The 56,333-nt window shown below is 63.4% G+C and carries 54 protein-coding genes and 1 pseudogene (1 of these 55 running past the window's edge); 26 read left to right on the plus strand and 29 right to left on the minus strand.

What is annotated here, in order from left to right; all coding sequences use genetic code 11:
- The 6 genes from RBB31_RS14830 to RBB31_RS14855 all read left to right on the plus strand — a co-directional run.
- The coding region (locus tag RBB31_RS14830) for a uracil-DNA glycosylase (RefSeq protein ID WP_306130081.1) at window positions 1-625 on the plus strand (625 nt) is incomplete at its 5' end.
- Window positions 622-1,215 (plus strand): metallophosphoesterase family protein, encoded by a 594-nt coding sequence (locus tag RBB31_RS14835; RefSeq protein WP_306130082.1) that lies wholly within the window; start codon window positions 622-624, stop codon window positions 1,213-1,215. The genes RBB31_RS14830 and RBB31_RS14835, both read left to right, overlap by 4 nt.
- Window positions 1,215-1,835 carry a LysE family translocator gene (locus tag RBB31_RS14840; RefSeq protein ID WP_306130083.1) on the plus strand — a complete coding sequence of 207 codons (621 nt, stop codon included), beginning with the start codon at window positions 1,215-1,217 and terminating at the stop codon, window positions 1,833-1,835. The genes RBB31_RS14835 and RBB31_RS14840 overlap by 1 nt, the downstream gene beginning before the upstream one ends.
- Window positions 1,836-1,841: 6 nt before the next feature.
- Complete coding sequence (moaB, locus tag RBB31_RS14845; RefSeq protein ID WP_306130084.1) at window positions 1,842-2,384, plus strand: molybdenum cofactor biosynthesis protein B; 543 nt, start codon at window positions 1,842-1,844, stop codon at window positions 2,382-2,384.
- A gap of 96 nt (window positions 2,385-2,480) precedes the next feature.
- The gene (locus RBB31_RS14850; protein WP_306130085.1) at window positions 2,481-3,935 is read left to right on the plus strand and encodes an efflux RND transporter periplasmic adaptor subunit; all 1,455 of its coding nucleotides are present in this window, start codon (window positions 2,481-2,483) and stop codon (window positions 3,933-3,935) included.
- A 3-nt stretch (window positions 3,936-3,938) separates the two neighbouring features.
- Entirely contained in the window at window positions 3,939-7,331 is a 3,393-nt protein-coding gene (locus RBB31_RS14855; protein ID WP_306130086.1) for an efflux RND transporter permease subunit, read from the plus strand.
- Here the strand turns inward: RBB31_RS14855 and RBB31_RS14860 are convergent.
- Window positions 7,310-8,119, minus strand: a complete 810-nt coding sequence (locus RBB31_RS14860) for a protein-disulfide reductase DsbD domain-containing protein (RefSeq protein ID WP_306130087.1) — start codon at window positions 8,117-8,119, stop codon at window positions 7,310-7,312. The two genes, RBB31_RS14855 and RBB31_RS14860, sit on opposite strands and share 22 nt — an antisense overlap.
- A gap of 147 nt (window positions 8,120-8,266) precedes the next feature.
- Between RBB31_RS14860 and RBB31_RS14865 the strand changes: the two genes are divergently transcribed.
- Window positions 8,267-8,821: a YqgE/AlgH family protein gene (locus RBB31_RS14865; protein ID WP_306130174.1), complete on the plus strand. Its 555-nt coding sequence runs from the start codon at window positions 8,267-8,269 to the stop codon at window positions 8,819-8,821.
- 61 nt (window positions 8,822-8,882) lie between these two features.
- Here RBB31_RS14865 and RBB31_RS14870 read toward each other — a convergent pair whose 3' ends face one another.
- Window positions 8,883-9,641, minus strand: a complete 759-nt coding sequence (locus RBB31_RS14870) for a class II aldolase and adducin N-terminal domain-containing protein (protein ID WP_306130088.1) — start codon at window positions 9,639-9,641, stop codon at window positions 8,883-8,885.
- Window positions 9,642-9,971: 330 nt separating this feature from the next.
- Here RBB31_RS14870 and RBB31_RS14875 point away from each other — a divergent pair, with 330 nt between their 5' ends.
- Both RBB31_RS14875 and RBB31_RS20590 read left to right on the plus strand, forming a co-directional pair.
- Window positions 9,972-10,727 carry a response regulator transcription factor gene (locus RBB31_RS14875; protein WP_306130089.1) on the plus strand — a complete coding sequence of 252 codons (756 nt, stop codon included), beginning with the start codon at window positions 9,972-9,974 and terminating at the stop codon, window positions 10,725-10,727.
- A gap of 77 nt (window positions 10,728-10,804) precedes the next feature.
- A complete protein-coding gene (locus RBB31_RS20590; RefSeq protein ID WP_371931334.1) occupies window positions 10,805-11,173 on the plus strand; it encodes a response regulator transcription factor in 369 nt (122 codons plus the stop codon).
- Window positions 11,174-11,185: 12 nt separating this feature from the next.
- Here RBB31_RS20590 and RBB31_RS14880 read toward each other — a convergent pair whose 3' ends face one another.
- Window positions 11,186-12,772, minus strand: coding sequence for an MASE4 domain-containing protein (locus RBB31_RS14880; RefSeq protein WP_306130090.1), 1,587 nt, complete (start codon window positions 12,770-12,772; stop codon window positions 11,186-11,188).
- A 637-nt stretch (window positions 12,773-13,409) separates the two neighbouring features.
- Between RBB31_RS14880 and RBB31_RS14885 the strand changes: the two genes are divergently transcribed.
- Window positions 13,410-14,318, plus strand: a complete 909-nt coding sequence (locus RBB31_RS14885; protein WP_306130091.1) for a helix-turn-helix domain-containing protein — start codon at window positions 13,410-13,412, stop codon at window positions 14,316-14,318.
- Window positions 14,319-14,406: 88 nt separating this feature from the next.
- Here the strand turns inward: RBB31_RS14885 and RBB31_RS14890 are convergent, their stop codons facing one another.
- The 4 genes from RBB31_RS14890 to RBB31_RS14905 form a co-directional block, all read right to left on the minus strand.
- On the minus strand, window positions 14,407-15,522 hold the full coding sequence (locus RBB31_RS14890) for an LLM class flavin-dependent oxidoreductase (RefSeq protein WP_306130092.1): 1,116 nt from the start codon (window positions 15,520-15,522) through the stop codon (window positions 14,407-14,409).
- Between the two features lie 12 nt (window positions 15,523-15,534).
- Window positions 15,535-16,260, minus strand: coding sequence for a nuclear transport factor 2 family protein (locus RBB31_RS14895; RefSeq protein WP_306130093.1), 726 nt, complete (start codon window positions 16,258-16,260; stop codon window positions 15,535-15,537).
- Window positions 16,261-16,353: 93 nt separating this feature from the next.
- The gene (locus RBB31_RS14900; RefSeq protein WP_306130094.1) at window positions 16,354-17,001 is read right to left on the minus strand and encodes a LysE family translocator; all 648 of its coding nucleotides are present in this window, start codon (window positions 16,999-17,001) and stop codon (window positions 16,354-16,356) included.
- A gap of 160 nt (window positions 17,002-17,161) precedes the next feature.
- Window positions 17,162-17,815, minus strand: a complete 654-nt coding sequence (locus RBB31_RS14905; RefSeq protein ID WP_306130095.1) for a hydrolase — start codon at window positions 17,813-17,815, stop codon at window positions 17,162-17,164.
- A gap of 655 nt (window positions 17,816-18,470) precedes the next feature.
- Here RBB31_RS14905 and RBB31_RS14910 point away from each other — a divergent pair.
- Together RBB31_RS14910 and RBB31_RS14915 are read left to right on the plus strand one after the other, a co-directional pair.
- The gene (locus RBB31_RS14910; protein ID WP_306130096.1) at window positions 18,471-19,130 is read left to right on the plus strand and encodes an SDR family oxidoreductase; all 660 of its coding nucleotides are present in this window, start codon (window positions 18,471-18,473) and stop codon (window positions 19,128-19,130) included.
- Between the two features lie 114 nt (window positions 19,131-19,244).
- On the plus strand, window positions 19,245-19,742 hold the full coding sequence (locus RBB31_RS14915; RefSeq protein ID WP_306130097.1) for a Dps family protein: 498 nt from the start codon (window positions 19,245-19,247) through the stop codon (window positions 19,740-19,742).
- A gap of 156 nt (window positions 19,743-19,898) precedes the next feature.
- Here RBB31_RS14915 and RBB31_RS14920 read toward each other — a convergent pair whose 3' ends face one another.
- Together RBB31_RS14920 and RBB31_RS14925 are read right to left on the minus strand one after the other, a co-directional pair.
- Window positions 19,899-20,594, minus strand: coding sequence for a type 1 glutamine amidotransferase domain-containing protein (locus tag RBB31_RS14920; protein WP_306130098.1), 696 nt, complete (start codon window positions 20,592-20,594; stop codon window positions 19,899-19,901).
- Between the two features lie 169 nt (window positions 20,595-20,763).
- On the minus strand, window positions 20,764-21,489 hold the full coding sequence (locus tag RBB31_RS14925; RefSeq protein ID WP_306130099.1) for a TetR/AcrR family transcriptional regulator: 726 nt from the start codon (window positions 21,487-21,489) through the stop codon (window positions 20,764-20,766).
- A 319-nt stretch (window positions 21,490-21,808) separates the two neighbouring features.
- On the opposite strand from RBB31_RS14925, the gene RBB31_RS14930 reads away from it, so the two are divergent.
- Genes RBB31_RS14930 through RBB31_RS14940 form a run of 3 tightly spaced genes read left to right on the plus strand, consistent with a single transcriptional unit; the run spans window position 21,809 to window position 24,321 of the window.
- A complete protein-coding gene (locus RBB31_RS14930; RefSeq protein WP_306130100.1) occupies window positions 21,809-22,642 on the plus strand; it encodes a transporter substrate-binding domain-containing protein in 834 nt (277 codons plus the stop codon).
- A gap of 22 nt (window positions 22,643-22,664) precedes the next feature.
- Window positions 22,665-23,558 carry an amino acid ABC transporter permease gene (locus tag RBB31_RS14935; protein ID WP_306130101.1) on the plus strand — a complete coding sequence of 298 codons (894 nt, stop codon included), beginning with the start codon at window positions 22,665-22,667 and terminating at the stop codon, window positions 23,556-23,558.
- A complete protein-coding gene (locus RBB31_RS14940; protein WP_306130102.1) occupies window positions 23,536-24,321 on the plus strand; it encodes an amino acid ABC transporter ATP-binding protein in 786 nt (261 codons plus the stop codon). Before RBB31_RS14935 ends, RBB31_RS14940 begins: the two co-directional genes overlap by 23 nt.
- 8 nt (window positions 24,322-24,329) lie before the next feature.
- Here the strand turns inward: RBB31_RS14940 and RBB31_RS14945 are convergent, their stop codons facing one another.
- Window positions 24,330-25,241: a LysR substrate-binding domain-containing protein gene (locus RBB31_RS14945; protein WP_306130103.1), complete on the minus strand. Its 912-nt coding sequence runs from the start codon at window positions 25,239-25,241 to the stop codon at window positions 24,330-24,332.
- A gap of 99 nt (window positions 25,242-25,340) precedes the next feature.
- Between RBB31_RS14945 and RBB31_RS14950 the strand changes: the two genes are divergently transcribed.
- The 7 genes from RBB31_RS14950 (at window position 25,341) to RBB31_RS14980 (ending at window position 32,942) form a co-directional block, all read left to right on the plus strand.
- Window positions 25,341-26,537: a PLP-dependent aspartate aminotransferase family protein gene (locus tag RBB31_RS14950; RefSeq protein WP_306130104.1), complete on the plus strand. Its 1,197-nt coding sequence runs from the start codon at window positions 25,341-25,343 to the stop codon at window positions 26,535-26,537.
- Between the two features lie 90 nt (window positions 26,538-26,627).
- A complete protein-coding gene (locus RBB31_RS14955) occupies window positions 26,628-28,022 on the plus strand; it encodes a M20/M25/M40 family metallo-hydrolase (protein ID WP_306130105.1) in 1,395 nt (464 codons plus the stop codon).
- A gap of 175 nt (window positions 28,023-28,197) precedes the next feature.
- Window positions 28,198-29,166, plus strand: a complete 969-nt coding sequence (locus RBB31_RS14960) for an LLM class oxidoreductase (RefSeq protein WP_306130106.1) — start codon at window positions 28,198-28,200, stop codon at window positions 29,164-29,166.
- A 367-nt stretch (window positions 29,167-29,533) separates the two neighbouring features.
- The gene (locus tag RBB31_RS14965) at window positions 29,534-30,295 is read left to right on the plus strand and encodes a hypothetical protein (protein ID WP_306130107.1); all 762 of its coding nucleotides are present in this window, start codon (window positions 29,534-29,536) and stop codon (window positions 30,293-30,295) included.
- A 43-nt stretch (window positions 30,296-30,338) separates the two neighbouring features.
- The gene (locus tag RBB31_RS14970) at window positions 30,339-31,229 is read left to right on the plus strand and encodes an NAD(P)-dependent oxidoreductase (protein ID WP_306130108.1); all 891 of its coding nucleotides are present in this window, start codon (window positions 30,339-30,341) and stop codon (window positions 31,227-31,229) included.
- Complete coding sequence (locus RBB31_RS14975) at window positions 31,226-32,224, plus strand: SDR family NAD(P)-dependent oxidoreductase (protein WP_306130109.1); 999 nt, start codon at window positions 31,226-31,228, stop codon at window positions 32,222-32,224. The genes RBB31_RS14970 and RBB31_RS14975 overlap by 4 nt, the downstream gene beginning before the upstream one ends.
- Before the next feature lie 10 nt (window positions 32,225-32,234).
- The gene (locus tag RBB31_RS14980; protein ID WP_306130110.1) at window positions 32,235-32,942 is read left to right on the plus strand and encodes a sugar phosphate nucleotidyltransferase; all 708 of its coding nucleotides are present in this window, start codon (window positions 32,235-32,237) and stop codon (window positions 32,940-32,942) included.
- A gap of 10 nt (window positions 32,943-32,952) precedes the next feature.
- Here RBB31_RS14980 and RBB31_RS14985 read toward each other — a convergent pair whose 3' ends face one another.
- The 6 genes from RBB31_RS14985 to RBB31_RS15010 all read right to left on the minus strand — a co-directional run bounded on the left by RBB31_RS14985 (window position 32,953) and on the right by RBB31_RS15010 (window position 40,725).
- Window positions 32,953-34,338: an MATE family efflux transporter gene (locus RBB31_RS14985; RefSeq protein ID WP_306130111.1), complete on the minus strand. Its 1,386-nt coding sequence runs from the start codon at window positions 34,336-34,338 to the stop codon at window positions 32,953-32,955.
- Window positions 34,339-34,512: 174 nt separating this feature from the next.
- A complete protein-coding gene (locus tag RBB31_RS14990) occupies window positions 34,513-35,529 on the minus strand; it encodes a zinc-binding alcohol dehydrogenase family protein (protein ID WP_306130175.1) in 1,017 nt (338 codons plus the stop codon).
- Window positions 35,530-35,612: 83 nt separating this feature from the next.
- Complete coding sequence (locus RBB31_RS14995; protein ID WP_306130112.1) at window positions 35,613-36,995, minus strand: aldehyde dehydrogenase family protein; 1,383 nt, start codon at window positions 36,993-36,995, stop codon at window positions 35,613-35,615.
- A 52-nt stretch (window positions 36,996-37,047) separates the two neighbouring features.
- Window positions 37,048-38,703, minus strand: coding sequence for an acetolactate synthase large subunit (locus RBB31_RS15000; protein ID WP_306130113.1), 1,656 nt, complete (start codon window positions 38,701-38,703; stop codon window positions 37,048-37,050).
- A 121-nt stretch (window positions 38,704-38,824) separates the two neighbouring features.
- Entirely contained in the window at window positions 38,825-39,790 is a 966-nt protein-coding gene (locus RBB31_RS15005) for a zinc-binding dehydrogenase (RefSeq protein ID WP_306130114.1), read from the minus strand.
- A gap of 38 nt (window positions 39,791-39,828) precedes the next feature.
- Entirely contained in the window at window positions 39,829-40,725 is an 897-nt protein-coding gene (locus tag RBB31_RS15010) for a zinc-dependent alcohol dehydrogenase family protein (RefSeq protein ID WP_306130115.1), read from the minus strand.
- 595 nt (window positions 40,726-41,320) lie between these two features.
- Between RBB31_RS15010 and RBB31_RS15015 the strand changes: the two genes are divergently transcribed.
- The 3 genes from RBB31_RS15015 to RBB31_RS15025 all read left to right on the plus strand — a co-directional run bounded on the left by RBB31_RS15015 (window position 41,321) and on the right by RBB31_RS15025 (window position 44,714).
- Window positions 41,321-41,974, plus strand: a complete 654-nt coding sequence (locus RBB31_RS15015; RefSeq protein ID WP_306130116.1) for a hydrolase — start codon at window positions 41,321-41,323, stop codon at window positions 41,972-41,974.
- Window positions 41,975-42,319: 345 nt separating this feature from the next.
- The gene (locus RBB31_RS15020; RefSeq protein WP_306130117.1) at window positions 42,320-43,084 is read left to right on the plus strand and encodes an alpha/beta fold hydrolase; all 765 of its coding nucleotides are present in this window, start codon (window positions 42,320-42,322) and stop codon (window positions 43,082-43,084) included.
- A gap of 166 nt (window positions 43,085-43,250) precedes the next feature.
- Window positions 43,251-44,714, plus strand: coding sequence for a catalase (locus tag RBB31_RS15025; protein ID WP_306130118.1), 1,464 nt, complete (start codon window positions 43,251-43,253; stop codon window positions 44,712-44,714).
- A gap of 82 nt (window positions 44,715-44,796) precedes the next feature.
- Here RBB31_RS15025 and RBB31_RS15030 read toward each other — a convergent pair whose 3' ends face one another.
- Genes RBB31_RS15030 through RBB31_RS15040 form a run of 3 tightly spaced genes read right to left on the minus strand, consistent with a single transcriptional unit; the run spans window position 44,797 to window position 46,988 of the window.
- On the minus strand, window positions 44,797-45,546 hold the full coding sequence (locus RBB31_RS15030; protein ID WP_306130119.1) for an amino acid ABC transporter ATP-binding protein: 750 nt from the start codon (window positions 45,544-45,546) through the stop codon (window positions 44,797-44,799).
- Window positions 45,543-46,193: an amino acid ABC transporter permease gene (locus RBB31_RS15035; RefSeq protein ID WP_371931336.1), complete on the minus strand. Its 651-nt coding sequence runs from the start codon at window positions 46,191-46,193 to the stop codon at window positions 45,543-45,545. The genes RBB31_RS15030 and RBB31_RS15035 overlap by 4 nt, the downstream gene beginning before the upstream one ends.
- A 27-nt stretch (window positions 46,194-46,220) precedes the next feature.
- Window positions 46,221-46,988, minus strand: coding sequence for an amino acid ABC transporter substrate-binding protein (locus RBB31_RS15040; RefSeq protein ID WP_306130121.1), 768 nt, complete (start codon window positions 46,986-46,988; stop codon window positions 46,221-46,223).
- On the opposite strand from RBB31_RS15040, the gene RBB31_RS15045 reads away from it, so the two are divergent.
- Window positions 46,987-47,268 carry a hypothetical protein gene (locus RBB31_RS15045; RefSeq protein WP_306130122.1) on the plus strand — a complete coding sequence of 94 codons (282 nt, stop codon included), beginning with the start codon at window positions 46,987-46,989 and terminating at the stop codon, window positions 47,266-47,268. The genes RBB31_RS15040 and RBB31_RS15045 overlap by 2 nt on opposite strands.
- A gap of 64 nt (window positions 47,269-47,332) precedes the next feature.
- Here the strand turns inward: RBB31_RS15045 and RBB31_RS15050 are convergent, their stop codons facing one another.
- The 10 genes and pseudogenes from RBB31_RS15050 to RBB31_RS15095 form a co-directional block, all read right to left on the minus strand.
- Complete coding sequence (locus RBB31_RS15050) at window positions 47,333-48,850, minus strand: VOC family protein (protein ID WP_306130123.1); 1,518 nt, start codon at window positions 48,848-48,850, stop codon at window positions 47,333-47,335.
- A gap of 20 nt (window positions 48,851-48,870) precedes the next feature.
- Entirely contained in the window at window positions 48,871-49,491 is a 621-nt protein-coding gene (locus tag RBB31_RS15055; protein WP_306130124.1) for a glutathione S-transferase family protein, read from the minus strand.
- Between the two features lie 57 nt (window positions 49,492-49,548).
- Entirely contained in the window at window positions 49,549-51,138 is a 1,590-nt protein-coding gene (locus RBB31_RS15060; protein WP_306130125.1) for an MFS transporter, read from the minus strand.
- Complete coding sequence (locus RBB31_RS15065; RefSeq protein WP_306130126.1) at window positions 51,131-51,421, minus strand: DUF1427 family protein; 291 nt, start codon at window positions 51,419-51,421, stop codon at window positions 51,131-51,133. The genes RBB31_RS15060 and RBB31_RS15065 overlap by 8 nt, the downstream gene beginning before the upstream one ends.
- Before the next feature lie 256 nt (window positions 51,422-51,677).
- Window positions 51,678-52,373 (minus strand): type 1 glutamine amidotransferase domain-containing protein, encoded by a 696-nt coding sequence (locus RBB31_RS15070; protein WP_306130127.1) that lies wholly within the window; start codon window positions 52,371-52,373, stop codon window positions 51,678-51,680.
- Window positions 52,374-52,458: 85 nt separating this feature from the next.
- Window positions 52,459-53,009 (minus strand): annotated as a pseudogene (locus RBB31_RS15075) (VOC family protein).
- The gene (locus RBB31_RS15080) at window positions 53,006-53,983 is read right to left on the minus strand and encodes a pirin family protein (protein ID WP_306130128.1); all 978 of its coding nucleotides are present in this window, start codon (window positions 53,981-53,983) and stop codon (window positions 53,006-53,008) included. The pseudogene RBB31_RS15075 and the gene RBB31_RS15080 overlap by 4 nt, the downstream one beginning before the upstream one ends.
- Before the next feature lie 216 nt (window positions 53,984-54,199).
- Window positions 54,200-55,018, minus strand: a complete 819-nt coding sequence (locus tag RBB31_RS15085; protein WP_306130129.1) for an efflux RND transporter periplasmic adaptor subunit — start codon at window positions 55,016-55,018, stop codon at window positions 54,200-54,202.
- Complete coding sequence (locus tag RBB31_RS15090; RefSeq protein ID WP_306130130.1) at window positions 55,015-55,257, minus strand: XapX domain-containing protein; 243 nt, start codon at window positions 55,255-55,257, stop codon at window positions 55,015-55,017. The genes RBB31_RS15085 and RBB31_RS15090 overlap by 4 nt, the downstream gene beginning before the upstream one ends.
- A gap of 12 nt (window positions 55,258-55,269) precedes the next feature.
- Window positions 55,270-56,333, minus strand: the 3' portion of a protein-coding gene (locus RBB31_RS15095) for an amidohydrolase (protein WP_306130131.1). 931 nt of this gene lie beyond the right edge of the window; only the last 1,064 of its 1,995 coding nucleotides appear in the window; its start codon lies beyond the right edge, outside the window — the gene reads right to left on this strand; it ends in the stop codon at window positions 55,270-55,272.

Raw genomic sequence — 56,333 nt, forward strand, 5'->3', positions numbered from 1 at the left:
CGCCAAGGCCCCGGAGGTCGACACCGCCGCCGAGGCGGGGTTCGCCGCCGCCGACGCGGGCTCCCTCGACGCGCTCAAAGCCGCCCTCGCGGCGTTCGAGCATTGCGATCTGAAACGCGGTGCGCGCAACCTCGTTTTCTCCGATGGCCACCCCTCCGCCCGTCTGATGATCATCGGCGAGGCGCCGGGCCGTGACGAGGACCAGCAGGGCAAACCCTTTGTCGGTCGCGCCGGGCAACTGCTCGACCGGATGCTCGCCGCCATCGGCCATGCGCGCAACAACGACGACCCCGCCACCGGCGCCTACATCACAAACATCCTGCCCTGGCGCCCGCCGCAAAACCGCGATCCCAACCCACAGGAAATCGCCATGATGCTGCCCTTCGTGGAACGCCACGTGCAGCTCGCCGATCCCGAGGTCATCGTGCTGATGGGCAATATTAGTTGTCAGGCCGCCCTGGGCAAACGCGGCATCACCCGCCTGCGCGGCCAGTGGACGCAAGCCTTCGGCAAGCCGGCGCTGCCCATGTTCCACCCCGCCTACCTCTTGCGCAAACCCCACGAAAAACGCGTCGCCTGGGCCGACCTGCTCGACCTTCAGGCCCGCCTCGAAGGAAACACATGAAGATCCTCGCCTTTTCCGACCTGCACCTCGCCCGCGCTCGCGCCGCCGACCTGGTCGCCGCCAGCGCCGAGGCCGACCTCGTGATCGGTGCGGGCGATTTCTGCAACCACCGAGCCGGGCTGGACGAGGCGATGGAGATGCTGTCCGGCATTGTCGCTCCCATCGTCGCAGTGCCCGGCAACGCCGAAAGCTTTCAGGAACTCTCCGCCGCCGCCCTGCCCAACATGACCGTGCTGCACGGCACCGGCACCACCCAGGGCGATCTTTCCCTCTTCGGCCTCGGCTACGGCGTGCCCGTCACCCCCTTCGGCGACTGGTCGTGCGATCTGTCCAACGAAGAAGCCGCGACTCTTCTCACCCCGTGCGAGGCCACCGATATCCTCGTCCTCCACTCCCCACCCAAGGGCGTGGCCGACCTCACGTCGCTCGAGATGTCCGTGGGCTCCACCGCCATCCGCGACGCCATCGCACGCATCCAACCGAAACTGGCGCTTTGCGGCCACATTCACGACAGCTGGGGCGTGACCGGGCGCATCGGCGCGACGCAGGTGGTCAATCTCGGTCCCCGACCCAACTGGTTCGAGCTCTGATGATCGACTCGCTCACCCTGCTGGCCTTCATACCCGCCGCCGTCGCGCTCAACCTCACGCCCGGGGCCGACATGATGTTCTGTCTCGGCCAGGGCCTGCGCGGCGGCCCGCGCCCCGCCGTGGCCGCCAGCGCCGGGATCGTGCTGGGCGGCATGGTGCATGTCACGCTCGCTGGTCTCGGCATCGGGGCCGCCGTCGCCACCCTGCCGTGGCTCTTTGACGTCATCCGCTGGGCCGGTATCGCCTATCTGCTCTGGCTCGCCTGGCAGGCGCTCCGCCACCCGCCGCAAGCTGGCGATACACCCCCCGTCAAACCTGCCCGCGCTTTTCGCGACGGGATGGTCGTGAACCTCACCAACCCCAAGGTGATTCTCTTCGTGCTCGCCTTCCTGCCTCAGTTCATCGACCCCGCGCGTGGCAGCGTCCTCGCCCAGTTCCTGATCCTGGGCGCAGTCATTGCGGCGGGCGGCTTCATCGTCAACGCAGCCGTTGGCATCTTCGCCGGCGGGCTCGGACGCCGCATGGCCCGCTCCCCCGGCTTCGCCCGGGGCATCGGCTATGTCTGCGCCACCATCTTCACCGGCCTTGCCCTGCGCCTCGCCCTGATCGAAAGGACCTGACCCGCCATGAGCCGCATCGACGACACCAGGGACTTCATCCCGGTCCGCATCGCCGTCTTGACCGTCTCCGACAGCCGCGACCTCAGCCAGGACCGCTCCGGCGCCGTGTTGGTCGAACGCATCGAAGCCGCCGGCCATGTGCTCGCCGACCGCATGGTCGTCCGCGACGAACGCGACCAGATCACCGAGCAACTGCGCGAATGGATCACCAACCCCGAGATCGACGTGGTCCTCTCCACCGGCGGCACCGGCCTGACGGGCCGCGACGTCACGGTCGAGGCGCATAGGGACGTCTATGAAAAGGAAATCGATGCGTTCGGCACGATCTTCACCATCGTCTCGATGAAGAAGATTGGCACCTCCGCCGTACAGTCCCGCGCGACAGGGGGCGTCGCGAACGGCACCTACCTTTTCGCCCTGCCCGGCAGCCCCGGCGCCTGCAAGGACGCGTGGGACGAAATCCTGTCCTACCAGTTCGATTACCGCCACAGCCCCTGCAATTTCGTCGAAATAATGCCGCGCTTGGACGAACATTTGCGACGGAAGTGACCTTTCGCCGCGTATCAGCCCCATGAAACCTTGCCGCAGGCGTCTATCTTTATGGTATGACTGTCCCGCGCCAAGTGACTTAAAAGGTTGATCTGAATGCGGTTCTTGCGCCACAGCCTGACCGGACTGTTCCTGCTGTCCCTCACAGTGGGCCTGTTCGCCTATGCCGGCCAGATCGTGTTTTCCGCCGTGCAGGAACGCATGAGCGCCGAAACGGAAGCGCCTGAGCGGCGCGAACGCGTCTTCGCCGTCAACACCGTCACCGCCGAACCGGGCACGCAAATTCCGATCCTGACAGCCTATGGCGAGGTCGAAAGCCGCCGCACGCTGGAAATCCGTTCCGATACCGGAGGCCGCGTCACCGAACTCACCGCACTTTTCGAGGATGGCGGCCGCGTCCGCAACGGGCAGGTCCTGGCCCGCATCGACCCCACCGACGCGCAATTCGCGCTGGACCTCGCTCGCGCCGACCTCACCGATGCCGAGGCCGAGGTACGCGAGGCCGAACGCGGCTTGGGCCTCGCCCGCGACGAGCTTGCCGCGGCCCAATCCCAGGCCGAGCTGCGCAAGCGCGCCCTCGACCGTCAGCGGGACCTCGAAGAGCGCGGTGTCGGCACCGCCGCCGCCGTGGAACTCGCCGAACTCGACGCCGCCAGCGCCCAGCAGGCCGTGCTGACCCGCCACCAGGCCGAGGCCACCGCCGAGGCGCGCGTCGACCAGGCCCAGACCCGCCTCTCGCGCAGCCGCATCGCGTTGGCCGAGGCGCAAAAGGCGCTCGATGAGACCACCATCACCGCCCCCTTCACCGGCACGCTCCAAGCGGTCAGCGTGGTCGAAGGTCGCCTGGTCTCCGCGAACGAGAAACTCGCCGACCTCATCGACGCCGACGCGCTCGACGTGGCCTTCCGCGTCTCCACCGCCCAGCATCGCCGCCTGCTGGATGAAAACGGCGAACTGATCCTCGCCCCCGTCCGCATCCGGCTCGACGTCTTCGGCCTGGAAATGGAAACTACCGGCCGCATCACCCGCGACAGCGCCAGCATCGAGGAAGGTCAGACCGGCCGGCTGGTCTATGCTCGCATCGACGACCCGCAGGGCCTCAAACCCCGCGACTTCGTCTCCGTCCTGATCGAGGAACCGCCGCTCGACAACGTCGTGCGCCTGCCGGCCACGGCGCTCGGCTCCGATGGCACCGTGCTGGCGCTGACGTCCGAGGACCGCCTGCGCGCGGTCCCTGTCACGCTGGTCCGCCGTCAGGGCAACGACGTCCTGGTTTCCGGCAACGACCTCGACGGCCTGGAGATAGTGACCGAGCGCAGCCCACTTCTCGGCCCCGGCCTCAAAGTCCGTCCCCTTGGCAACACGCCCGAGGCCGACAACACCGCCCAGATGCTGGAACTCAGCGAGGACCGCCGCGCCCGCCTGCGCCAGTTCGTCGAGGACAGCCCCGACATCCCTGCCGCCATGAAGACCCGCCTGCTGGGTCAACTTGAGCAACCCCAGGTACCGGCCCAGACCGTCGAACGGCTCGAACGCCGCATGGGCAGCTAGGCGATGGTCCGCGACCTGCCCGACCGCGCCAGCGGCATCCTGTCCTATTTCACGCGCCACCCCACGGCGGCGAACCTTTTGCTGGTGGTGCTCGTGGTGCTGGGCCTCGCCGCTGCCCCGCGCATGCAGGCCCAGTTCTTCCCCGATGTCATCGTCGACGAGGTCAGCGTCTCGGTCCTCTGGGACGGCGCCAGCGCCGAGGATATCGACAGCGGCATCGTGCAGGTGCTCGAGCCCGCCCTTCTGGCGGTCGAGGGCGTGGAAACCTCGCAAGCCACCTCGCGGGAGAACACTGCCAGCATCCGGCTGGAATTCGAACCGGGCTGGGACATGGGCCGCGCCGCCGATGACGTCTCGGCCGCCGTCGACAGCATCACCGATCTGCCCGAAGAGGCCGAGGAGCCGCGCGTCACCCGCGGCGCTTGGCGCGACCGGGTCACCGACATCGTCCTGACCGGCCCCGTGGCCACGCCACAGCTCGGCCAGTTTGCAGACGAGCTGGTGACGCGCCTTTACGATGCCGGTGTCACCCGCACCACGCTACAGGGCGTCGCCGCGCCGCACACCATCGTCGAGGTGCCCACCACCAACCTTCTGGCCTACGACATCACCATGGCCGAAATTGCCACCGTGATCGCTGCCGAGGCGGACACCGACCCGGCAGGCGACATCACCGGCGGCGCCACCCGCGTTCGCATCGGCTCGGAAAAACGCGACACTGACCAGATCGAGGCGCTGATCCTGCGCTCGAATCCCGATGGCTCGAAGCTCACCATCGGCGACGTGGCCGATGTGCGCGTCGAAGGCATCGACCGCGAGCAGCAGTATTTCGTGGGCGAGAACCCCGCCCTTCAAATCCGCGTCGACCGCTCGGCCAACGGCGACGCGCTGGCCATTCAGGCGCAGGTCGAGAAAATCGCCGCCGAGATGGAAGCGACCCTGCCCGAAGGCACGGACCTGACGCTCATCAACACGCGCTCGGATGCCATTTCGGGCCGCCTCGACATGCTTATGGACAACGGGCTGACAGGGCTGGCGCTGGTCGTCGCACTGCTGTTCCTTTTCCTCAACGCTCGCACCGCCTTCTGGGTCGCGGCAGGCATTCCCGTCGCCATGCTGGCCACAATCGCGCTGATGTACATGGCGGGCCTAACGATCAATATGATCTCACTCTTCGCCCTGATCATCACGCTCGGCATCGTTGTGGACGACGCCATCGTGGTGGGCGAACACGCCGATGCACGCGTCCGCAAGTACCGCGAGAACCCCGTGCAGGCCGCCGAACGCGCCGCCCAGCGAATGGCGCTGCCCGTCTTCTCCGCCACGCTCACCACGCTCATCGCCTTCTTCGGGCTGGTCGCCATCGGGGGGCGCTTCGGGGACCTCATCATCGACATCCCCTTCACCGTGATCGTCGTCCTGTCGGCCTCGCTGGTCGAATGTTTCCTGATCCTGCCGCACCACATGTCCAACGCGCTCACCCACGCAGGCCGCGAACGCTGGTACGACTGGCCGTCTCGCACGGTCAACCGCGGCTTCGTCTGGCTGCGCGAACGCGCCTTCCGTCCCTTCATGGCGCTGGTCATCCGCGCCCGCTATCCGGTGCTTGCCGGGATCATCGTGCTCCTCGCGTCGCAGGCTGCGCTATTCATCAAGGGCGACGTGCAATGGCGCTTTTTCAACGCTCCCGAACGCGGCAGCGTCACCGGCAATTTCTCCATGGCCCCCGGCGCCACGCGCGAAGACACGATCGCCATGATGCATCAGATCCAGACCGCCGTCGAAGATCTCGGGCAAGACTACGAGGACCGCTACGGCGCCAACCCCATCAAGTTCGCCATCGCCCAGATCGGTGGTAATGCCGGCGGCGGCCTCGCCGGCGCCGACACCAAGGAGCCCGACCAACTGGGCGGCATCTCCATCGAACTCATCGACCCCGACCTGCGCCCCTATTCCTCCTTCGCCTTCGTCGCCGAGTTGCAGGATGCCGTCCCCCGCCACCCCCTGACCGAGGAACTCAGCTTTCGCGGCTGGCGCTCGGGCCCCGGCGGCGACGCGCTCGACGTGGAATTCTACGGCGCCACCGCCGAGACGCTGAAGGACGCGTCCGAGGCGCTCAAATCCGCGCTGCTCGACTACCCGGAGGTGTCGGCGGTCGAGGACAACCTCGCCTATGACAAGCAGGAACTGATTCTGGAACTGACCCCGCAGGGTCAGGCGCTCGGCTTTACCATCGACGAGCTGGGCACCGTCCTGCGCCACCGCCTGAACGGAATCGAGGCCGCGACCTATCCCGACAGCGCCCGCAGCGCCGAGATCCGCGTCGAGGTGCCGGAGTCCGAGCTCACAGCCGACTTCCTCGAACGCATGCAGGTCCGCGCCCCCACCGGCGCCTACGTGCCGCTGGCCGATATCGTCAGCGTGACCGAGCGCGTGGGCTTCTCCACCATCCGGCGCGAGAACGGTATCCGCCACATCAACGTCACCGGCGACATTTCCGAGGATGACCCCGCCCGCGCTGCCGAAATCAGCACTGCGCTCGAAACCGAGATTCTGACCCGCATCGCCAGCGTTCACCAGGTCGAATGGCAGCTGGGCGGCCTCGCCGAACAGGAAGGCGAGTTCCTCGACGATGCCCGCCTCGGCCTGATTTTGACCCTGACCGGCATCTACCTCGTCCTCGCCTGGGTCTTCGCCAGCTGGACCCGGCCCATCGTGGTGATGTCGATCATTCCCTTCGGCCTCGTCGGCACGATCTACGGTCATGCATATTGGGAGGTGCCCCTGTCGATGTTCACCGTGGTGGGGCTCTTGGGCATGACCGGTATCATCATCAACGACTCGATCGTGCTGGTGACCACGATCGACGACTACGCCAAGGAGCGCGGCATCGTGCCGGCCATCATCGAAGGCGCGGTCGACCGCCTGCGCCCTGTCATGCTGACCACGCTCACAACCGTGCTGGGCCTGGCCCCGCTTCTGTTCGAGCAATCCACCCAGGCGCAGTTCATCAAACCCACCGTGATTACGCTGGTCTACGGCCTGGCCTTCGGTATGGTCCTCGTCCTGCTGCTGGTGCCCGCGATCATTGCGATCCAGTCCGATGTCGCGCGCCAGACCGCCTCCCTGCGCCGCGCCCTGCGCTCCAAACCCGGGGAATTACGCGGCGTCATGCTGGCTGGCGGGCTGGCGATCGCGGCACTTTTCGCCGCCACGCTTGGCACGACGGCGGTGACTGGCAGCCTGCCGGGACCGCTCTCCGCACTGGGCGTCACAGCACCGATGCCGACGGCGCTGCTGCTCTTCGCCGTTGGAAGCCTGTTGATCGTTCTGCTGCTCTATGCCGTGGTCGCGATCCGCTACGCCCTGCGCCGTCAGCCCGCCGAGCAGCCCTGAATATCCACGGCGCCGCCCCGGCTCAGCACGGTAAAGCGCAGGCCGTTGCGGTCCACGGCGAAAGACCGCCCGTCGACATGGCTCAGCACCGCGCGCGCGATCAGGCTGTCGCCCTGCCGCGTGGTCTCGGGCGGCGAGACCCAGACCTTGGGGTCACTCGACTCGACCACCGCGTATTCCGACACGCCCAGCTTCGGCATCCGGATCTTCGCGGTCAGCTGCACACCCCCCGCCACCGGCGACAACCGGCAGGCCACTTCGCGCACACCCGCCTCGTCGGCACCGTAGGGCCGCTCGGTCAGGGCCGCCACGATGGTCGGGTCCGGCTTGCTGACGGCACCCGGCAGGATTTGGGCCACGTTCACGCTGACCGGCACGCAGATATCGTTGCACACCCCGATCTCCAACTGGCCTTCCAGCCGCACATCGCGTCCGCTCGCCTCGGGGCGAATCCGCAACGGCACCACTACGTCAGTGTCGTAGCCGATGGTCATGTACCCGAATTGTGGCACCGGCTTGGGCGCGGGCCAGATAACGTCCAGCCCCGCCATGTTGCGAGACCCACGCCAGTTGAACAGCGGCGGCACACCGGCCTCGCCCGGGCTGCGCCAATAGGTCTTCCACCCCGGCGCAAGGTCCAGCCGCAGGGCGGCGTAATGGCTGCCATCCGTCGCCCGCCAGCCGGGCAGCACGTCCACCTGTACCATATCGGCGGTTTCCTGCGCCCATACCGGGCCGGCACAGACCACCAGAAGGGCGGCTTTGAGAAAGGTTTTTATGTGTCGCATGGGCCTCTCATGGCGGGTTTCATCAGCTTTGCCAATTCACATTGAAGCGAGAAATCCCGCGCGCCTCCAGGCAGGATGGTTGCACACAGGTGCCGCGACCCCCATCATGGGACTGCAACCAGACAATCGGGGACCGCCTTGAGCGACATTGACCTGACGGGAAAACTGCTAATCGCCATGCCGTCCATGGGTGACGACCGTTTTGCCCAATCGGTGGTGTTCATCTGCGCCCACTCTCCCGAGGGGGCCATGGGCCTGATCGTCAACAAGCGCGCCGACGACCTGCGCCTCGCCGACCTTCTGGAACAGCTCGACATCGCGCAGGGCCGCGACATGACCAACCTGCCGGTGCATTTCGGCGGCCCGGTGGAACATGGCCGCGGTTTCGTGCTGCACGACTATGGCTACCACTCGGCGATCTCCACGCTGGACGTGAACGATGAGTTCGCCATGACCGCAACGATGGATATACTGGAAGACCTGGCCCTGGGCCGCGGGCCCCTGCGCAATATCGTGGCGCTCGGTTATGCCGGATGGGGTCCCGGCCAGCTCGAAAGCGAGTTATCGCAGAACGCCTGGCTCACGGTCGAGGCCGACAAGGAGATCGTGTTCTCCCACGCGGACGCGAACAAGTGGGAATCCGCCCTGCAAAAGCTGGGCGTAAGCTCGGTCACCCTGTCCTCCGAGGCCGGCCGCGCCTAGCGAGAAGCCTTCACGAAGCTTCTGCCAAAACTTCTCAGCAAAAGTTTTGGCCCGCCCGGCCTCATGCCGCGTAATCCGATCCTTCCGCGTCGAGAATTGCCATCAGTTCCGCGAGATGCCGCTCCCCCTGCTCTGGATATTCCTCCATCTCCCGCGCGGTCTTTTCGGCCACCTCGTCCGAGAGCACCCGCAGCGGCTGGCCGGTCTGCAAAGCCCGGATATAGGTCTCTGCGGCCCGTTCGAAATAATACATCCGGTTGAAACAGTCCGCGACCGTGTCGCCCATCACCAGGATGCCATGGTTGCCCATGATCATCACTTTCTTAGACGGATCGCCCAGCTGCGCCGCGCAGCGTTCGCCCTCTTCCTCGAACGCCAGCCCGCCGTAATGATCGTCGATCACGTAGCGATTGAAGAACGTCGCACAGTTCTGGTCGATCGGCGGCAGATGGCTGTCCGCCAGGCTGGCCAGCACCGTGGCGTGGATCGAATGCACATGCATCAGGCACCTGTGGTGCGGGCAGGCCCGGTGCACCCCGCCATGCAGGCCCCAGGCCGTCGGGTCGGGCGCACCGGGGCGGTCCAGCGTCTCGGGGTCTCCCGCATCGATCAACAGCAGGTCCGATGCCCTGATCCGGCTGAAATGCACCTGGTTGGGGTTCATCAGGAACTGCGTACCGTCGTCGTTGACCGACAGGCTGAAATGGTTCGCCACCGCCTCGTGCATGTTCAGCCGAGCCGTCCAGCGGAATGCCGCGGCCAGTTCGACCCGCTCTTTCCAGTGGGCGATATTGGGGGTGACAGGGGTCGTCTTCAACATGGCGCGTCTCCATTCCGGGCGTTTCCGGCAGCCTGCGCCAGACGGGCGGAAGTTTCAATCGACGTATCGGGACGCGCTTCAGCCGCAAAGTACCGCACCACAATCGGGAGCCGCGACCAGGATCACGGCAGCCAGCAGCAATAAAAATGGAATTTTGGTAGCGGCTATACCTTCGTATGAGTGCTCCCTGTAGCGCACACTGACTAGGCTAATCTTCGCGGAAACGCCGTCGGCCAGAGCGGGAATGTTTCACTTTTCACCCTGTTTTATATGGCCTTTCCATAGCCAAGCCGCAACAGAGTATGATTTTTGACAAAAGGATGCTTGTCTATGAAAGATGCGGATGACAGCACGTTGCCATATCTTTCAGAAGTTCCTCCTGACGCTCCGACGCGGCATTTAGTTTTCTTTTCCACGCCGACTGCCAAGGTACCGCCAGTGAAAAAGCAGGAATCCAGTGCCGAACAAATCACGGTTGCCGTTGTCGATGATGACGCATCCATCAGGTCGTCAATGGACAATCTGCTGCGCTCTGTTGGTTATTCGGTTCGGGTCTATCCTTCGCCTCAGGCTTTTCTGTCCAGCCCGCATTTACTGGCAGTAAATTGCCTGATCCTCGATGTTCGGATGCCGGTCACGAGCGGCCTAGAACTTCAGGTCGAACTGTCGCGTGCAAAGTTTGAAATCCCCATCGTCTTTATGACCGGCCATGGCGATATTCCGATGAGCGTTCGCGCGATGAGGGCAGGTGCAGTCGACTTTCTGTCGAAACCCTTCAAAGATCAGGAAATGCTTGATGCCGTTGCCGCTGCAATCAAGGCGGACTTGCACCGTCGCGAAGTCAACGAGGAGAAAGCTAAGACGTTGTCTCGATATGATCGGCTGACCCCGCGCGAGCGGGAAGTGATGTCACTTGCGACGGCCGGCATGATGAACAAACAGATCGCGTTCGAACTTGGCCTGAGCGAGATCACGGTGAAAATCCATCGCGGCAAGGTGATGCGGAAAATGGCGGCGCGAACCTTTGCGGATCTGGTGCGATTTGCTGAAGAAGTCAAAAACATAAGAAGTTCTGAGACGCCATAGACTACTTCTCCGGCACTGAATAATGAACGTCCCGGTCATTTCTTGCAGGTGAAATGAAAAATTCATGGCGAAGGTGAATGGTTGTTGAACCCCGTGTGATCAGTGTCGTGGACGATGACAGTTCCGTGCGAGCGGCCCTGGGCAGTCTTCTGCGCTCGGATGGCTTTGATGTGCGATTGTACCCTTCTGGCGAAGACGTTCTGGCAGACAGGACGAGTGTTCCCGACTGTCTCGTGTGCGACATCAAGATGCCCGGAATGAGCGGGTGGGACTTGTGCGCTCACTTGAAGGCATTGGATAGATGGGCCCCAACGATCTTGATCACGGCTTACCCGGATGAACGGACCTGCAGACCGATTGGATTGGATATGCGCATTCTCGAAAAACCGTTCGACGGCAAACAACTTGTCCATGAGATCCTTTCACTCATTTCGCACTCATATTGACGACAGCGCCCGTTATTCGGCCGTTTTCAATGTCAGCTCCACGGTCACGCCATCCGGACCGTTTTTACCAAGATCCAATCTGCCTCCATGAGCTTCGATTATTGATCGGCTGACCATGAGACCGATGCCCAGGCCATACGGTTTTGAGGAAAAGAACGGATCGAAAATCCGCTCCTGATCCGCCGAATTTATGCCTGGTCCTGTGTCTGTGAACGACAGGCAAAGTTCGTCCTCACCCTGAGGTCGGCTGGAAACTGACAAAATACGGGCGCGATTTCTGGTCGTCGACATCGCTTCGATCGCGTTGAGAATAATGTTCCTAACAACCTGCTGAAGTTGCACCGCGTTACCATGGACCGCAAGCGGATGGGATCCAAGGTCGGTTTTGATGGATACATGAGCTTCGGTGGCTTCTGACCTCAATGATTTGACAGCGTCCAGTATCGTGCGCTTGATGTCGACCCGCATGAAATCTTGCGGGGCTTTTTTGAATACGGAGCGCAATCCCTGAATGACTTCGGACGTGCGGTGACTGTCTGACGAGATTTGCCGGACTGATTGTTCTGCCTCTTCAACGTTCGGAGGGTCCTTTGCCAGCCAGTTCTGCGCTGCGTTGGCATTCACCGAAATACTCGCCAGCGGTTGCGTCAGTTCGTGGATGATGGATGCGGACATGGCCTCCATCTCGCTTACTCTTGTTTCTTTCATACGCCGCTCGGATGCGATGGCTTTTGCCAGTCGCTCATAAAGAGCCATTGTCTCGGCAATCATCAGCAACAGAAGGATGCTCGCGGAAAAAAGACCGCACAATCGGCCGGCCCACCAGCTGGCACTCAGCCGGGTTCCTCCGCCCACATAGGCAAGAAGGATCGTTTCGATGATGGAGGACCCGATCGCCACCATCAGCCAGAGGTCGAGTGTGCTGCTCTTGCGGGACAGCAAGACGAGAACGGTACAGGAGATAAGGATCGACGCAATCGGGACAGTATTCCACAATCGAGTTGTTTCGGTCGGATTCATCATGAATGTCGGCAGAAGTTCCCGCCCCGATATCGCGAACCAACTGATTGCGAACACCAAAAGAATGACGATGGCGCAGACGGAGATTGCCAATACCGAAGGGCTGTAACGGTTCGTCTCGGTATTTATTGAAGCGTTTTTTAACAGCGCGTAGGCGAGAATGAGGATTGGAAAGCCGAGACGTCGAATTGCCGCGATGAATGCCGTCGTTTGCAAACCTACGTCGAAACGGAAATCATCGAAGATACCCGGAAAAGTCAAAGCCCAAGGCACGACCATAAGACCTGTGAAAAGATAGGCGGTGGAAAGTATCAACAACGACAGGCTTGGTTCGGTTCTGTAAAGGGTGAGAAGCAGGCTGGCGGTAAGCACTTCGACGATCAGAATGCAGGCCGCATAGGCCGGCAGTAGAGCTTTGCCGCCTTGCGTGGGCGACTGGCTGGCACCGGCTGTTAGAAGGGCAATCGCTGCTAGGACAAAGATCGACCCGGCGGCGAGACCGATTTGCAGGCGTGAAGGTTTCTTTCGGGAGATAAGCTTGAGCTGACCGTCAGATGAAGATGAGGCTGCACCGCGCATCGTTTGTCCTCATTAATGATTTCCGCTCGAGCTGCTGAAGCATTTCCTGAGATTAGATATCTTACCGAGCCGCAAGAAAGTGTTTTCCCGCGCACCGCATCTATTGGCAGGTGCTACTGTCGATTTTTCTTGCAATATTCCGCTGTCGCGGCGCGAGTTTTCATCTTTTCCTATCCTCGCATGAGAACGATCATCGGCTCTCTACCGAGAGTTGTCCCGAAGCCAAATCGCGCAAGCACATTCATATCTTGGTATGATTGTCTCATACCTTTGGTAGGCTGTGACATACTGTGGCTCAGTTCCAACGCACCACGCAATCCGCCATTCTGGGCGTGAAAAAATGAGGCGTGAGACGGGTTCATCCAAGCCCTCAATCGTCAGGATGAGATTGCGGCAGGGGGTTCGGACGATTTTCCTCGATGAATTCGCGATTGCGGTGGGACTGGCTCGGATCTGCGCCGTGCAAAAACGTCTTGCCGAAAGGGAAACTAGCCGTTCGACAGGAGACCGAATGATGCTGCAGGCCATTCGTCGCTCGCCCAACGGCATCGCGAGTGCGAACAAACGTACTATTTCCGACCGTTAAAAGCCTCGGAGAAATACTGGGATTGATTAAAGCCGGCTTGGGAACAAAGCAATGACCGTGCATGCCTATTCTGAATCCGCCCGGTGGTACCGCGAAGGCAACTGCGGATATAAACTGCGCAAGGCGAAGTCTACAGGTGGCATTCTGGATCTGGTTGAGTTCGAGCGACCGGCCGGAGAAATGTCTCGGCCAGGCCTTCCGGATCTCGTCCTATGTCAAGACTTGAGCGGCGGCAGTCGTATCTTCGGCAATTTGGGCGGCGGAAATTTCGATGTGGTTTACCATAAAGGCGACATTGCTGCGGCTGCGCCGAATTTCGCCCTTTCGTCCACGGTCAATATCCGCCAGCAGGTTCGCGCCGTGGCGTTTCCTGTGGCGCAGTGGCGGGAAATGCTCGACGATGCGTCCAACGGTCGGTTCTCGTTCGACCTTCCCATTTACAACGGGAAGTTCGACTCGCCGGCCATCCGATCGGGGCTTCGGACACTTTGGGCTCTTTGTGATGAGGAGGGTGCGCCATCGCGCTTGCTGGCGCGCGCTGCAGGATGTGAAATCCTCGCTGAACTCTGCCGATTGGGCGGAACGCCATTCGGGCAAGTAAAGGGCGGCCTTGCACCTTGGGCAGAACGTCGCTGCCTGGAATTGATGCGCGCCAGGCTCTCCGAAGACATCACCTTGGATGAAATCGCCGCCGAAGCACATCTCTCGCCATTTCATTTTGCGCGTATGTTCAAGCACAGCCTCGGTGTGCCGCCCCGTGTCTACCTGACGCGGTTGAGAGTAGAGAAAGCCTGTGAGCTTCTCGAACACACCGAGCTTTCCGTCACCGAGATCGCGCTTGAAGTCGGCTATTCGTCGAACCAGGTTCTTGCCCGTGTGTTCACCAAACATCAGAAAATCAGTCCGACCGACTATCGGCGCGCGGTTCGCGATCCAGGTCGCCGTATCTCGATGCTTTGACTTCTTCCCCTCGTTTTGAACTGAATCTGTTCGTGCTTTTCCATCTCATCCTGTTTCCACGTCTCGCCGCACTCCACGGCCCGCGCTGTCAGGTTTTCTGCATGAGGGCGTCGTGCGGTATCCCTTCGCGGATAATCGGCGCGACTTCATTACCGAGCAATTCGATGGAGCGCTTCATCGCAGCCGTCTCGAGCGAAGCCGTGCTCATTTGAAAAGTCATGCGTGAAATACCCCCAAGCGTGTCACTGGCATGGCGCATCTTGGTGGCGACCGTGGTCGGATCGCCGATCAAAAACGCTCCGTCCGGGCCCGCCATGTCATCGAACTGTTGGCGCGTCGGAGGTGTCCAGCCGCGTTCACGGCCGATCGACCCCGTCAGATGCGCCCAACCGGGATAGAAGGCATCTCTCGCTTCCTTATCCGTTTCGCCCACAAACCCCATCGCGTGCACTCCGACAGAAAGACTGTCGGGGTTGTGACCGGCTTGCAGGCCGGTTTCGCGATAAAGATCGACCAGCGGCCGGAAACGGTCGAAACTGCCTCCGATGATCGCGATCATTAGTGGAAGCCCAAGCTGGCCCGCCCGCGCGAATGACTGCGGCGTCCCGCCGACGCCGATCCGAATGGGAAGGCGCGGCTGAAGGGGACGCGGAAAGACGCCCTGACCGGATAGAGCGGGGCGAAATCGGCCCTCCCAGGTAATATCGGTGCTCTGGCGCAGTTTCAGAAGCAGGTCCAGTTTCTCGACAAAGAGTTCGTCATAGGCGCCCGTATCCAAGCCGAACAGCGGAAACGCCTCAACGAACGAGCCTCGACCGACCACGATTTCCGCACGGCCCCTTGAGATCAGGTCCAGGGTCGCGAATTCTTGGAACACGCGGACCGGATCGGCGGCGCTCAGCACCGTGACCGCGCTCGTCAACCGTATCCGGCTGGTGCGTGCCGCTGCGGCGGCAAGGATAATCGCGGGCGCGGAATCGAGGAATTCGGCGCGATGATGTTCGCCGATGCCGAACACGTCCAGACCGACGCGGTCGGCGGTCTCGACTTCCTCGAGAAGTGCCGCCATGCGGTCGGCTGGCGACGGCGGCTTTCCCGTCGTCGGATCAGGCAGAATTGCTGCAAAGCTGTCGATGCCGATTTCCATGGGCGTTCCTTTGTTTTTGCTGTTTCTTGCGGCGCGCATTGAAAGCGAGGTTTCCATGCTGCTGCCGACCTATCGCCGTGCGCTTTCCGCAGGATCGAACATCGATAGAGCGGCCATGCCCGAGGCCGCCGTCACTTCGTTCTGAAGGACGTCCCAGTGTTCGGCCAGCTTGCCGCCCTCGACCCGGAAGATGTCCACCACAATCTGCGTCTCGTCCGCCCAACCGCGAATCCGGCCATGAATGGCGACAAGGTCGCCTTCGGCGATGATCAAGCCGGGCTCGTAGTAAACAGATTTCGATAGTGTCTCGACTATACGTTGCAACGCGTCTCGGCCTTGCGGAATATTTGGATTGTGCTGGACATAGTCCTCGGAATAGAGGCGCTGCACGGCCGAGGTGTCGTGCCGCTGAAACAGCGACGTCATGGCATCCAGAACAAGCGCCTTGTTGTGGTGGGGACGGGCATCTGGGAGGTGGCCGGCGGGCGCGGTAAATGCAAAGGGTCCCGTCATCCGCAGAAACTGTCCGTCGGGCAGCGTCGCGAAAGAGTGAATGACGCGTCGGTCAAAGTCTTGAATGTTCGTGACGGTCGCACCGTCGCTTTCCTGCCAGCTTACGGCAAAGATGCCGTTGCCGAGCGATGCCACTTCTATGTCGACGGTCTCGGTCCGGGCAAATGGCCCCTCCTTGATATCGAATTTCAGGTGCTCGACCGACAAGAGTGTGAGGCTCACCTTGAAGTCGGGATAGGACACGTCCAGTTCCGATCCGATCGGGAAGTGATCGATAGACATTGATTTCTCCTTTGAGGTGACGCAGCGCCCGTCTGTATCGACTGCCGCCGCTGCCTGTGATGGGGGGGAAGCTTTCCGTGTAGGCGCGCAACGTTACGTGGCGGCAAGGGCAGACCAGACCATCAGCGCTCCGAAGGCCAGGAAGATGATGCCGGTCAACATGCGCCCGCGCCGCGCATGTTCCGGCTTGCGAAGCAGTCGGACAAAGTGCCGGGCCCCGATCGCATAGCCACCGAGAATGACGAATTTGACGGCGACGAAGGTCGAAACCAGAAGAGCAAGGATCACCGGCCCGCTATCTGCCGGTAGGAACTGCGGAAACAACGCGGCAAAGAACAAAACGGCCTTCGGGTTGCTGATGCCCACGCCGAAGGAGTGAAGCCAAAGCATCCATCCACCCTTCCCGTCGATTGCCGCATCCGGCGAGCGAGCCGGCTGTGGCGGGGGCGCGCGCAGAAAGGTCCAACCGAGCCAGATGATATAGAAAGCGCCCGCGAGACGCAGAACAAGGAAGGCCGTGGGATAGGTCTGAAGCAACGTGCCCAACCCGATGATGGAAAGAGTGGCCAGCAGTGCGATGGCAAGCAGATCGCCGCTTAGCGCCCCCAAGGCGCGTCGCCACCCGTGGGCCACAGCGTTGTTCACGATAAACAAGGTGGAGGGTCCGGGCGTCGCCGTCTGGACCGCGCTGACGATCACGAATGTTAGGTAGGCTGAAAATTCCATGAGAGAGCTCGCCATTGATCAAGCGCGCCGCTCGAGGTCGTCCTGCGCGAACTTCTCGTCGTTCATCGGACTGTCCCGGAGGCGGTGTTTCAAGTGTGGTGGCGGATGACGAAGCTCGATCCGTGGTCAGCTTCTTCGCGATCAGGTTCAGGATCTTCATCATCCGCCGCCCGTGTCAGGCCGCGACCCCCGGCACCGGCGTGTTGAGCAACTGCTGCTCCCAGAGATAGGCGATGGCGCTGCCGCCGAGATGATCCCTGAGGGCATCGTTGAGCGCGGTCGCCGTCTCGGCCCGCGCCCAGTCGCGCTGCCATTCCGACGCAAGCGCCAGCCAGGTCATCATGTTGATGCCGCCCGCGATCATGCGCTGGATCGCGACCTCGTGCGCCTCGACCGAGGTGCCACCGGACGCGTCGGTGATCACCGTCACGTCCCAGCCTTCACCGGCGGCCTGCAGCGCGGGCATCGCCACGCAGATCTCTGTCCAGAGACCTGCTATGATCAACTGCTTTCGGCCGGTCGCTTTGACGGCATCCACCACCTTGGGATCCTCCCAGGTATTGATCGTCGTGCGATCGATGACGTCCTGGTCGGGAAAGACTTCGGTGACATGCGGAAAGATGTCGCCGCCGCGGGCGGCGATCACGCTGGTCAGGATCGTGGGCACGCCGAACACCTTGGCCGCCTTGCCCAGGGCGGTCGTGTTGTTCACGACCATGTGCGGGTCGTGGCTGTTGAGGTTGGCGAGTTGGTAGGGCTGATGGTCGATCAGAACGAGAACCGAATCTTCGGGACGAAGAAGCGAGTCGAGGCCGTTGCGGAACTGCATGTTTTTTCCTTTGCCGTCGAAAAGTGGAGGATCTGGGTAGGTGAAACCTAGCGAGAGTCTCTGAACCTTGCGGCTCTGAAACTGCTGCGTTGGTGCCGGTTTTGCTGTCTTTGCCGCGCCCGTCTCATCTGACCAGATTTCTTGGCCCCAAACTTGCGGACGGGCCAGATCCATGCAGAGCGCCCATTCATCCGGCCAACCAGCTTTTCGCCCTATTTTCGGATGCACCAGGTTCGTGCCCCCAAACAAGTTGCGTGCTTCGCGGGTAGCCCTTGTGCTTCGTGTCCCGCTGCATTGCGAAAACCCTAGGCAGCCAGAAAACCCGCAAGATCGGTGTCTGCGGAGCAATCCTTGCGTCGCAGGTTTCGACAGCGCTGGCTAGGTTTCGGGGGGCCGATCGGTTCTTGCAGCCAAGCGCCGAATAAGCAACTCGGAGACCAGCGATGACCCCAGGCAGTCGACAATTTCTGCCCTGCAACACCCGGCGCATTCGGCTCGCCTATGCGCGCGCTGCGGCTGTGACGCTGACGGAGCCGCTTCCGCAACGTGCGCCGGCTTCGTTCCCACCCGACTTTAAGACACCAATCCAACTTTTCTCTTTGGATGGACTACGCCCTTTCGGTTCACTTCCTGGGAAAAGGTACGGAGAACGGGGATGAAGGTTTTCATTATCGGAATGGCGGGCGGCATCGGTCACCGCGTCGCACGCGCGCTGGCCGCACGTAAAGATAATGTGTCCGGTCTCGTGCGGCGACCGGAACAGATCGACGCGTTGACCGGCCAAGGTGTGTCCGCCAGTCTGGGCGACATCCTCGCGATGTCGGTCGAGGAGCTGGCCGAGACGATGCGCGGGTCCGATGCCGTCGTGTTCACCGCGGGAGCCGGCGGAAGTGGCCGAGAGGCCACGACCGCGATAGACGGCGACGGGCCGGGCAAGCTGGCGCAGGCGGCGGCGCTTGCAGATATCCGGCGGTTCCTGTTGGTGTCTGTCTTCCCCGAAGCCTGGCGCGAACGCCACATGAACGACGATTTCGAACATTACATCCAGGAGAAGAAGCGGGCCGAAATCGCGCTTGTGGCCTCGGATCTCGACTGGGTCATCCTGCGGCCCTCGGCCCTGAGCGACGATCCCGGCACCGGACAGGTCGACTTGGGACTGGTCAAAATCCACCGGGAAATCACCCGGGATGACGTGGCTGCAACCATCGTGGAATTGCTTCATGCGCCCGAGATCAGCCGTGCCATCCTGGAGGTGACAGGCGGCGCGGTGACCATTGAGGCCGCGGTCGCGGCGATGAAGCCTCGCATTTCCTGAGTATTCCGCCGGAAAACAATCCAACGCGTCAGATCGCGCGCGATCCAGTCTCGATCCAGTCTCGATCTCAGTCTTAACCGAGCGCCCGATTCAACCCAACCCAAGGAGAATCCGATGACCGACCCGAACCCTGCGCTGAAAACGCCCACGGACCTTGGTCGCAATAATGCGAAAACCGTTGCCGAGGCATTGAACGCCATTCTCGCCGACACTTTCGCGTTGTACCTCAAGACCAAGAATTTTCACTGGCACATGTCCGGTCCGCATTTTCGCGACTATCACCTGCTGCTCGACGATCAGGCGGCGCAGATTGTGGCGTCCACAGACATGATCGCCGAACGGGTCCGCAAGACCGGCAACACCACGCTTCGGTCGATCGGCGACATCGCGCGGATGCAGACCATTGCAGACAATGACGCGGCGTTCGTGTCGAGCGAAGACATGCTGGCGGAATTGCGAGAGGACAACCTGAAGTTGGTCGAGGCCCTGCGCGAGGCAAAGGAAATTGTGGATGAAGCGAAAGACAACGCAACGAGCGGGATGATCGACGATTGGACGGATCAGGCCGAGCAGCGCGCCTGGTTTCTGTTCGAGACCAGCCGAACCGGCTGACGGGATGCTTGGCGGTTCCCTGACGCAGGACGGATATAAAGTATTCACGGCGTAGGGGACCGTGCGTTCGAACCTGCGTTTCCGGGCTGCTGACCGCGGCGAAGCCGAAGCTCTGCCGCGGTCGACGGGCGCTTGGTCGATTTGACGCAAAGCCAATCAACCGGCCGTTTGGCGCTCTGCAAGCGCCTCGATAAGCCGCGCGGCTGCCTCTGCCGAAGAGGCCGGGTTCTGTCCGGTGATCAGCAGACCGTCCCGTACCACGAACGAGGCCCAGTCAGGGCCGTTCACGAACGCGCCGCCCTTGGCTTTCAGCGTGTCCTCGACCAGGTAGGGAACAACCTCGGTCAGGCCCACACCGGCCTCTTCCGAATTGGTAAACCCCGTGACGTCGCGGCCTTCGACCAGCGGTCGACCGTCACTGCCCTTGACGTCGCGCAGCACGCCGGGAGCGTGACAGACCAGCGCAAGGGGCTTGCCCGCCGCGTGGAATGCCTCGATCAGCGCCACCGAATCCGCGTCTTCGGTCAGATCCCAGAGCGGGCCATGGCCACCGGGATAGAACACGGTGTCATAGTCGCCTTCGTTCACGTCGGCGAGCTTCACCGTCGCGGCAAGCGCCGCGTTGGCTTCGGCATCTGCCTCGAAGCGGTGGGTGTGGTCCGTCTGGAAATCGGGCGAATTGCTGACCGGATCCAGTGGCGGCCGTCCGCCCTTGGGAGACGCCAGGGTGATTTCGGCGCCCGCGTCCTTGAAGGTATAATAAGGCGCGGCAAGCTCCTCGAGCCAGAAGCCGGTCTTGCGGCCGGTGTCGCCGAGTTCGTCATGCGACGTCAGTATCATCAGAACTTTCATGTCTCTTTTCCTTTTCAGTCGTTTGCTTCGGTTGTGGGGAGTAGCCCCGGTGTTGGCCCGCATCGCGGGTAGAGGTCGGTCAGCCCTGCCCTTCCGCAAATGCTATATTAGACCAGTCGTATACGTATTAGGCACAAACCATCGCGTTCATGCGGCGCCGGACCGTTGTTCAGCCCAGCGTCTTCCGTGTCTCTTTCATCGCAACTAACAGCGGCGTATCATCCCGGGTGATCTTGGCCAGAAGGCTCGCCCCCAGCCAGGACTGATACAGGCTCGTCGCGACGTCGCGCGGCTGGCCGGCGATGTTGACCGACCCGTCCCTGGTCCCAGCCTCGATCATCTCCGCGATCCGTCCCGTGATCTGCCCGGTGCCGTTTAAGAGGACCCCTCGCATCTGTTCGGACATATCCGAAACCTCCGCTGCCAGCTTAACGACAAGACACTTGCTTTGCGGGTCATCCGCCGTTTGGGTGATCAACCAACGCGTCCAGTACGCCAGAATCTTCTCCGCCCCCGTCAGGTCGTCCCGCGAGATGATTTCGTCCATACCGGCAAGGTAGGCGTCAAAATACCTTGCCAGCAGCGCCTTTCCAAAATCCTCCTTTGATCCGAAATAATGATAGAAAGACCCCTTCGGTACATCCGACGCCGTCAGAATCTCGTTCAGGCCTACGCCCGAGAAACCCTTCGCGCTCATGATGGTCTGGGCGGTCGCGAGGATATGTTCCCTGACGCTTGTGTTATGTCGATCATCTTCCATGAACCGCATATAGGTGAGATTAGACCAGTCGTCTAGTGCTGGGATGAAATAAGTCCTTCTACTTCCAAATTTCGGCATGAAATCTTTGCAGATACCTGAAATATCACCTGCCGGTAAGGAGCCGAACTGTAACATGTGGGACCCGATGGACCCAGTTTCTCGCGGGGAGGGGGGTCGACGCTCGAATTCATGACCGGCACGCATACCGGGGCATGGCTGATGTCGAACGGATCGTGTCGTTGGTATGCCCCCGGAGAATAGGGTGTCCAAAAGCTAATATTGGACGAATAGATTGTGCCGCCATATCGTGAAGCACATCGCGCGCTCTGCGCGGCCATATATATAACAGAATGCATCAGATTGCGTCCAACAAGGGAATAAACATATGCCAACTTTCTTCCCACATCGATTCAGTTGCACTGCGGCGGTGGTCGCGGCCACAGTTCTTGCACCCGTGGCCGGGTTTGCGCAGGTTTTCGACCTGTCCGGCCTCGAAGCCGTGCCCGAACTGTCCGACCGCGTGCCGGAAAAGATCGCCACACGCGGCGTTCTGGTTGGCGGTTCCGACAACGCCTATGCGCCTTGGGAATTCCTGGCAGGCGATGACGGCCAGACCCCTCAGGGGATCGACGTCGATGTCGGTCGGGCAATCGCGAAAGCACTCGGACTCGAGTACGAATCGCGCACCGCGCCCTTCCCCTCGATTCTGCCCGCCCTCGGATCGAAATACGATATCGGCCTGAATGCGTTTTCGATCACGAACGAGCGCATGAAGGTGGTGAACTTCGTGTCCTACTCGAACACCCAGGGGCTGTGGGTGATCCGGGCCGGAAACCCGACCGGGTTCGATCCGGCGGAGTATTGCGGCGCCAAGGTCGCCATCATGTCGGGCACCTACTACGAGAAGCACCTGGATCTCGACAACCAGGCCTGCCTGGACGCGGGCAAGCCGGCGATCACAAAGCTGCCCTTTTCGGTGCAGACAGAGGCGATCACCCGTGTCGCCGCAGGCGGCGCCGATGCCACCGCGACCGGAGGCGGCACCGCAGCCTACGCCGTGAAGCAGAGCGAGGGCAGGCTGGAAAACCTCGAACCCGTCGAGCCGATGGGAAAGCGCGGCCTGAACGGTATTGCCGTGGCCAAGGACGACATGGAACTGACGCAGCTGATTGCGGACACGCTGAACCACCTGATCGACGAAGGCGTCTATGCCGATATCTACGAATTCTGGGGCGTGGCGCACTTCCTTGTCGACGAGTCGGTGATCAACCCGGAAGTGTCGAACTGATATGGCTTCCGTGACGACAGCCATGGCGGCGCCAAGCGATGAGGCTCCCCGAGACGAGAAACAACAGGTGCGGCTGAACGAAGTGGTGCCGCGCCGCCACCCGGGACGCTGGGTTGCAGCCGCCCTGTTGGCGATCGTGGTCATGCAGATCGCGCACGGCGTCATCGTCAACCCGAACTTTCACTGGAACGTCTTCTGGCAGTATCTCTTTGCGCCGACGGTTATCGCCGGCGTGGGCTGGACGCTGGCGCTGACCGTGATCGCCATGCTGGTCGCGATCGTCTGTGCCGGCATCCTCGTGCTCATGCGTGACAGCGACAACCCGATCCTGCGGACGGTCTCGTGGCTGTGGATCTGGTTCTTCCGCGGCACACCGCTCTACACGCAACTTCTGTTCTGGGGCCTGTTCGCGATCTTGTTTCCGCGCCTGTCGATCTCTGTTCCGTTCGGACCTGAAATACTCGGGGTCCCGACCGATTGGGTGGTGACGGCCGGCGTGGCCGCGATCCTGGGCCTGGGGCTGTGTGAAAGCGCTTACCTGGCCGAGATCTTTCGCGCGGGCTTCAAGGCCATCGACCGGGGCCAGACCGAAGCCGCACAGGCCATCGGAATGTCGAGGGGACGCATATGGTGGCGTATCCTTCTGCCGCAGGCGTTGCGAACGATCATTCCGCCGACGGGAAACGAGACGATCGGCATGTTGAAGGGGACCGCGCTCGTCCTCGCCGTGCCGTTCACGCTGGACCTGATGTTCGCCACCAGCGCGATCGCGAACCGGATCTATCTTCCTGTGCCGATGCTGATGGTCGCGGCATTCTGGTACCTGGTCGTCACCTCGGTGATGATGGTCGGCCAGTTCTACCTGGAACGACATTTCGGAAAGGGGCAGGACTATGTCCGGACACGCCATACCTGACCGGACCCCGGCCGTGGCCCTTGAGGGCGTTCACAAGTTCTTCGGCAATTTCCACGCGCTGCGCGGTATCGACCTGACCATCGCGAGGGGAGAAGTCTGTGTTGCGATCGGCCCATCCGGATCGGGCAAGTCGACCCTTCTGCGGTGTATCAACCAGATCGAGGAAATCTCGGCCGGCCGCGTCAGGATCGGTGGCACGCTGCAGGGCTACGTCGAGCGGAACGGTCGTCTTCACGAGCTGTCACCGCGCGAAATCGACCGGCAACGGCGGCTGACCGGGATGGTGTTCCAGCGGTTCAATCTGTTTCCGCACATGACCGCGCTTGGAAATGTCATCGAAGGGCCCGTGCACGTAAAGCGCATGCCCAAGGCGAAGGCGCGAAGCCTCGGTCGGGACCTGCTTGCGCGGGTCGGGCTGGCCGATCTTGCGGACAGGTATCCCAACCAGCTTTCCGGTGGGCAGCAGCAGCGCGTCGCTATCGCGCGGGCCCTGGCGATGGAGCCGGAAGTGATGCTCTTCGACGAACCGACTTCGGCGCTCGATCCGGAACTGGTCGGGGAGGTTCTCGACGTGATCAAGGATCTCGTGGCGTCGGGAATGACGATGATGTTGGTCACGCACGAGATCGGCTTTGCCCGCGAAGTCGGAGACCACCTTGTCTTCATGGATCACGGAACAATCGTGGAAGAGGGACGGCCGAAGGAGATGCTCGAGGCACCGAAGAGCACGCGAACCCAAGCCTTTCTGTCAAAGGTTCTCTAGCGATGGTGTCAGCAGGAAAAGCCGCCGCCGAACTTACCGGTTTCGTCCATGGTTTGGAACAGCTCGGCGATAAAATCCTCGACGATGCGCGACGCGGGGCGGTGCGGCGGCAGGATCAGGAGCGTCCGGAAATGCACTTCGGGCTCGAAGGGGCGCAGCACCAGCCCGCGCCCCTGGAACAGATCGGCGGTCAGGGGATCGACCAGGCCCACCCCAAGACCGGCCGCCACCATCGCGCAGATCGTCGTGGCATAGGGCGTTTCGAGAATGATGCTCAGCTTGACGCCCTCGGCGGCGAGAGCCCTTTCAGCCTGCTGGCGGGTGGTATCCTCGGGCGAAAGGGCAATGAATGGCTGATTGACGAGGTCAGCCGGCCGGATGACGGATTGCGCTTCGAGCGGATGGCCTTCGGGCATCGCGAGCCATGCGCGGAAGCGGGCGAAGGGGCGGATTTCGACGCCGGTCTTGTCGATCTCGTCGGAGACGACGCCCACGTCAAACTGTCCGGATGCGACGTGGTCCCTGACGACAGAGGACAGGTTCGTCTGAAAGGTGATCGCAACGCCCGGGTTCTTCGAAATCAGCGCGGACAGCGCGTGGGGGATCACATTGGTCGACAGCGCCGACAGCGAAGCGACACGCAACTCTCCCGACCCGAAATCCCGGATCCGCGCGGCCGCGCCGCGAAGGTGGGCGAGGCCGGCGAAGGCGTGCTCGACCTCGCGGAAGAAAAGCTGGCCCTCGGCGGTCGGGCGCAAGCGGCCCTTGACCCGGTCGAAGACCGGAAAACCGATCGACCGTTCGAGATCCTGGATCGTCTTGCTGACCGAGGGCTGCGAGATCCTCAGCACTTCGGCGGCACGGGAGGTCGTTCCGCTGGTGACCACGGCGCGGAAAACCTCGATCTGACGCAGGTTCATGATTCAGAGCCTCGGGGCGATCTAGAGCAAAGCGGAATAATACGGATTGCGACAATAACGTCAACGCATACATCAGGCGTTGGAAAAAGGAAGTAAACAATGATAACCAGCGATCTGACACGGTGTGTCCTGACCCCACGCGTGGCAACGGACGGGTTCGATCCGATCGGCGTCGGCGTCCATCGCGCATCGACAATCCTTTTCGAGGACGCGGCGTCCTATGCAAACAGGGGCGAGCGAGGCGAAAAGGGGTATTCCTACGGTCTTTACGGCACGCCGACGACGCGGACGCTGGAAGAAAAACTGACTCAGCTCGAACAGGCCGCGCGGACGTTCCTGACGCCCTCGGGCCAGGCGGCCAACGCACTGGCAGCGATGGCGTTCTTGAACAAGGGAGATCATTTTCTGCTGGCCGACACGATTTATCCGCCCATGCGGGATTTCGCCCAGTCGGACCTTGCGAGGATGGGGGTAAAGCTCGAATTCTTCGACCCGACGAACCTTGGCGATCTGAAGGCAAGGATCCGCAGCGAAACCCGGCTCATCTGGTGTGAGAGCCCCGGCTCCACGACGATGGAACTGATGGATATTCCCGCGGCGGCGGCGTTGGCGCATGAGGCCGGGGCGCTGCTTGCGGTGGATAATACGTGGGCCACGCCGCTGAACCTGAAGCCGCTGGCGCTGGGAGCGGATATCGTAACCGAGGCGCTCACGAAATACGTCGCCGGCCATGCGGATGTGCTGATGGGGTCGATATCCGTGCGCGACCCCGATCTGGCGCCGCCGATGAGGGAAATGATCGGCCGTATGGGAATAGGAGCATCCCCGGATGATGCCTCTCTTGTTCTGAGAGGGTTCGAGACGCTGGGTATGCGGCTGCGGCACAGCGGTGCCGTGGCCCAGAGGTTTGCCGAGCGCCTTTCCGGCGATCCAATGATCGGCAGGGTGCTTTTTCCGGGCCTTCCAACCATGGCGGGCCACGAAATCTTCAAGCGAGATTTCCTGGGCAACAGCGGTGTCTTTTCGCTGACCTTTCCTGAATGTGTCGCACCGCATGTCTGGCCTGCGCTCGATCATCTGAGCCTGTTTGCCATCGGTGCGTCATGGGGCGGCACGCGCAGCCTTGCCGCGCCGATGTCGATCGCGGCCAGCCGGAGCGCAACGCGCTGGCAGGAGCCCGACGTGATCCTGCGGATCTCGATCGGGCTGGAAGACGAAGCCGAGCTTTGGGCGGATCTGGAGCAGATGCTGAGCGCGCTGCGTCACCTCAGTGCCACCGGGGACGCAGCAGAGTGACTAGCTGGCTTAACCGACAAAACCAGGGCCGGTGCCACACCTTTATGCGGCCTCCGCTGCCTTCAATGTTACGCGGAAAGGATGTTTGACGTGTCGGAAATCGAACGCGCGCTGAGGGAGGTCGATGCCAATCTCGACACCGCAGTCGCGGATTTGCTGGAGCTGATTTCGATCCCATCCGTTTCGGGCGACGACGCAAGCAAGCCGGGTATCGCCCGCGCCGCCAGGTGGCTGGACGAGGCGCTTGCGGGTATTGGCTTTTCTTCCCGCGTCGTGGAAACGGCGTGCAATCCGATCGTGCTTGCGCGGTCCGAGGGAGAGGCGGAGGGCGGCAATCGATTGCTTTTCTACGGCCACTACGATGTGCAGCCCGTCGCCCCCCGCGAGGCGTGGACACATGATCCGTTCGCGCCCGAGATTATCGAAGAGGATGGTGCGCGCCGGTTCTACGGGCGCGGGGCCTCTGACAGCAAGAGCCAGCTTTGGTCCTTCATAGAGGCGCTGCGGGCGTGGAAAGCGGCCAATGGCGCCTTTCCCGCGGACATCGTGATCATGCTGGAAGGGGAAGAGGAAATGGGTTCCCCCAGCCTCGGCGCCTTCCTCGAACAGCACGGCGAAGAGTTGGATTGCGACGTCGCGTTCATCTGCGACAGCGACATGTGGTCCCCTACCCGGCCCTCGATCACCACGCAGCTCAAGGGGCTGGTGCATGAAACCGTGACCATCCATGCACCGAATGCCGACCTGCATTCGGGCCACTACGGGGCGGCTGCCGCCAATCCGATCCGCATTCTCAGCGCGATCCTGGCCTCGATTCACGACGAGAAAGGCAAGGTAACCATAGATGGCTTCTACGATGACGTCATCGACCTGACGGACAGCCAGCGCAAACGGTGGCGTGCCCTGTCGGACCAGTTCGATGGTTCTGGAGAGATCAACCTTGCAGGGGGCGTCATCGAAGACGGCTATACCGCGATAGAGGCGATGTGGGGCCGCCCCGCCGCGGATTTCAACGGCATCACGGGCGGCAATCAGGGACCGGGCGGCCGTTCGGTGCTACCCGGTTCCGCGACCGCGCGACTGACCTTTCGGCTGGTGGCCGGGCAGGTCCCCGAAACGATCAGGGACCGATTCCGCAAATTCGTCTCAGACCGCGTGCCCGAAGGCTGCAGCGTCGAATTCGACGGACCGCCGGGCAACGCGGCCGTTCATCTGTCCGAGACGAACCCGTTCCTTGTCGCGGCCGCGCGGGGGCTCACGGCGGAGTGGGGCCAACCTGCAGTGCTGAAGGGTACTGGTGGGGCCATTCCCGTCGTGGGCGCGCTCAACGATGGGCTCGGGCTGGATTGCGTGGTCCTGGGCTTCATCCTTGAAAGCGATGCCATCCACGCGCCCGACGAGCATTACGACGTCGAGCGTTTCCACCGTGGCACGCGGAGCTGGATCCGGATCCTCGGCGAAATTCGTGGCGGTGCGACGGCTTGATGCCATCGAAGATCGCTGGGTGCTCGCACCAGGGACAGTGGGAGAAAGCGCAATATCGGCAAACGTCCCGCATCCCCCGCAACGCATGGCACAGGCTTTGCGGTTAAATCGTTTCAGTGCGGCACACCCTCGGGCGGGCCGCGATGACGGTTAATGAAAATTGGAGGCGCGCGTGATGAAGAGAACCCAATTCGGGCGGGGCGAGGCGGAAACCCGGTTCGGCCCCGGCTTCGACCGCACGTTCCGCACCGACCGCACAACGCTCGGCCTCTTCTTTCCGATCGAGGCTTTCGACGGTCCAAGGCCGGCCATGGAAGATCAGATCGAGTTGGCGGCAGAGGCGGAACGTCTCGGCTTCTCGGCACTCTGGGCCCGCGATGTGCCGCTAGACGATCCCGGCTTCGGCGATCTCGGGCAGATATACGACCCGTTCGTCTGGCTGGCGACGGTGGCCGCCCATACCAGCGAGATCGCCCTGGCGACGGGTTCGGTGATCCTGCCATTGCATCACCCGGTCGATGTCGCAAAGCAGGCCGCGTCCCTCGATCATCTTTCCGGGGGCCGGCTTGTTCTGGGCATCGCCTCGGGCGACCGACCCATCGAATATCCGGCCTATGGGCGAAACCGAAACGAGCGCGCGGAACTGTTTCGCGACGCGTTGCTCTATCTGAAGGAGCTGCTCGGCAAATCCTTTCCGACCTACGAAAGCGAGCGCTACGGCCGCATGCATGGCGGCGATCTCATCCCGAAGCCCTTGCACGGCTGTCTGCCCCTGCTGGGGACGGGCAACAGCGGCCAGCCGCTGGACTGGCTGGCAGAGCACACGGATGGCTGGATCACCTATCCCAGGCCACCTTCGCAACAGCAGCGGGTCGTCTCCGAGTGGCACAGCCTGACCGCACCTGAGGAGCCGGTCAAGCCCGTAGCGCAATCGCTCTATCTTGACCTGGCCGAGGAGGCTGACGCCCCGCCCGAGCCCATTCACCTGGGATACCGCATGGGTGCTCGGCAGCTCGAGAGCCTGCTGAACTCCATCCACGGGATCGGCGTTCACCACGTAGCCCTGAACCTCAAGTTCAGCCGCTTGAACGTGCGTGACGTTCTCGAAAAGCTGTCGCCTCTAGCAAGGGGCGAGCCGCTGTAACGTTGATGCACTGGGGACGCAGAGGGCCCCACCCTCGAAACCTTGCGCAAATTCGGTCCATCCAAAGCAGAACGAGCAACGCTCAAGACACCAAGGCCAGCTAGCCTGTAACCATAATCAGATGCATTTGTGCCCAAGAATTCGGAAGCGCGAGCAAAAAAACATGTCGACCAATCGGACCCGAGAGGCACGAGCACGTTTGCAATTGAACGCCATCGCAAAGCATGCAAATTCAACAGGCCCGCACATGCGGAACATACTTCAATCAGGTTTATTGATGCCGATTAACCTTTCCGAACGTAGAACGAATTTCGTAACGCTGTTTGACGACACCTACAATCAACCCGATTGCAGGGCGTATTACCGGATGCAGAAATCGCTGGGCTACAGCCACCACGCCCACGCGGTACCCGTCTTTCGCCGCATGCTGGAAGAACTGCTGCGCAAACGCAGGCTCGAAGCGCCGAACGTGCTCGACTTCGCCAGCAGCTACGGCATTGTCAGCGCGCTTGTCCGGCACGACGTGTCGGCCGAGGCTTTCCTCAGGCGCTACGAAGATCGCAAACTCGACCGTCTGACCCCCCGACAGATGGCCAGCCGAGACGCCGCCTGGCTTTCGGATCTGCCGGAAAGCTATCCCGGCGCGCGTTTCACGGGGGTCGACGTCGCCGGCAACGCGGTGGCCTATGGGCGCGCGATCGGCCTGTTCGCCGACGCCTTCGACGAGGATCTCGAACATGCCGCCCCCTCCGCCCCCTTGGCAGAGACCCTGTCCTCAACCGACCTGATCCTCGAATGCGGCAGCGTGGCCCAACTGAAACCCGCCGCGCTCGAACGCCTGCTGCGGGCCAGCGCCGTGAACAAGCCCTGGATCGTGACCTCGCCGGTGCGCGGCAACGAACGCAAGGCGGCCTTCGATCTGTTGCGCGATCACGGCTACGTGGTTGAAACTCTCGGCCTTCCGCCTTTTCCGCACCGGCGTTTCGACAGCCCTTCGGAACAGGCCAGGGCGATCGATATCGCGCGCGCCGCGGGCCATGATACCACCGGCTTCGAGACCACGGGTTACTTTTATGCGCAGATCTACGTCGCACGCCCGCCAGAGGAGGCTGCGGTCGCCGGGCGTTGACCGGCGTGTGTCAGGGTGAAGACATGCTTGAAAGGGCCGAAACGTGAGCCATACCGAGAATGCCAAGCTGCTCGTGACGGGCGCGACCGGGTTCCTGGGGCAGGCCGTCATGGCTCGGGCCGGTGCATGGAACCTCAAGGCCATTCCGGCGCCTCGCCACGTCTTCGGCCCCGACAACGCAGCCGCCTTCACGGCGTTCCTCGACAAGGTGCAACCAGCCTTTGCCATCGACGCCGCGGGAGTGGTGCCCGGGCGCGGCGATGTCGCCACCAACCTCGCGCTGACGCGACGCTGGATCGAAGCGCTGACCCACGCCCGCAGCGCGCCCCGTCTGGTTTTCGTGAATTCGGCGGCGATCTATGGCGCCGGCGCGGCGCGCAACCGCGCCACACGCGAAGGCGATCCACGGCAGCCGCTGGCCGATTATGGACGCGCAAAGCTCGCCGCGCTGGAAATGGGACGCGCGGCGCACGATAACGCCGGCCTCGACATCCAGACAGCCGTGGTCTTCAACCTGATGGGGACGGGGCAGCAGGCTCATCTTGCCCCGCGGGTCTTCATCGAAAAAGCCATAGGCGCGGATTGCGGCCGCTACCAGGTGGGCCCGGTCGGTGCGGTGCGCGATTTCATGGATGTTGAGGATGCTGCCGATGCGCTCATTGCCATGGCGCTTCACGGCAGGGCGGGCGAGGTTGTGAACGTGGCGACGGGCCGGCCCACCCGCATCAGCGACCTGCTCGATGCCATCGACGCCCGTACCGGGGCGTCATGGGAAAGCCGGGCAAGCGGCGATGGTGGCAGCGATGTCTGCTATGGCGACCCGGCCCGCCTGACGGCCCGCACCGGCTGGCGCCCGCGCTTCGATTTCGAAACCGCGCTGACGCGCGCCATTGATGCAGAATATAGCAAGCTGGGGACATCGGCGAAAACATGACACAGTTCTGGAACGGCAAAAGGGTGCTTGTCACGGGCGGGGCCGGGTTCATCGGCAGTTTCCTGTCCGAGGCACTGGTCCGGGCGGGGGCCGAAGTGGTGGTCTATACCCGCTATTCCTCGCGCGGGCTTGTCGGCACGGTAAGCGATATGGATGCCGACCTCCGCGCCCGGATGCGTTTCATCATGGGGGACCTCAAGGATCCGGCGGGCGTTATGGCGGCCGCGGCCGACTGCGACGTCATTTTTCACCTCGCCGCTCATATCGGCATTCCGTATTCCTATGTGCACCCGGTCGATGTGGTGCAAACCAACGTCATGGGTACCACCAACGTACTCGAAGCGGCCCGCGCGTCGGGCGCCTCGAAGGTGGTGCTGTTCTCCACCAGCGAGGTCTATGGCACCGCGCAATACTCGCCCATCGACGAGGATCACCCGCTTCAGGGCCAGTCCCCCTATTCCGCCAGCAAGATCGCCGCCGATCAGTTGGGCCTCAGCTATCACCGCGCCTTCGGCACGCCCGTCGCCATCTGCCGGCCGTTCAACACCTATGGCCCGCGCCAGCCCGCCCGCGCCATCATCCCGACGATCATCGGTCAGGCCCTGCGCGGCGACGAGGTGCGGCTGGGCTCGCTGCACCCCACCCGCGACATGTTGTTCGTCGAGGATACGGTGGCCGGCGCCCTGCGGATCGCCGAAGCCCGCGAAACCGTGGGCGAGGTCGTGCAGCTGGGCACGGGCGTGGAAATCAGCATCGGCGATCTGGTCCGGGAAATCTGTTCCCTTCTGGGCAAGTCGCCCCGGATCATCGCCAACGAGTCCGACCGCACCCGCCCCGAGAAAAGCGAGGTGAACCGGCTGATCGCCTCTACCGCGCGCGCCGAGGCGCTGCTGGGCTGGCGCCCGAACGTGGCGCTCACCGAGGGGCTTGCCCGAACCGCCGAATGGATCGAGGCGAATATCGAAGCGCTCGCCGTAGACGGCTACCAGATTTGAGGAGGCCCGTATGAAAGCCGTGATCCTTGCCGGGGGAAAAGGCCTCCGGATGCGCCCCTACACATCGGTTCTGCCCAAGCCCCTGCTGCCGATCGGCGAGTTGCCCATCCTCGAGATCATCCTGCGCCGGCTGGAGAAAGCCGGGGTGACCGACGTGGTGATCGCGATCGGTTATCTCGGCAGCCTTATCCAGACCTACCTCGCGCAGAACCCCATCTCCAACCGGATGAATATCACCTATCACATGGAAGACGAACCGCTCGGCACGGCCGGCGCCATCGGCGGAATCGACGGCCTGACCGAGCCGTTCTTCGTGATGAATGGCGACCTGCTCTCCGACATCGACTTCAAGGCGATGATGCAACACCACCTGGACACCGGTTCGTGCCTGACCGTGGGTGTGGTCTCCACCGAGGTGCAGATCCAGCTTGGCGTCCTGTCGCTGGACAAGGGCGACAACATTACCGGCTACAACGAGAAACCGAAGATGTCCTATGCGGCCAGCATGGGCATATACGTTTATTCGCCCCTTGCGAAATCCCTTGTCGAGCCGGGAGGGCATCTCGACGCTCCGACGCTGGTTCTGCGCCTCATCGAGAGGGGCGAGAAAGTGTCCGGTTTCACCGCGCCCTGCCGCTGGATCGATATCGGCAACCCCGGCGAGTACGAGCGCGCCCAGCAGGAATTCGCGGACGATCCCGGCGCCTTCCTCGCCTGACGCACCCTCTTCAGGCGACCTTGTGATACATCTCGTGCATGCGCCGTTGTAGTTGGAACCGGCACGTCAGCTGCTTCAGCGGGTGCGCCTGCTCGGTAATCATCCACAGGCTCAGCCATCCGGCTATTACGGCAAAGATTATCCCCCCCACCGCCTGTCCGATCAGCACGCCCGCTGCGCCGTAGAACGCCCCGCCAATCAGCACCAGCGGCAGCGTGCCCAGCGTCTGGCGCCCCCAGTTGACCCAGGTCGCATAGCTTGGATGCCCAAGGTTGTTGAACGATGCGCTCGCCACGAAGATTACCGCATTGAAGAAGCTGGCCAGCGCCAGAGGAAAGCAGAACAGCAGGATCAGATCCCGTGCCTGGTTCTCGGCGCCGAAGAAATCGGCGATCTGTCCCCGGAACAGGAGAAGGAGAAGCGAGGCGACGGCAACATAGACCCCCGCGAAGATGACGCCGTCGAAGAAGGCCTCGCGCACCCTGTCATTCCGCCCTGCCCCGAAATTCTGCCCCATGATCGGCCCGATCGCACCCGACAGCGCGAGGACCACCGCGAACACGACCGGGATCATCCGGTTGATGACCGCCATGCCCGCCACCGCATCCGTGCCGTACTTGGCCATCTCGCGGGTGACGATCGCGGTGCCGACCGGCGTGGCGACAGTGGCCAGGATGGCAGGAATCGCGATCTGCATCCCTTCGCGGATATCGTACAGGAAACAGCCGGTGCGCGGCACCGCGAAGCCGTTGTACAGCCGGATGGTGGGCCAGAGCGCCATGAGCATCGTGGCGAACCGCGCTGCGACCGTGGCCCAGGCCGCCCCTTCCAGCCCCAGCCCCAGCGAGAAGATGAAGATCGGGTCAAGTACGCCGTTGACCAGCGCCCCCGTCAGTGAAGGAAACATCGCGCGCCTGGCATCGCCATAGGCCCGCAACACCGCGACGGTGGTCATCCCGAGCCCGGAAAAGACGGTGGTCGGCAGGATGATCCACAAATAGTCCGCAGCCCGCTCAGCCACCTCGCCAGAGGCGCCGAGGACAGTCAGGATGTAGTCGAGGTTGGGAAGTGTGAACAGCGGGATGAGAATGCCGAAGACAATGGCGAAGATGCTGCTGCTGAAGGCGTGCTCGCGCGCCGGGACGTCGGCCCTGGCGCCCAGCGAATTGGCCACCAGCGTGCCCGCCGCGACCGACAGCCCGATATTTATCGCGCTGGCGAAGAACATCACGACGCTGGCATATCCCGCGGCGGCCGCGAGCGCGTCCTGCCCGAGCATGGAAATGAAGAACACGTCGATCAGGTCGACGGCGAAGATCGCCATCAGGCCGATACTGGATGTCAGCGACATCGCCGAGACATGCCGCATCAGGTTGCCTTCAACGAATCGGGCCACGACTTCGGTCAAAGGAGTGCTCCACGCAAGATCGGATTTGATTTACTATATATCCTGGCGATGGCAACTGCGCTGCCGTCGCAAGACCTGTGCAAATCTGCAGGACGACAAAACGATTTGAACCGTACTTTGGTATGTATCGCCTTCATGGCAGGCACATCTAAGGGGTCCGTATCATTTCGGAAAACCCTCGATGACGATCTTGCCGCGGGTGGTGCCTGTCTCGATCCTCCGGTGCGCCTCGCGAAGGGTGGCCGCGTCGATGGGCGAGAGCACCTCGGCGAGAGTGGTCCGCAGGCGGCCCGCGTCTATCTCGTCCGCAACGAAGTTCAGCAGGTTGTGCTGCTCGATCATGTCCGGGGTCTGGTGCATCGCGCGGGCAAACATGTACTCCCAGTGCAAAGCGGCGGCCTTGGTCATCATCATGCCCATCGGCAACAGGTGGTCGACCTCGTTAATCGCCACGATCCCGCCTTGCGGCCGGATCAGCTCGACAGCCGCGTCCCAGTGGCGCATGTCGTTGAAGATCGCGATATGATCGACATGGGTGAACCCGAGCGCGCGGACTTCTGCAACAACGTCTCCCCGATGGTTGACCGTGTGGTCGGCACCGAGCGACAGGGCCCACTCGATGGTCTCGCTCCGCGATGCGGTAGCGATCACTGTCAGGCCGCTGCGCTTCGCCAGTTGGATTGCGATGGAACCGACCCCGCCGGCGCCGCCGAACATCAGGATGGTTTCCCCAGTCGAGCCGCCGTCCCGGTCGATGCCGAGACGGTCGTACATCGCCTCGTAGGCCGTGATAGTGGTCAGCGGCAAGGCGGCAGCCTCGGCAAAGCCGAGCGTTCGGGGCTTGCGCCCGACGATGCGCTCGTCAACCAGGTGAAACTGCTGGTTGGTGCCGGGGCGGGTGATGTCGCCGGCGTAATAGACCTCGTCTCCGGGACGGAAAAGCGTCACATCGGGCCCCACCTCCGCCACAATACCGGCAGCGTCGTAGCCGATGACGCGCGGAGACGTCTCGATCTTGTCTTTCGGAGCACGAACCTTGGTGTCGACCGGGTTCACGGCGACCGCTCGCACCTCGACCAGCAGGTCGCGGCCTTCCGGCACCGGACGCGGAAGCTCCACGTCGAACAACGCCTGCGGATTGTCGATCGGCAGGTAATGGGTAAGCGCGACGGACTTCATGGATGATACGGGCATAAGGGTCATGGTGTTTCTCGTTCGGGTTTCTACATGCCACCTCGGGTGGCGGTTGGATGGGTCACTTGTCAGCTCTTGTGCATCAGGATCATCTTTTCCTGCGTCATGTCGCGCATGGTGTAGGGGATGCCGCCGGTGCCGTATCCCGATTCCCTGCGACCGGCGAAGGGCATCCAGTCGGTTCGGAAGGCCGTCGGATCGTTGATCATGACCGCCGAGGCATCGAGACGGTTGGCCGCGCGCATGGCGATGTCGATGTCCTGCGCGAAGATGCTGGCCTGGAAGGCGGTGGGCAGGGCGTTGGCACGGCGGATGGCGTCGTCGACATCTGCGAAGCGGTTGACCGCCACGACGGGGCCGAAGACCTCCAGCCTGGACACCTTCGCCTCGACAGCCGGATCGAGCAGCACCGCGGGCCTCAGGGTGGTTTCGGACAGGCGTTCACCGCCGGTCGCGAGAACCGCCCCGCCCGATACCGCCTCCGCGATCCATTCCGCGACTCGCTCAGCCTCGCGGGGCTGGATCAGCGGCCCGACCTCGGTATCCTTCAGCGCCGGATCGGCGGTGCGCAGCTTCTCGACGCGGGCGACCAGACGTTGCGTGAAATCGTCTGCGATGGCGTCGTGAACGTAGATGCGCTGTGTCGACACGCAGACCTGGCCGGCGTGGTAGTAGCCGCCCTTGACGATCGGTTCGATGACCTTGTCGAGATCCGCGCTGCGGTCGATGATCGCCGGTGCCGCGCCGCCGTGTTCCAGCGCCGAACGCGTGCCCGGCGCGAGCTTGCCGTGCAGCGACCAGCCGACCTTGGCCGAGCCGATGAAGCTCAGAAATGCGACCCGGCTGTCAGTGGCCAGTTTCTCGGCAAGCGCGTTGTCCTGGGTGACGAAAGTCTGACACCAGGGCTCGGGCAAACCCGCCTCGTGGACGAGGCCCACAAGGTCGAGACAGGACAGCGGAGTCGCGCTTGCCGGTTTCACGATCACGGGACAACCCGTTGCGATGGCCGGCACAACCTGGTGGACGATCAGGTTCAGCGGGTGATTGAAGGCGGAGATCGCCGCGACGATGCCGATGGGCTCTTTCGTGGTGAAGGCCCAGCGATCCTCGGCCGCCGCCGACAGGCCCATCGGGATCTCCCGGCCGGCAAAGTTGCGCAGTTCATCGGCGGCGTTGCGAACACCATCGATGGCGCGGTTGGTCTCGACAATGGCATCGGGCAGCGGTTTGCCCCCCTCACGGGCGATCTGCAGGGCAAGGTGGTCGCGTCGGCCCTCCATCAGCCCGGCCAGCCTGTGCAGAACCGCGATCCGCTGATGAGGCTTGAGCCAGCCGTCGCGATCCCGGAAAATGAGGTCGGCGGCTTGCAGCTTGCGCTCCAGCGCGGCGGCATCGTCTGTTTCGATCTGTGCGATCTGCGCACGATCGAACGCTTGCACGACGGTCAACATTCTCGATCTCCTTGCCTGTTGCTGGTCCATGCTCTGCACTGGCGAACGCGGGTCATGAACATTCCACATCCGGCCTGCGGTTGCGCAATTCGTCGACAAGAACCCGGGTGTTTTCCGAGTAGTCGATCGGGACGTCGACCAGATGAACACCGCCACCGGCGAAGGCGGCCTCGAGCGTCGGCGCCAGCTCTTCGATCGCGCCGACCCGGGAGCCTTTTGCGCCATAGGCCTCGGCATAGTGGACGAAATCGGGGTTGTTGAAGCTCATCCCGAAATCGGGAAAACCGTCGACCGACTGCTTCCACCGGATCATCCCATAGGCGCTGTCATTGAGGATCACGACGACAAGGTTCAGCCCCAGCCGCACCGCCGTTTCCATCTCCTGCGAGTTCATCATGAACCCGCCATCGCCACAGACGGCCATCACCCTGCGGTCGGGATGAAGCATGGCCGCCATGATCGCCGAGGGAAGGCCCGCCCCCATCGTCGCGAGCGCATTGTCGAGCAGCAGCGTGTTGGCGACATGGGTGCGGTAATTGCGGGCGAACCAGATCTTGTACATGCCGTTGTCGAGGCAGACGATGCCGTCTTCTGGCATGACCTGCCGCACTTCGTGGACAAGACGTTGAGGCGTCACCGGAAAGCGGTCCTCCTCGGCGCGGTCATTCAGCCGAGCCAGAATTCTCTGGCGCAGTTCGACGACCCCATCGTCGGACGGCACTTTGCCCTCGAGCCGGTCTCCGAGACCGTCGACAGACGCGCCGATATCGCCGATCACCTCGATATCCGGGTGGTAGACCTGTTCGACCGTCGCTGATTCATAACCGATATGGACAACCTTGGGCCCGCCCTCGGCCTTCATCAGGAAGGGCGGCTTTTCGATCGTGTCGTGGCCGATGGCCACAATCAGATCGGCCCGTTCTATGGCCTCGTGAACATAGTCCCCCTCCGACAGCGCGGCGGTTCCCACGTAAAGGTTGGAGCCGCCGTGCACGGCACCCTTGCCCATCTGCGTGTTGAAGAAGGGCAACCGGGTGCGCGCGATGAAGCCGGAAAGCGGCTCGATCAGCGCGGGCCGGTTGCCCGCCGCGCCGATCATGACCAGGGGCTTCTGGGCGGCAAGGATCATCTCGGCCGCGCTGTCGAGCGCGGCAGCCCCAGCGAGGGGCCGGTGCTGCGAATGGCGGGGAATGACGGCGGCGTTCTCGGCATCCGCGGCCGCCACGTCCTCCGGAAGTTCGAGATGCACCGGGCCCGGCCTTTCCTCGGCCGCGACCCGAAACGCGTCACGCACCGTCGCGGGAATGGCCGCCGGGCTCAGGATCTGGCGTGTCATCTTTGTCAGCGGCTTCATCGAGGCGACGATATCGACGATCTGGAACCGGGCCTGCTTGGCGCTCATCACCGGCTTCTGCCCGGTGATGAGAATCATCGGCATGGCGCCCAGATGGGCATAGGCCGCGCCGGTCGACAGGTTCAGGGCGCCGGGGCCCAACGTGGCGAGGCAAACGCCGGGCCTGCCGGTCAAGCGCCCATGCGTTGCCGCCATGAAGGCCGCCGCCTGCTCGTGCCGTGTCAGGATCAGCTCGATCTTGGAGGTGCGCAGCGATTCCACGATGTCGAGGTTTTCCTCGCCGGGGACGCCGAAGACCCGGTCAACCCCCTCGTTTTCCAGCGCTGCGACAAACAGGTCCGATCCTTTGGGCATTGTTTCAATCCATATTTTAACGGTTGCGACAGAGTTGACGAAAGATACATGCCAGCCCGTGCGATCGCCAGACCCGCGGCACGAGCCCCATACCCAATCGCAGGTATCCCGAGGCTCTTCTTCATCCGCCCACTGTAAGGACGGCCTTGCCCACGAACTTCCGTTCCAGAAGGTCGCGCGCTGTCACATCGATCTCGGCCCACGGCGCGGTTTTTCCGATCACCGGTCGGAGACGTCCTTCGGAAAGCCGCCGCGCCAGATCGGCCAGAATGGCCGACCCGTCGGCCGCGGCCTCGGGCCTGGTCAACTCCTCGGGAAGGAAAAAGCCGTAGAGAACGGTGCCGCCAAACGCCTCGCCCGACTGTAGCCGGAAGCGGCGGGCGTCAAAGGTTGTGAGCGTGTCCTGCGACGCATCGCCAAAGAGAACACAGACACCGCGTGGTGCCAGCCACATCAGCGCTTGGCCTAGGAGCGGGCCTCCGACACCCTCCAGAATCAGGTCGTAGGGCCCTCCTTTCGCGCCTGCCTCGACGCCGACCGCGACCGCGTTCGCACCAAGGCTGCGCAGGAATTCCGCTTTCGAGGCATCCCGGGCGAAGGCCGTCACATGGGCGCCCGCAGCCGCGGCAAGCTGGATCGCGTACATGCCGACACCCCCCGTGGCCGCCGTGACGAGGACACGGCTTCCCGGACCGATTGCCTTCTTCTGAAGCGCAACAGTCGCGGTCAGACCCGCAACAGGAAGGGTCGAGGCCGCTTCGAAGCTCACGTCGTCGGGGATCCTGGCCAGGCGGCGCCTCGGCACGGCGACACGTTCTGCCCAGCCACCACTCCATACCAGGCCCACCACGCGATCGCCCGGGCGGAACCCGGAGCCATCCGGGGCCGTCTGGACGACGCCCGACAGATCCCATCCGGGTCGATCGCGGTCGGTCCCTTCGAGCAGCGCGCCGCGAACTTCACCATTGTTCAGCGAGATCGCGCGAACTGCGACGATTGCCTCGTCCGGCCCCGCTGCCGGTTCCTCATGCTCAGCCAGAACAAGGCTGGCTTCCAGGCCACTCTTCGAAACGGTAACGGCTTTCAATGGGACACTCCTATATACCGCGTTGTGCCGGCCAATAATCACCTTGGTCCGGCCGCACCATCGTCGACAATGGCGATCCCGATCTTGCCCCGAATGCCGTTGCGCGGACGCTCCAGATCGGCGTGGGCATCGGGGATACCGGCGAGAGGATAGACCTTTCCGACATGGGGTTTCAGCTGTCCGCGAGCCACGAGGGTCGCAAGCTCGTCAAGCTTCCCGCGGTTCTGCCGCGTGAAGACGAAATGGTAGCTGGCGTTGCGGCCCCAGGCCTCGATCAGGTTCTGCGGCTGGGCAATGTCGACGATGGAGACGACCCGGCCGAGCTGGGCCAGCGCGTGCGGGCTGCGTTCGAGCGTGTCGCCGCCGATCGTGTCAAGGATGACGTCGACGCCAGCACCGTCGGTCTCGCGGTTGACGATGGCCACGTAATCTTCGGTGCGATAGTCGATCACCACATCGGCACCCAGGCTGCGCACGAAGTCGGCATCATAGCCCGAGGCGGTCGCGAAGACGAACGCGCCCGTTGCCTTGGCCGCCTGCACCGCCACGTGCCCCACGCCGCCGGCCGCACCGTGGACGAGGATCGTTTCACCAAGGCGCAGGCCCGCGCGCGTGAACAACGCTTCCCAGACAGTACCGCCCACGAGGCTGAGGCTGGCCGCCTCCAGATGCGTGAGGCCAGCCGGTTTATGACCGACGATCGCCTCGCTCGCGACGTGGTACTCGGCATAGCTGCCGGGCCCGCCGAAAATCTGCGGTGTGTACCAGACGGCATCGCCGGGCTTGAACGCCGTTACGCCGGACCCGACGGCTTCGACAACGCCGGAAACATCATGGCCGGTAATTGCGGGCAACGGCACCAGGTCGGCATAGTCTCCGCGGCGCACCTGGTAATCGAGCGGGTTTATCGAGGTTGCGTGTACACGGACCAGCACCTCTCCGGCGCCAACCGCGGGGGTCTCGAATTCGGATAGCGAGAAAGCGTCGGGACCGCCGAACCGAGGGAGGCTAATAGCTTGCATAATTTCACTCCAATTTCAGATGTACGCGAGGTGCCGCGAGAGGTGCAGGCGGTTCGGCCGGAGGCCAACATGCCAATCAGAGTAAGAGCCGCCTCTCCCTTCCTAGAAGGACATACCGAGAGGATGTGATCGGGCATGATTTGCTCCTTGAGACTTCACTGAAGCCGAACTTTGCCGCGCCAGCTTAGCAAAGGCTTCAGTTGCCCGCGGTGCGGAACTTGCTGGGGTTTAACCACACTTGCGGTTCAATCTGAGAACTCCGAGAAGTCAGCCCAATGGGGCTTCCCCCTCTTGCGCAGGCGTGGTGCCTGCCTCTGCTTTGACAGCATGACGGGGCTGAGCGCCTTGGTTGCCGCAGCCGCCGGAGGATCTGGCAGGTACGGACTCGAATGCCGACATCACCGCAGGAATGGCAACCTCTCGGCAGATCCAGCGACGCGGGGTCCGATTTCATTGGCTACGTTCAGGCTTCAGAGCCCCGCTCGCCCTCAGATGAAAGGATATGACCATGACCTTCCGCAACGGCCTCGACTCGCTTCTTCGTCCCGAAGATTCGGTTCTCGTTCTGATCGACCATCAGCCCTACCAACTCGCCAACCTCAACAGCCACGACCCGCACATGGTCGTGAACAACACGACCGCCCTGGCCAAGGCGGCCAAGGTGTTCGGCGTGCCCACGATCCTGACCAGCGTGATCGCCGCCCGCGGCGGCGACATCTTTCCGCATGTCACCGAAGTCTTTCCCGACCAGGACGTCATCGATCGCACGACGATCAATACCTGGGAGGATCCCAAGGTCGTGGATGCCGTCAAAGCGACCGGCCGAAAGCAGTTGATCATAGCAGGTCTCTGGACAGAGATCTGCGTGGCGATGCCCGCGCTGCAGGCCGCCGGTGAAGGCTGGGACGTGACGGTGATCACCGACGCGTCCGGTGGCACCTCGGTCGAGGCGCACGAGGTCGCGATCCAGCGCATGATCCAGGGCGGCATCAACATGATGACCTGGCTGGCGCTTGCGTCGGAATGGCAGCGCGACTGGGCGCGGGCCGAGACGGCGACAGCGCTCAACGATGCCCTCAGGGATCATCTCGGCGGCAGCGCCATCGCCTATCTGTGGGAGCAGCAGTTGCTCAACACGCCGGTGCCGGGGGTCGCGGCCTGACACGGGCGGGTATGGCGCGGCCGGTTCGCAAGCGGATCGACCCGCGCCACCCCCTTCTCCAAGCCGGCATCAAGGCGCGTTGCCACACCGGTAGGATATAACCGACCACGGCGGCCGGCCAACCCACCCGCAAGAATGGTGCCATTGCAGCAAGGTCTGCGACGCACCTTTGCCGGTGCCGGCTATCCTGCTCCTGCGGCCCGGTCCGGTTCGGACGGATCATGCCCTGAATCGATCGCGTATGTCGCTGACGAATGAATGAACATTGTGCCCCGCAGCCACCGCCGGCCCTGACCACGCGGCCCCCTGCGTGAACATCAAGTAAACAGATAATGGACCCCGATCATGGACACTTTACAAACGCTTCTGATTTCCGGCGTCGTGGCGATTGGCGCTGCAGCCTTGCAGCCGGGCGTGGCGCGCGCCGATGTGACCAACATCGTTCTGGTGCATGGCGCCAATGTCGACGGCAGCACCTGGCGCGATGTGTATGACGACCTCACTGCAGACGATTACAAGGTCACGGTGGCGCAGATGCCGCTGACCTCCACCGAAGACGATATTGCCGCCGTCCAGCGCATCGTCGACATCCAGGACGGTCCGATGTTGCTGGTCGGGCATTCCTATGGCGGCGTGGTGATCAGCGAAATTGGAGTTGACCCTGACGTGAGCGGCCTCGTCTACGTTGCGGCGTTCCTGCCCGATGCCGGAGAAAGCGGCGGCAGCCTGCTGGCCTCCATGCCAACCGAGTTCACTCCCGACAAGCTTACGGTCTTCGAAGATGGGCACTACCTGATCCATGAAGAGGCCTTCCTCTCGGTCGTCGGCAATGGGCTGTCCGAGGATGACGCCATCTACGTGGCCAGGTCGCAGGCCGCTTCCAACTCGGCGATCCTTGAATACCGGACAAGGTCGGCGGCGTGGACCGAAAAGCCGAGCTGGTCGATCATCGCGACCCTCGACCGGACCATCGCGCCCGATCTGCAGCGTCAGATGTCGCAGCGGGCCGGCTCGACTGTCGTCGATGTCGAGAACGGTCACATGTTGCCAATGACGAACCCTGCCGAAGTGGCGAATGTGATCCGACAGGCCGCCGAAGCGGTGGAATGAATCGGCTGACGAACGGCCGGCACGACATACCGAAGACAGCCGGCCTCTTAACGCGGTTGCCGATCTTCGAAATCTCTAAACGTAAGAGCAGCACCGGCACAGAGTTCGGAACGCGGCGCGCGTAACAAGCCGGCGACCAGCCTCGCCGGACCCTACAGGATTGACCATGACCACCAAAGAAACACTGCCGCCCCGCCTGACGACCACCGCAGGCGCTCCTGTCGCGGACAACCAGAACAGCCTCACCGCCGGTCTTCGCGGCCCGGTTCTGATGCAGGACTGGCAACTGATCGAGAAATTGGCCCACCAGAACCGCGAGCGAATCCCCGAACGCGTTGTCCATGCCAAGGGGTGGGGCGCGCATGGCGTGTTGCGGATCACCGGCGACATATCGCACCTGACCTGTGCAGCCGCGCTCCAACCCCGTGCCGAGACGCCGATGATCGCGCGCTTCTCGACCGTGGCCGGCGAAATGGGAGCCGCGGATCATGAGCGTGACGTGCGTGGCTTCGCACTCAAGTTCTATACGCAGGAGGGCAACTGGGACCTGGTCGGCAACAATACCCCGGTCTTCTTCGTCCGCGATCCGATGAAGTTCCCGGACTTCATCCATACTCAAAAGCGCCACCCGCGCACCAACCTGCGATCGACCACCGCGATGTGGGATTTCTGGTCTCTCTCTCCCGAAAGCCTCCATCAGGTCACGATGCTCTTCTCCGACCGCGGCCTGCCCGTCAGCCCGGTTCACATGAACGGCTATGGCAGCCATGCCTACAGCCTCTGGACAAGCGGCGGCGCACGGGTCTGGGTCAAGTTCCACTTCAAGACCCGACAAGGGCATCGCCACTATACCAACGCCGAAGCGCGGGAAGTCGTGGGGCGCACCCGCGAAGGCTATCAGGAGGCTCTCTTCGGCGCGATCGAGGCAGGGGAGTTTCCGCAATGGACCGTGCAGGTGCAGATCATGACGCAAGCCCAGGCAGAGGCGTTTCCCTTCAACCCGTTCGACCTGACGAAGGTCTGGCCCCATGCGGAATTTCCCCCGATCGAGATCGGCGTGCTCGAGCTGAACCGAAACCCCGACAATTACTTTGCCGAGATCGAACAGCTTGCCTTCAGCCCCTCGAACGTGGTGCGCGGCATCGGCCATTCGCCGGACAGGATGCTGCAAGGCAGGATATTTTCCTATGCGGATGCCCATCGTTATCGGCTTGGCACCCACTACGAAGCCCTGCCGGTCAACCGTCCGCACTGCCCGGTGCATCATTACCACAAGGACGGCGCCATGCGCTTCTTCGAGAACGCAACCAATCCGGATGCCTATTACGAACCGAACAGCTTTGACGGCCCCCGGCAGGATCCGTCATTCGCCGAGCCTTTACTCGATCTGCAGGGTCCCGCCGGCCGGTTCGACCATCGCGACAGCATCGATGATTTCACTCAGCCGCGCGCGCTGTTCCTGCTCTTCGACCAGGCGCAGAAGGCCCGGCTCTTCGACAACATCGCCGAGTCGATGCGCGGCGTTCCGGCGGACATAGCCGAACGGCAGATCGGGCTGTTCCAGCAGGTCCATCCCGAGTTCGGCGCGGGCGTCTGCGCGGCCCTGGATGAACTGGACCCGCAATTCTGATCGAACGTCCCTGCGGGCTGCGTTCTGACGGAAAGCCGCCTTCGGCACCGGCGCCTCGGCCCACCGGGCTGTCAACGGGCGCTCAAACCCCTGTCCGGGCCAGAAACCGCCGGAGCCGCGCATCCTGTGGGGCATCGAAGATCTGTGCCGGTGTGCCCTGCTCCACGATCCTGCCGCTGTGCATGAACAGGACACGGTCAGCGATCTCGCGGGCAAACTGCATCTCGTGGGTCACGATCAGGAGTGTCTGTTTCTGCGCCGCCACCCGACGCATCAGGTCGAGCACCTCGCCCACCCACTCCGGGTCCAGCGCGGAGGTGGGTTCGTCGAACAGCAGCACTCCCGCACCCAGAGCCATGGCGCGGCCGATACCGACCCGTTGCTGCTGCCCGCCGGAAAGCGCCGCCGGATAACTGTCGGCCTTGTCCGCGAGGCCGGTCTCGGCAAGCACGTCCCGGGCGCGGGCAACGGCATCGGCCCGCGGCAGGCGCTGAACTGTCACCAGCGCCTCCATGATGTTCTCGAGCGCGGTCTTGTTGGCGAAAAGCGCGTAGTTCTGGAACACGAACCCGGTGCGCCGCCGCAGCCCGAGGATGTCGGACTTGCGCGCACGGGCGGCATCCACGGTCAGGTCGCCAATGGAAATCTGCCCCGCATCCGGCTGGTCAAGATAGTTGAGGCAGCGCAGCAGGGTCGACTTCCCGGTGCCCGAGGGCCCGATGATGACCACCCGTTCACCCGGAGAAACGTCGAGGTCGATGCCGTCCAGCACCGCCGCCCCGCCGAAGGTCTTGGTCAACCCCCTGACTGTCACGCCGGTCGTCGAACTCATCGGGCGTACGCCTTGTTCAGCCGGGTTTCCAGGGCTTTCTGCCCCTGGTTCAGCGCCTCGACCATGACCCAGTAGATCACCGCCACCACGAGAAAAGCTTCGAAGTAGAGGAAGCTGCCGGCGGCTTCCTTCTGCGCGGCGCCCATCATCTCGGTCACGCCGAGGGTAAAGGCCAGAGAGGTCCCCTTGAGCATGTCGATGAAGTAGTTGACCAGCGTCGGCGCTGCCACACGCGCGGCCTGCGGCAGGACGATGCGCTGCATCAGCTGTCGCTGGGTCATGCCGACGGATTGGGCCGCTTCCCACTGGCTGCGGTCGACACCGACAATGGCGGCGCGGATCGATTCCGCCATGTAGGCCGCGAAATGCAGCGTCAGGCCCAGGATTGCCGCCGTCACCCCATCGATCCGGGTCAGGACAGGCAGCACCTGTGGCAGCCCGTAATAGAATAGGAAGAGTTGGACCAGTAGCGGCGTGCCACGGAAGAAGCTGATGAAAAGCATCACCAGCCGGTCCAGGACCGGCACACGAGCCACCCGTTCGACCGCCAGCAGGGCCGCCAGCACCAGCGCACAGACCATGGCCGCCGATGCCATGGCCAGCGTCAGCGGAACATAACCCAGGATGACCGGCACCAGCCCGAGCATGTACCCGATGTCGAGCACCTGCACGGTCTACTCCGCCGCAGGCGAGGTGATGTCCGATCCGAACCACTTCTCCGAGATTTCGCTTAGGGTGCCGTCCTCGCGCAGCGTTGCAAGCGCCGCATCGACCTTGTCGCGCAGAACGCGGCCCTCTTCGTCATCCCGGAACGGCAGGGCATTGCGGATTTCCGAAAAGGGCTCGCCGGCCAGTTGTAACGGCAGCGGGCTTTCCTTGATCACCTGGGCCGAGGATACCCGGTCCATCACGAAGGCGTCGACGCGGCCAAGCGCGGTGTCCTGCTCGATGTTGCTTTCGTAGGTCCTGATTTCGACCTCATCGGCAAACGGCAGATCGCGCAGCAATTGTTCGAAGTTCGACCCGAGGTTCACGGCCACGATCTTGCCGCGCAGGTCCTCGACCCCGGCGATGGCATCATTGCCCTTGCGGGTCACGACCTGGGCGCCGTCGATAACGTAGGGTTCGGTAAAGGCGAATTTCGCCTCCCGCTCCGGCGTGATGGTGATCTGGTTGGCAATGGTGTCGATACGGCCCGCATCCAGCGCCCCGATTAGCCCGGAAAAGGACATCGTCTCGAACTGGATGTCGAGACCGGCCTTCTCGCCCACCGCGTTCATGACATCGACCTCGAACCCTTGCAGCACATCCTGGCGCACGAAGGTGAACGGGAAATAGCCGCCGGACATGCCGACGGTCAAAGCGGCGTCCTCGGCCTGGGCCGCGGGGACGGTCGCAACGATGAGCCCGGCCAGAAGGGCGGAGTGAAGGACATTGGTCATGGCGGAAGACTCCTTGGTAACGGCTATGGACGCAGAGATGTCGATCGGTTGGCGCAAACGCAAGAACGCTCCGAAACGAAGGCCGGGCATCCCGGAACGGCGGCAAAACCGGAATGAAACGTCCGGTTTGGCCCCGCGCCTCGAAATTTGTGCCATGGGACTGTACGGAACCGTGACGTTTGTTCCGAACTTGAGCCATCTTTTCCCGCTGCCAGACCGGTTCTCAGAGCGGCTATGCATCCCGCGCAACGCAGGTCGGGCGGCGTACGCGACGCGTTGAGAGCGCCCCGGCGAGAAAGACGCCGGTTCGTCGGGCGCGGACCCGGCTTGATCCCGCTGGCAGGTCATGTGCCCTGTTCAAGCCAGTCAGCGGCCTCGGTGGCGTCCGCGCCGGTCAGCTCATGACCGCCACGTACCGTTCGCGTTTCGACATTCGCACCCCGCGCCCTCAGATCATCGGCCAGGGCGGGCGCTTGGCGCGCGTAAACATCGTCCCGCCCATCGAGCATCAGCACCTGCGCTCCGGAAAGGTCCGCCGCCGGTGGCGTCTCGAGGGCCTGGACGCTACGAAGCAGAACGGCACGGCGCACGGCAGAAGGATAGAGCTGCATCACCGCCGCCAGAAAGTTCGCGCCGTTGGAATAGCCGAGGAAGGTAAGCCCGACCGCATCTATTCCGTAGCCGGCCACGGCGCCCTCCACGAATGCCGCGAATGCCTCGGCTTCGCTTCGGATATCGGCCTGATCGAACGTGGTGAAGTCGAAGCGCCGGAACCAGCGATTGGTGCCTTCCTCGGTGGCTCGGCCTCGCACCCCCAACAGCGTCGCACGCGGGGCGATGCGACGCGCAATCGGCATGAGATCGGCCTCGTATCCACCCGTGCCGTGCAGCAAGACCAGGGTCGTGCCATCCGGCTGATCCGGCCGGTTGAAACGGTGAACGAAGGGCAGCTTGCGGATGGGGAACCGCTCCTCGCCCGGCAATGAGAACTGCGGCAGCATGACCTCGAGATCTTGGGCGCGGCCTGCCTCCTGTGGCGGGAAGAACAGCGTCCGGCCAAGAGCTTCCGGCGCCTCGTCGATCGTCATGCCGGGCCTGTCGGTGGCGTATTCCAGAAGGATGCCGGCCGGATCGCGAACATAGAGCGACAGGAAATATTTCCTGTCATGGACCTCGGTCGGTCCGTGCTCGCGGAGCGATTGCCGCAGGGACCGAACCTCGTCCGCATTCCCGGCCCGGAAGGCCACGTGATCGGGCACGCCCGCCCCGGCGACGGAGGGGACGAAACCCGTCGCGTCGCGCACGTCGACCACGTCGGTGTCGGATGTCATGCGGTGCGTCTGGCCCGCGCGTTCGCCGTGGCGGTAGCCGAACCGCGTCAGAAATTCCGCGGTTTGCGCAGCCTTGTCGGTCAGCAGGGTGACGCCCCGCAAACGGGTGGGTCCCCCTGGAAGCGGCGCGGGCGTCGACAGGTCGACACCAACCAGTTTCACGATCAGCGCGTCGGGATCCCTGAACCGCAGAACCGGCTCTTCGAATTCGCGCGTCGGCCCCTCGAACGGGACACCGGCCGCAAGCGCTCTCGTCAGCCAGCCGGAGATGGACTGCGGAGAAACCGCAAGCGCAATCTCCAGCACTTGGCCGATGCCGGTGCGCCCGCGGCCGCTGGCCTCCCAGACCAGGAAGGTCAGAAGGGATCCGGGCCTTCCGAGCCCGTCGCCGTAGACCAGGTGCAACTGCTCGGCATCCGCATAGCCCGCCGTCCGCTTGACCAGCTTGAGACCAAGGAAGCCGACATAGAAATCGACATTGGCCTGCACATCGGCGGTGATGCCGGTGACGTGGTGAATTCCGCTGATCATTCCTTCGTCACCACCCGCACTCACGCCGCGGCCTCGCGGCCGAGAACCTTCTGCACGGCGGGATCGGCGGCGATCCGGTCATGCAGCGCCTGCACGGCCGGGAAGTCCTGCAGCCCACCCGGCAGGAGTTTCGCCCCCCAGCGGATCATCGGAAAGGCATAGGCGTCGATCACCGATCGGCCACCTTCCAGGATGTAGTCCCGCCCGTCTAGGTGGCGGTTCAGAACACCAAGCTGCTTGGCGGCCAGCTTGTGCCCGGCATCAGCCACCGCCTGCCGGGCCGCATCGCTCTTGTCGGTCGTGTAACGGTAGGGCATGAAGATCGGCCAGAACGAGGCATGAAGATCCGAGGTGAGGAAGGCCGACCAGCGATGCGCCTCGGCCTTCGCGCGGAGGGTGTCGCCGCCCGACAGTCCGGCCTCCGGGTGCTTCTGGCCCAGGTAATCGAGGATCGCGCCGGCCTGTGTCAACAGCCAGCCATCGTCTTCACGAAAGGTGGGAACCGCACCGGCGGGGTTCACGGCCAGAAGCTCCTTCGAGCCGAACTGCACCTTGACCGCCTCGTAGGGGGCGCCGATCCATTCGAGCGCGACGTGCGGGGCCAGCGAGCAGGCATCCGGGACATAGTAAAGTGTGGGCATGGTGTTTCCTTTTTGAGTACTGGTTGCGGGCATCGCTGTCTATGGGGCCGCCACAGGTCATGATGGCCGTAAAAGGTGCCGGACCACCGGTTGTCTGCCGCCCAGCTGATATTTTAGCAGTATTTCCTGATCCAGCTGATCGGCGCGGGTCACGCGCGCATGCTGGCGCTGGTGCTCGACCCAACTCTCCACGACGAATGTCTCGACGACCCGCCCCGGCTCGGCCATGTCCTCCCAGACGTCCCAGCGGATCGCGCCGTCGCGCTGTCGGACAGACTTGAAGCGGCGCAAGGCCGTAACGAATTCGGCCAGCCGCGCGGGCTCGACATGATATTCGATCTCGATCATGACCGGGCCGCGGTCGTCGTCCGGCTGCACGGAAACGACCGGCTCCGCCCAATGGTGCGACGGCGCGAGATCGGCGGCCGAACCGCGGGGCAGCCGCCAGCGGATTGCAATGACCGCCGCGCAAGCCTGCCCAACGCCGGCAATCACCAGGGCTGTGGCGACGCTGGTGCCAGAGGCAAGCATACCCCACAGGACACTGCCACAGGTCATAGCTCCCTGAAACGTCAGCAGATAGACCGCCAACGCCCGCGCCTTGACCCAGCCCGGCGAGGCCATGTGCGCGGCGAGATTCAGCGACGTCAGCATCCCGATCCAGCCCAGCCCGGCCATGAAGAGGACCGGGCCGGCAACCCAGGCATGGGTGGACAGAGCAAGCGCCAGCGTCGACAGCGCAAAGAGCAGTGTCGCCGCAACGGACAACGGATTGGCGGAAACGCGCGTCCGCACGCGTTTCAGCAGGATCGCACCTGCGACCGCTCCCGCGCCCATGCAGCCAAGCAGCACACCATATCCCGCGGCATCGAGACCGAGGCCGTGCCGCGCGATCAGCGGCAGCATCGCCCAGAGGGCACTGCCGAAGAGAAAGAACCCCACCGCCCGGACCAGCACCAGGCGCATGGCGGGGGAATGGCGGGTATAGCGGTAACCGGCCTTCAGGGCGCCGAAGAAATGCTCGGGGGGCAGGGTATGTACGGTACTGGGGCGCTTCCAGATGAACAGCACCGCCAGCACGCCCAGCACCGAAAGCGCATTTAGCGCAAAGACGGCCGGGATTCCTGCAAGGGCGACGATGATCCCCCCGAGCGCCGGACCCACCGCGCGCGAGATGTTGACGCCCAGACTGTTCAGCGCAATGGCGTCCGGCAGCGCCTGCCGGCCCACGAGTTCCGGTACGATCGCCTGAAACACCGGCGCGCTAAGCGCCGCCGCCATGCCGAGCAGGAACGTCGTCGCCAGCAGGATCCCCGGAGAGACGAGGCCCCAGGCCGTCAGGATCGCCAGCGTCAGCGCCGCACACAGGCCAAGCAACTGCGCCGACAGCAGCATCCTGCGCCGGTCCACGATGTCGGCCAGCGCACCGGCCGGCAGCGCGAGAAGGAACATCGGCAGCGTCGTCGCGGTCTGCACCAAAGCAACCAGCAGCGGGCTCGGCGACAGCGAGGTCATCAGCCACCCGGCGCCCACATCATGCATCCATGTGCCGACATTCGACACGATCGTCGCGATCCAGAGCGCCCGGAAGACCGGGTAGCTCAGCGGGTTCCCGGATTTGTCCCCCTCCAAAGGCCGCTCAACCACGGCGATGTCCGGTCTGCGGGACGCCGCGCGTTCCGTCCGCATCGGCGTCCTTCGACGAGCCGTCCCGGACGGGATGCGCAAAGGTCTTCGCGTGCAGGGCCGACTGCACGACGCTTGCGTGGCCCTTCAGCCACTGAACGCCCGCTTCACCGGCAAGCATGCCCAGAAGCCCCAGCAGCGCGATGATCGGCGGCGCGGGCGAACGGACGGAAATGAGGCCATAGATCACGCCGATGGCGAGACCGGCGGCCAGCGAAAGGATATAGGGGTGCAAGGGGCTCATAAGTCTCTCCTGAGGATCAGGTCAATGTCACGTTAACGGATTGCCGTCTGTCACGCGGCGCAGATGCTGCCGCGAAGGTTCCGATCTTGCGGCCTTCCCCGCCTTTGCCGAAGACCATAAGGCAGCCGGGCTGGGCGTTGTTCTGGCGCAGTCTGTCTTGCCGTTGTCCCGCGATACCGGTCGGGGCTGCTGACCGCGGCGAAGCCGAAGCTCTGCCGCGGTCGACGGGCGCTTGGTCGATTTGACGCAAAGGCAATCAACCGGCCGTTTGGCGCTCTGCAAGCGCCTCGATAAGCCGCGCGGCTGCCTCGGCCGAAGAGGCCGGGTTCTGTCCGGTGATCAGCAGACCGTCCCGTACCACGAACGAGGCCCAGTCAGGGCCGTTCACGAACGCGCCGCCCTTGGCTTTCAGCGTGTCCTCGACCAGGTAGGGAACAACCTCGGTCAGGCCCACACCGGCCTCTTCCGAATTGGTAAAGCCCGTGACGTCGCGGCCTTCGACCAGCGGTCGACCGTCACTGCCCTTGACGTCGCGCAGCACGCCGGGAGCGTGACAGACCAGCGCAAGGGGCTTGCCCGCCGAGTGGAATGCCTCGATCAGCGCCACCGAGTCCGCGTCTTCGGTCAGATCCCAGAGCGGGCCATGGCCACCGGGATAGAACACGGTGTCATAGTCGCCTTCGTTCACGTCGGCGAGCTTCACCGTCGCGGCAAGCGCCGCGTTGGCTTCGGCATCTGCCTCGAAGCGGCGGGTGTGGTCCGTCTGGAAATCGGGCGAATTGCTGACCGGATCCAGTGGCGGCCGTCCGCCCTTGGGAGACGCCAGGCAGATTTCGGCGCCCGCGTCCTTGAAGGTATAATAAGGCGCGGCAAGCTCCTCGAGCCAGAAGCCGGTCTTGCGGCCGGTGTCGCCGAGTTCGTCATGCGACGTCAGTATCATCAGAACTTTCATGTCTCTTTTCCTTTTCTGTCGTTTGCTTCGGTTGAGCGAAGGCCTCCCGAGACGTGGTGGCCGATCCCGGATCCCGGACCCGGCGTCACGCTGACTCCGAAAGCGGCGGAAGCAGGCGCTCGATCCGCGCCCGGTCCGGCTCGTAGCGGTCCGGCAGCATCAGGTTGCGGCCCAGCGCCGCCTCAGGCTCGTCGATGGCAAAGCCCGGCGGATCAGCGGCGATCTCGAAAAGCACGCCGCCCGGCTCGCGGAAGTAAATCGCCGTGAAATACTGACGGTCGATGACCGGCGTTACGGCAATCCCGGCGGCACGCAGACGGTCCCGCCATTCGAGTTGCTCCTCCGCGTCGCGCGCGCGGAAGGCGACATGATGGATGGTTCCCGCGCCCGGCCGCCCGATCACGGCGGCATCCTCGCGCAAAAGATCGACGACGCTGCCCTTTTCCCCGCCTGGCGCTCGCAGACGCAGGCGCGACCCGGTACGGTCGCCGTAATAGAGGTATATGTGCCGGGATCGTCGAAATTGACCGTCTTCTTCACCAGTTTCTGACCAAGCCTGCGCGTGTAGAAATCCAGATTGCCCTGCGGGGCGGAACAGACGGCGGTGACATGGTGCAGTCCGGGGACGGCGCTCATCCCTGCAAATCCGCGCTCGCGTCGCGTCCGCCGGTCGCACGTTGCGGCGGATTGGCATTATCGGGCAGCGGAATGAAATCCGACTCGTCTCCGGGCACCGTCTCGAAACGGCCGCGGCGCCATTCCTCCTTGGCCTGCTCGATGCGCTCGGGGCGCGATGAGACGAAGTTCCACCAGATGTAGCGCGGCCCCTCCATCGGCTCGCCGCCAAAGAGCATGAGGCGGGCATCGCCAGCGGCCCGCACCACGGCCTCGGCACGCGGGGCGAGGATCAGCAGGGTGCCGGGCTCATGGGATGTTCCATCGATCACGACGTGGCCGGACAGGATGTAAAGCGCCCGCTCCTCATGTGTGGCCTCCACCCGGTAGGTGCCGCCCGCCGCCAGCGCGATATCGGCATAGAGCGTTTCCGACGCCGTCGCGAGCGGCGAGCGCGCGCCGTGCAGCTCACCCGCGATCAGGCGAAGGTTCAACCCGGTGTCGTCGATCATCGGCAGCTCCGCCTCGCCATGGTGGATGAAGGCGGCGTCGGATTCTTCCGCCGCGACCGGCAACGCCATCCAGGTCTGCAAGCCGAAGAGCCGCTGCCCGGTGCGTTTGAGTTCCGGCGCGGTGCGCTCGGAATGGACGATCCCACGCCCCGCCCGCATCCAGTTCACGGCGCCGGGCTGGATCGTCTGCTCGGTTCCAAGGCTGTCGCGGTGCAGGATCTCGCCCTCGAGAAGGTAGGTCACCGTGGCCAAGTTGATATGCGGATGCGGCCGCACGTCGATGCCCTGGTCGGTCAGGAACTCCGCCGGTCCCATCTGATCGAAGAAGATGAACGGCCCGACCATCTGGCGGGCTGTCGAGGGCAGTGCACGGCGCACGGTCATTTCCCCGAGATCGACGGCACGAGGCACGATAACGGTTTCGACGGCATCGACGCTCGCGGCGTCACCAAGGGTCGGGTCGGGGCATGGGCTCCAGCTCATGATTTGGTGTCCTTTCGGGATGGTTTCAGGGTTACGACCGCCGTAGGGCCGCCAGATGGTATGGGTTCGGCGCATCAGCCGGTGCCGAATGGGTGCCGGCCTATTGCTTCTGCCGCGTTTCCGTCGCGGTTATGTGTAGGCGAAGAGGCCGGGTCCGGACGTGTCTGGCCGCAACGCAGCCGGCCGCGATTACAGGCGCCGATCCGGACGTCGGGTTCATTCCACCGCCTCCGCACCCTGGATATGCGAAAGGACGGTGACCCTCATGCCCGGGCGCAACAGAGCATCGGGGTTCGCAAATCGCGCCCATACCGTCACGGTGCCAGTCTCCGCGTCCACCTCCGCACTTGCGGCATGGGGGGTTGCCTCCCCGACGTAGATCCTGTCGCCCGGCAGTCGCAGTTGCACCCGGATGCGCGCCAGCAGCTCGGCAACCGTTCCGGATCCGGCCACTTCCAGGGACTCGAGCCGCTCGTCATAGGGCGCGCGGTAGGCGACGACCGCCGGGTCGAACGCGACGATCGTGGCAAGCGGTGGCGCGGCTTCCGCCTCGAGAAAGGCGCCGACCGACACTGACGGGGGCGAGACGAGACCGGAAATCGGCGCCCGGATGACCGTCCTTTCCAAGTCGAGTCCGGCCCGGCGCCGCTCGGCCTCGGCCAGCGCGACCTCGGCCTCGGCCATCGCCCTTTCGGTGCGGGCAGGCCCCAGCGTGGAGTCGGCTGCGATCCCGCGCTCATGCATTTCTTCCTGCCGGGCGGCGCGGCGCGAAGCCCCGTCAAACCGCGCCTGCGCGGCGGCAAGGCGCGCTTCGGCAATCTCGAGCGCGATCGTCGCGTCGGTCGGATCGAGTCGGATCAGCGGTTGCCCGGCAGAGACGCGCTCGCCCCCCTCGAAAAGGATCTCGGCCACGACGCCGTTCAGACGGCTCGACAGGACGGCGCGCTCCGAGGCCTCGATCCGTCCTTCGAAGACAAGGGGCTCCGCGAGACCCGGCTGGGCAACTACCAGCAAAAACGCGAGTAGCCACCTCATGTCCGCATCTCTTCACTCGGCGAGTCGGCGAAGCGCTTGGCGTGTAGGCACTCCGCCGCGGCCTGTGCGGCCGTCGTCCGGTTCTTGAGCCAACTGGCCGTCGCCTCTCCCACCAGCATGCCGAGCAGGCCGAGCAGAGCGATGATCGGCGGCGCGGGCGAACGGATACCGAAGAGCGCGTAAAGCCCCCCCACCGCGAGTCCGACCGCCAGCGACAAAGCGTAGGGTTTCCAATCCATCATGCCCTCCCGTCAGACTGCGAAGCAGGAACAACCAAGCGCGCCCCAGAAGGACTTCAGATCCTTCACTGGAATGGGGTTCGTCCAGGCGATGCCGTGGTCGTGGCCGTGCAGTGAACAGGCACTGGCGCAGCCGCATGCGCTGGCATAGCGCGTTCCGGTTTCCATGGCGGCCTGGCGCGCGCCCGGGCTCGGGATGGCGCCGACCGGGCTCCAGCCCGGCGAGGCCGGCGGCAGCGGCGGCGCCAGATCGGAGAACGCGCCCTCGCCATAAACGACCCGGCCGCCGACCATCGTCAGGACCGCGTTGATCTGTCGGATCTCCTCGTTCGGCACGCTCAGGTAATCCGCCGAGAGCACCGCGAGATCCGCATACATGCCTGGCGCCAGCGTGCCCTTGACCTCCGCCTCGCCCGAGAACCAGGCCGAGCCGTGGGTCCAGAGGCGCAGCGCCTCCTCCCGCGTCAGCAGGTTCTCCTCGTCATAAAGGGGCATGCCGCCCAGCGTCTTGCCGGTGGTCATCCAGTAGAGCCCGACCCACGGATCGTAGGAGGCGACGCGGGTCGCGTCGGTGCCGGCGCCGACCGGCGTTCCCGTGTCGATCATCTGCCGGATCGGCGGCGTCGCCTGCGCGGCCTCCGGGCCGTAACGGTCGACGAAGTATTCGCCCTGAAACGCCATCCGGTGCTGCGTGGCGATACCGCCGCCAAGCGCCGTGATGCGCTCGATATTGCGCGGCGTAACCGTCTCGGCATGGTCGATGATGAACCGCGTCTCGAAAGGCTGGCGCTGGTTCACGCGCTCGAAGACGGTCAGGAACCGGTCGATCGACTCGTCATAGGTCGCATGGATACGGAACGGCCATTTGTTCTCGGCCAGAAGCTCGACAACCGGTTCAAGCTCGCTTTCCATCGTGGGGGCCAGATCGGGGCGCGGTTCGAGGAAGTTCTCGAAATCCGCCGCCGACCAGGTCAGGTTCTCGCCCGCCCCGTTCATCCGCAGCATGTCCGAGCCGGCACCGGGTTCGGTCATTTCCACCCAGCGCTCATAATCCGAAAGCTCGGCGCCGGCAGTCT

The organism is Roseovarius sp. MMSF_3350 (assembly GCF_030733425.1).
Lineage (GTDB): Bacteria > Pseudomonadota > Alphaproteobacteria > Rhodobacterales > Rhodobacteraceae > Roseovarius.

Excerpts from the sequence above, each read along its gene's own strand:
- RBB31_RS14835 (WP_306130082.1), top strand. The coding sequence starts at position 622 with ATGAAGATCCTCGCCTTTTCCGACCTGCACCTCGCCCGCGCTCGCGCC.
- RBB31_RS14840 (WP_306130083.1), top strand. The coding sequence starts at position 1,215 with ATGATCGACTCGCTCACCCTGCTGGCCTTCATACCCGCCGCCGTCGCG.
- moaB (WP_306130084.1), top strand. The coding sequence starts at position 1,842 with ATGAGCCGCATCGACGACACCAGGGACTTCATCCCGGTCCGCATCGCC.
- RBB31_RS14850 (WP_306130085.1), top strand. The coding sequence starts at position 2,481 with ATGCGGTTCTTGCGCCACAGCCTGACCGGACTGTTCCTGCTGTCCCTC.
- RBB31_RS14855 (WP_306130086.1), top strand. The coding sequence starts at position 3,939 with ATGGTCCGCGACCTGCCCGACCGCGCCAGCGGCATCCTGTCCTATTTC.
- RBB31_RS14860 (WP_306130087.1), bottom strand. The coding sequence starts at position 8,119 with ATGCGACACATAAAAACCTTTCTCAAAGCCGCCCTTCTGGTGGTCTGT.
- RBB31_RS14870 (WP_306130088.1), bottom strand. The coding sequence starts at position 9,641 with ATGTTGAAGACGACCCCTGTCACCCCCAATATCGCCCACTGGAAAGAG.
- RBB31_RS14875 (WP_306130089.1), top strand. The coding sequence starts at position 9,972 with ATGAAAGATGCGGATGACAGCACGTTGCCATATCTTTCAGAAGTTCCT.
- RBB31_RS20590 (WP_371931334.1), top strand. The coding sequence starts at position 10,805 with ATGGTTGTTGAACCCCGTGTGATCAGTGTCGTGGACGATGACAGTTCC.
- RBB31_RS14880 (WP_306130090.1), bottom strand. The coding sequence starts at position 12,772 with ATGCGCGGTGCAGCCTCATCTTCATCTGACGGTCAGCTCAAGCTTATC.
- RBB31_RS14885 (WP_306130091.1), top strand. The coding sequence starts at position 13,410 with ATGACCGTGCATGCCTATTCTGAATCCGCCCGGTGGTACCGCGAAGGC.
- RBB31_RS14890 (WP_306130092.1), bottom strand. The coding sequence starts at position 15,522 with ATGGAAACCTCGCTTTCAATGCGCGCCGCAAGAAACAGCAAAAACAAA.
- RBB31_RS14895 (WP_306130093.1), bottom strand. The coding sequence starts at position 16,260 with ATGTCTATCGATCACTTCCCGATCGGATCGGAACTGGACGTGTCCTAT.
- RBB31_RS14900 (WP_306130094.1), bottom strand. The coding sequence starts at position 17,001 with ATGGCGAGCTCTCTCATGGAATTTTCAGCCTACCTAACATTCGTGATC.
- RBB31_RS14905 (WP_306130095.1), bottom strand. The coding sequence starts at position 17,815 with ATGCAGTTCCGCAACGGCCTCGACTCGCTTCTTCGTCCCGAAGATTCG.
- RBB31_RS14910 (WP_306130096.1), top strand. The coding sequence starts at position 18,471 with ATGAAGGTTTTCATTATCGGAATGGCGGGCGGCATCGGTCACCGCGTC.
- RBB31_RS14915 (WP_306130097.1), top strand. The coding sequence starts at position 19,245 with ATGACCGACCCGAACCCTGCGCTGAAAACGCCCACGGACCTTGGTCGC.
- RBB31_RS14920 (WP_306130098.1), bottom strand. The coding sequence starts at position 20,594 with ATGAAAGTTCTGATGATACTGACGTCGCATGACGAACTCGGCGACACC.
- RBB31_RS14925 (WP_306130099.1), bottom strand. The coding sequence starts at position 21,489 with ATGTTACAGTTCGGCTCCTTACCGGCAGGTGATATTTCAGGTATCTGC.
- RBB31_RS14935 (WP_306130101.1), top strand. The coding sequence starts at position 22,665 with ATGGCGGCGCCAAGCGATGAGGCTCCCCGAGACGAGAAACAACAGGTG.
- RBB31_RS14940 (WP_306130102.1), top strand. The coding sequence starts at position 23,536 with ATGTCCGGACACGCCATACCTGACCGGACCCCGGCCGTGGCCCTTGAG.
- RBB31_RS14945 (WP_306130103.1), bottom strand. The coding sequence starts at position 25,241 with ATGAACCTGCGTCAGATCGAGGTTTTCCGCGCCGTGGTCACCAGCGGA.
- RBB31_RS14950 (WP_306130104.1), top strand. The coding sequence starts at position 25,341 with ATGATAACCAGCGATCTGACACGGTGTGTCCTGACCCCACGCGTGGCA.
- RBB31_RS14960 (WP_306130106.1), top strand. The coding sequence starts at position 28,198 with ATGAAGAGAACCCAATTCGGGCGGGGCGAGGCGGAAACCCGGTTCGGC.
- RBB31_RS14965 (WP_306130107.1), top strand. The coding sequence starts at position 29,534 with ATGCAGAAATCGCTGGGCTACAGCCACCACGCCCACGCGGTACCCGTC.
- RBB31_RS14975 (WP_306130109.1), top strand. The coding sequence starts at position 31,226 with ATGACACAGTTCTGGAACGGCAAAAGGGTGCTTGTCACGGGCGGGGCC.
- RBB31_RS14980 (WP_306130110.1), top strand. The coding sequence starts at position 32,235 with ATGAAAGCCGTGATCCTTGCCGGGGGAAAAGGCCTCCGGATGCGCCCC.
- RBB31_RS14990 (WP_306130175.1), bottom strand. The coding sequence starts at position 35,529 with ATGAAGTCCGTCGCGCTTACCCATTACCTGCCGATCGACAATCCGCAG.
- RBB31_RS14995 (WP_306130112.1), bottom strand. The coding sequence starts at position 36,995 with ATGTTGACCGTCGTGCAAGCGTTCGATCGTGCGCAGATCGCACAGATC.
- RBB31_RS15000 (WP_306130113.1), bottom strand. The coding sequence starts at position 38,703 with ATGCCCAAAGGATCGGACCTGTTTGTCGCAGCGCTGGAAAACGAGGGG.
- RBB31_RS15015 (WP_306130116.1), top strand. The coding sequence starts at position 41,321 with ATGACCTTCCGCAACGGCCTCGACTCGCTTCTTCGTCCCGAAGATTCG.
- RBB31_RS15020 (WP_306130117.1), top strand. The coding sequence starts at position 42,320 with ATGGACACTTTACAAACGCTTCTGATTTCCGGCGTCGTGGCGATTGGC.
- RBB31_RS15025 (WP_306130118.1), top strand. The coding sequence starts at position 43,251 with ATGACCACCAAAGAAACACTGCCGCCCCGCCTGACGACCACCGCAGGC.
- RBB31_RS15030 (WP_306130119.1), bottom strand. The coding sequence starts at position 45,546 with ATGAGTTCGACGACCGGCGTGACAGTCAGGGGGTTGACCAAGACCTTC.
- RBB31_RS15035 (WP_371931336.1), bottom strand. The coding sequence starts at position 46,193 with ATGCTCGGGCTGGTGCCGGTCATCCTGGGTTATGTTCCGCTGACGCTG.
- RBB31_RS15045 (WP_306130122.1), top strand. The coding sequence starts at position 46,987 with ATGGCGGAAGACTCCTTGGTAACGGCTATGGACGCAGAGATGTCGATC.
- RBB31_RS15040 (WP_306130121.1), bottom strand. The coding sequence starts at position 46,988 with ATGACCAATGTCCTTCACTCCGCCCTTCTGGCCGGGCTCATCGTTGCG.
- RBB31_RS15050 (WP_306130123.1), bottom strand. The coding sequence starts at position 48,850 with ATGATCAGCGGAATTCACCACGTCACCGGCATCACCGCCGATGTGCAG.
- RBB31_RS15055 (WP_306130124.1), bottom strand. The coding sequence starts at position 49,491 with ATGCCCACACTTTACTATGTCCCGGATGCCTGCTCGCTGGCCCCGCAC.
- RBB31_RS15065 (WP_306130126.1), bottom strand. The coding sequence starts at position 51,421 with ATGAGCCCCTTGCACCCCTATATCCTTTCGCTGGCCGCCGGTCTCGCC.
- RBB31_RS15070 (WP_306130127.1), bottom strand. The coding sequence starts at position 52,373 with ATGAAAGTTCTGATGATACTGACGTCGCATGACGAACTCGGCGACACC.
- RBB31_RS15080 (WP_306130128.1), bottom strand. The coding sequence starts at position 53,983 with ATGAGCTGGAGCCCATGCCCCGACCCGACCCTTGGTGACGCCGCGAGC.
- RBB31_RS15085 (WP_306130129.1), bottom strand. The coding sequence starts at position 55,018 with ATGAGGTGGCTACTCGCGTTTTTGCTGGTAGTTGCCCAGCCGGGTCTC.
- RBB31_RS15090 (WP_306130130.1), bottom strand. The coding sequence starts at position 55,257 with ATGGATTGGAAACCCTACGCTTTGTCGCTGGCGGTCGGACTCGCGGTG.